51 protein-coding genes (1 of these 51 running past the window's edge) are annotated in these 56,705 nt (G+C 64.7%); 23 read left to right on the forward strand and 28 right to left on the reverse strand.

The genetic code is table 11. The features are described from left to right. Window positions 1-122: 122 nt before the first annotated feature. The 4 genes from tnpA to ACTJKY_RS17980 are packed head-to-tail and all read left to right on the forward strand — an operon-like array spanning window position 123 to window position 3,046. Window positions 123-497: an IS66-like element accessory protein TnpA gene (gene tnpA, locus ACTJKY_RS17965; RefSeq protein ID WP_440847116.1), complete on the forward strand. Its 375-nt coding sequence runs from the start codon at window positions 123-125 to the stop codon at window positions 495-497. Beyond that, the gene (gene tnpB / locus ACTJKY_RS17970; protein ID WP_440847117.1) at window positions 494-841 is read left to right on the forward strand and encodes an IS66 family insertion sequence element accessory protein TnpB; all 348 of its coding nucleotides are present in this window, start codon (window positions 494-496) and stop codon (window positions 839-841) included. Before tnpA ends, tnpB begins: the two co-directional genes overlap by 4 nt. Window positions 842-896: 55 nt before the next feature. Beyond that, window positions 897-2,447, forward strand: coding sequence for an IS66 family transposase (gene tnpC, locus ACTJKY_RS17975; RefSeq protein WP_440847296.1), 1,551 nt, complete (start codon window positions 897-899; stop codon window positions 2,445-2,447). After that, on the forward strand, window positions 2,444-3,046 hold the full coding sequence (locus ACTJKY_RS17980; RefSeq protein WP_440847118.1) for a plasmid pRiA4b ORF-3 family protein: 603 nt from the start codon (window positions 2,444-2,446) through the stop codon (window positions 3,044-3,046). The genes tnpC and ACTJKY_RS17980 overlap by 4 nt, the downstream gene beginning before the upstream one ends. Before the next feature lie 483 nt (window positions 3,047-3,529). Here ACTJKY_RS17980 and ACTJKY_RS17985 read toward each other — a convergent pair whose 3' ends face one another. Beyond that, window positions 3,530-5,872: an AAA family ATPase gene (locus ACTJKY_RS17985; RefSeq protein ID WP_440847472.1), complete on the reverse strand. Its 2,343-nt coding sequence runs from the start codon at window positions 5,870-5,872 to the stop codon at window positions 3,530-3,532. A gap of 230 nt (window positions 5,873-6,102) precedes the next feature. Here ACTJKY_RS17985 and ACTJKY_RS17990 point away from each other — a divergent pair, with 230 nt between their 5' ends. Further along, on the forward strand, window positions 6,103-6,864 hold the full coding sequence (locus tag ACTJKY_RS17990; protein WP_440847473.1) for a hypothetical protein: 762 nt from the start codon (window positions 6,103-6,105) through the stop codon (window positions 6,862-6,864). Between the two features lie 32 nt (window positions 6,865-6,896). Here ACTJKY_RS17990 and ACTJKY_RS17995 read toward each other — a convergent pair whose 3' ends face one another. The 7 genes from ACTJKY_RS17995 to ACTJKY_RS18025 all read right to left on the reverse strand — a co-directional run bounded on the left by ACTJKY_RS17995 (window position 6,897) and on the right by ACTJKY_RS18025 (window position 18,634). Next, entirely contained in the window at window positions 6,897-10,622 is a 3,726-nt protein-coding gene (locus ACTJKY_RS17995; protein ID WP_440847474.1) for an SNF2-related protein, read from the reverse strand. Then, the gene (locus ACTJKY_RS18000) at window positions 10,615-11,988 is read right to left on the reverse strand and encodes an EH signature domain-containing protein (RefSeq protein WP_440847475.1); all 1,374 of its coding nucleotides are present in this window, start codon (window positions 11,986-11,988) and stop codon (window positions 10,615-10,617) included. The genes ACTJKY_RS17995 and ACTJKY_RS18000 overlap by 8 nt, the downstream gene beginning before the upstream one ends. Before the next feature lie 47 nt (window positions 11,989-12,035). Then, entirely contained in the window at window positions 12,036-12,800 is a 765-nt protein-coding gene (locus tag ACTJKY_RS18005) for an OmpA/MotB family protein (protein ID WP_440847476.1), read from the reverse strand. Beyond that, window positions 12,797-14,758, reverse strand: a complete 1,962-nt coding sequence (zorA, locus tag ACTJKY_RS18010; protein WP_440847477.1) for an anti-phage ZorAB system protein ZorA — start codon at window positions 14,756-14,758, stop codon at window positions 12,797-12,799. The genes ACTJKY_RS18005 and zorA overlap by 4 nt, the downstream gene beginning before the upstream one ends. A gap of 448 nt (window positions 14,759-15,206) precedes the next feature. Then, a complete protein-coding gene (locus ACTJKY_RS18015; RefSeq protein ID WP_440847478.1) occupies window positions 15,207-17,453 on the reverse strand; it encodes a hypothetical protein in 2,247 nt (748 codons plus the stop codon). Next, window positions 17,450-17,797, reverse strand: a complete 348-nt coding sequence (locus ACTJKY_RS18020; RefSeq protein WP_440847479.1) for a hypothetical protein — start codon at window positions 17,795-17,797, stop codon at window positions 17,450-17,452. The genes ACTJKY_RS18015 and ACTJKY_RS18020 overlap by 4 nt, the downstream gene beginning before the upstream one ends. 3 nt (window positions 17,798-17,800) lie before the next feature. Next, a complete protein-coding gene (locus tag ACTJKY_RS18025; RefSeq protein ID WP_440847480.1) occupies window positions 17,801-18,634 on the reverse strand; it encodes a hypothetical protein in 834 nt (277 codons plus the stop codon). A 297-nt stretch (window positions 18,635-18,931) separates the two neighbouring features. Here ACTJKY_RS18025 and ACTJKY_RS18030 point away from each other — a divergent pair, with 297 nt between their 5' ends. The 6 genes from ACTJKY_RS18030 (at window position 18,932) to ACTJKY_RS18055 (ending at window position 25,867) form a co-directional block, all read left to right on the forward strand. Further along, complete coding sequence (locus ACTJKY_RS18030) at window positions 18,932-21,232, forward strand: MobA/MobL family protein (protein WP_440847481.1); 2,301 nt, start codon at window positions 18,932-18,934, stop codon at window positions 21,230-21,232. 355 nt (window positions 21,233-21,587) lie between these two features. Next, window positions 21,588-22,232 carry a hypothetical protein gene (locus ACTJKY_RS18035; protein WP_440847482.1) on the forward strand — a complete coding sequence of 215 codons (645 nt, stop codon included), beginning with the start codon at window positions 21,588-21,590 and terminating at the stop codon, window positions 22,230-22,232. 67 nt (window positions 22,233-22,299) lie between these two features. Next, the gene (locus tag ACTJKY_RS18040) at window positions 22,300-22,953 is read left to right on the forward strand and encodes a hypothetical protein (protein WP_440847483.1); all 654 of its coding nucleotides are present in this window, start codon (window positions 22,300-22,302) and stop codon (window positions 22,951-22,953) included. Window positions 22,954-23,039: 86 nt separating this feature from the next. Next, window positions 23,040-23,666: a MobA/MobL family protein gene (locus ACTJKY_RS18045; RefSeq protein WP_440847484.1), complete on the forward strand. Its 627-nt coding sequence runs from the start codon at window positions 23,040-23,042 to the stop codon at window positions 23,664-23,666. 199 nt (window positions 23,667-23,865) lie between these two features. Continuing rightward, on the forward strand, window positions 23,866-24,870 hold the full coding sequence (locus ACTJKY_RS18050) for a hypothetical protein (RefSeq protein ID WP_440847485.1): 1,005 nt from the start codon (window positions 23,866-23,868) through the stop codon (window positions 24,868-24,870). A 211-nt stretch (window positions 24,871-25,081) separates the two neighbouring features. Continuing rightward, window positions 25,082-25,867, forward strand: coding sequence for an alpha/beta fold hydrolase (locus ACTJKY_RS18055; RefSeq protein WP_440847486.1), 786 nt, complete (start codon window positions 25,082-25,084; stop codon window positions 25,865-25,867). A gap of 16 nt (window positions 25,868-25,883) precedes the next feature. Here the strand turns inward: ACTJKY_RS18055 and ACTJKY_RS18060 are convergent, their stop codons facing one another. Continuing rightward, window positions 25,884-26,489, reverse strand: a complete 606-nt coding sequence (locus ACTJKY_RS18060) for a TetR/AcrR family transcriptional regulator (RefSeq protein ID WP_440847487.1) — start codon at window positions 26,487-26,489, stop codon at window positions 25,884-25,886. Window positions 26,490-26,574: 85 nt separating this feature from the next. On the opposite strand from ACTJKY_RS18060, the gene ACTJKY_RS18065 reads away from it, so the two are divergent. Further along, on the forward strand, window positions 26,575-27,381 hold the full coding sequence (locus ACTJKY_RS18065) for an oxidoreductase (RefSeq protein ID WP_440847488.1): 807 nt from the start codon (window positions 26,575-26,577) through the stop codon (window positions 27,379-27,381). Window positions 27,382-27,441: 60 nt separating this feature from the next. Here ACTJKY_RS18065 and ACTJKY_RS18070 read toward each other — a convergent pair whose 3' ends face one another. Next, a complete protein-coding gene (locus ACTJKY_RS18070; RefSeq protein ID WP_440847489.1) occupies window positions 27,442-28,101 on the reverse strand; it encodes an HD domain-containing protein in 660 nt (219 codons plus the stop codon). After that, window positions 28,098-29,570 carry a catalase gene (locus tag ACTJKY_RS18075; protein ID WP_440847490.1) on the reverse strand — a complete coding sequence of 491 codons (1,473 nt, stop codon included), beginning with the start codon at window positions 29,568-29,570 and terminating at the stop codon, window positions 28,098-28,100. Before ACTJKY_RS18075 ends, ACTJKY_RS18070 begins: the two co-directional genes overlap by 4 nt. Before the next feature lie 232 nt (window positions 29,571-29,802). Between ACTJKY_RS18075 and ACTJKY_RS18080 the strand changes: the two genes are divergently transcribed. After that, complete coding sequence (locus ACTJKY_RS18080) at window positions 29,803-30,804, forward strand: GlxA family transcriptional regulator (RefSeq protein WP_440847491.1); 1,002 nt, start codon at window positions 29,803-29,805, stop codon at window positions 30,802-30,804. Window positions 30,805-31,006: 202 nt separating this feature from the next. Here ACTJKY_RS18080 and ACTJKY_RS18085 read toward each other — a convergent pair whose 3' ends face one another. Both ACTJKY_RS18085 and ACTJKY_RS18090 read right to left on the reverse strand, forming a co-directional pair. After that, a complete protein-coding gene (locus tag ACTJKY_RS18085) occupies window positions 31,007-31,984 on the reverse strand; it encodes an alpha/beta fold hydrolase (RefSeq protein WP_440847492.1) in 978 nt (325 codons plus the stop codon). Window positions 31,985-32,031: 47 nt separating this feature from the next. Beyond that, window positions 32,032-32,718, reverse strand: coding sequence for a glutathione S-transferase family protein (locus ACTJKY_RS18090; RefSeq protein ID WP_440847493.1), 687 nt, complete (start codon window positions 32,716-32,718; stop codon window positions 32,032-32,034). Between the two features lie 89 nt (window positions 32,719-32,807). On the opposite strand from ACTJKY_RS18090, the gene ACTJKY_RS18095 reads away from it, so the two are divergent. Beyond that, the gene (locus tag ACTJKY_RS18095; RefSeq protein ID WP_440847494.1) at window positions 32,808-33,371 is read left to right on the forward strand and encodes a TetR/AcrR family transcriptional regulator; all 564 of its coding nucleotides are present in this window, start codon (window positions 32,808-32,810) and stop codon (window positions 33,369-33,371) included. Window positions 33,372-33,401: 30 nt separating this feature from the next. On the opposite strand, the gene ACTJKY_RS18100 is transcribed toward ACTJKY_RS18095, so the two are convergent. From ACTJKY_RS18100 to ACTJKY_RS18120, 5 genes are read right to left on the reverse strand one after another with little or no spacing between them, the layout of a single operon-like run. Beyond that, window positions 33,402-34,034: a glutathione S-transferase family protein gene (locus ACTJKY_RS18100; RefSeq protein WP_440847495.1), complete on the reverse strand. Its 633-nt coding sequence runs from the start codon at window positions 34,032-34,034 to the stop codon at window positions 33,402-33,404. A 1-nt stretch (window position 34,035) separates the two neighbouring features. Then, on the reverse strand, window positions 34,036-34,770 hold the full coding sequence (locus tag ACTJKY_RS18105) for an SDR family NAD(P)-dependent oxidoreductase (protein WP_440847496.1): 735 nt from the start codon (window positions 34,768-34,770) through the stop codon (window positions 34,036-34,038). A 49-nt stretch (window positions 34,771-34,819) separates the two neighbouring features. Further along, window positions 34,820-35,359 (reverse strand): nuclear transport factor 2 family protein, encoded by a 540-nt coding sequence (locus ACTJKY_RS18110; RefSeq protein ID WP_141988063.1) that lies wholly within the window; start codon window positions 35,357-35,359, stop codon window positions 34,820-34,822. Window positions 35,360-35,415: 56 nt separating this feature from the next. Further along, window positions 35,416-35,841, reverse strand: a complete 426-nt coding sequence (locus ACTJKY_RS18115; RefSeq protein WP_141988064.1) for a MarR family transcriptional regulator — start codon at window positions 35,839-35,841, stop codon at window positions 35,416-35,418. Between the two features lie 39 nt (window positions 35,842-35,880). After that, on the reverse strand, window positions 35,881-36,342 hold the full coding sequence (locus tag ACTJKY_RS18120; protein ID WP_141988065.1) for a DUF4126 family protein: 462 nt from the start codon (window positions 36,340-36,342) through the stop codon (window positions 35,881-35,883). A gap of 115 nt (window positions 36,343-36,457) precedes the next feature. Between ACTJKY_RS18120 and ACTJKY_RS18125 the strand changes: the two genes are divergently transcribed. Further along, window positions 36,458-37,351, forward strand: a complete 894-nt coding sequence (locus tag ACTJKY_RS18125; protein WP_440847497.1) for an AraC family transcriptional regulator — start codon at window positions 36,458-36,460, stop codon at window positions 37,349-37,351. Here the strand turns inward: ACTJKY_RS18125 and ACTJKY_RS18130 are convergent. Further along, window positions 37,339-38,253: a LysR family transcriptional regulator gene (locus ACTJKY_RS18130; RefSeq protein ID WP_440847498.1), complete on the reverse strand. Its 915-nt coding sequence runs from the start codon at window positions 38,251-38,253 to the stop codon at window positions 37,339-37,341. The two genes, ACTJKY_RS18125 and ACTJKY_RS18130, sit on opposite strands and share 13 nt — an antisense overlap. Before the next feature lie 122 nt (window positions 38,254-38,375). On the opposite strand from ACTJKY_RS18130, the gene ACTJKY_RS18135 reads away from it, so the two are divergent. Further along, window positions 38,376-39,923, forward strand: coding sequence for a DHA2 family efflux MFS transporter permease subunit (locus ACTJKY_RS18135; RefSeq protein ID WP_440847499.1), 1,548 nt, complete (start codon window positions 38,376-38,378; stop codon window positions 39,921-39,923). A gap of 29 nt (window positions 39,924-39,952) precedes the next feature. Here ACTJKY_RS18135 and ACTJKY_RS18140 read toward each other — a convergent pair whose 3' ends face one another. After that, on the reverse strand, window positions 39,953-41,029 hold the full coding sequence (locus tag ACTJKY_RS18140; protein ID WP_440847500.1) for a quinone oxidoreductase family protein: 1,077 nt from the start codon (window positions 41,027-41,029) through the stop codon (window positions 39,953-39,955). A 3-nt stretch (window positions 41,030-41,032) separates the two neighbouring features. Then, window positions 41,033-42,493, reverse strand: a complete 1,461-nt coding sequence (locus ACTJKY_RS18145; RefSeq protein WP_440847501.1) for an efflux transporter outer membrane subunit — start codon at window positions 42,491-42,493, stop codon at window positions 41,033-41,035. Window positions 42,494-42,561: 68 nt separating this feature from the next. Between ACTJKY_RS18145 and ACTJKY_RS18150 the strand changes: the two genes are divergently transcribed. The 5 genes from ACTJKY_RS18150 to ACTJKY_RS18170 all read left to right on the forward strand — a co-directional run bounded on the left by ACTJKY_RS18150 (window position 42,562) and on the right by ACTJKY_RS18170 (window position 49,633). After that, entirely contained in the window at window positions 42,562-43,176 is a 615-nt protein-coding gene (locus ACTJKY_RS18150; protein WP_440847502.1) for a TetR/AcrR family transcriptional regulator, read from the forward strand. A gap of 73 nt (window positions 43,177-43,249) precedes the next feature. After that, the gene (locus ACTJKY_RS18155; RefSeq protein WP_440847503.1) at window positions 43,250-44,323 is read left to right on the forward strand and encodes an efflux RND transporter periplasmic adaptor subunit; all 1,074 of its coding nucleotides are present in this window, start codon (window positions 43,250-43,252) and stop codon (window positions 44,321-44,323) included. Beyond that, on the forward strand, window positions 44,320-47,436 hold the full coding sequence (locus tag ACTJKY_RS18160; RefSeq protein WP_440847504.1) for an efflux RND transporter permease subunit: 3,117 nt from the start codon (window positions 44,320-44,322) through the stop codon (window positions 47,434-47,436). Before ACTJKY_RS18155 ends, ACTJKY_RS18160 begins: the two co-directional genes overlap by 4 nt. A gap of 35 nt (window positions 47,437-47,471) precedes the next feature. After that, a complete protein-coding gene (locus ACTJKY_RS18165; RefSeq protein WP_440847505.1) occupies window positions 47,472-48,659 on the forward strand; it encodes an acetyl-CoA C-acyltransferase in 1,188 nt (395 codons plus the stop codon). Between the two features lie 32 nt (window positions 48,660-48,691). Continuing rightward, complete coding sequence (locus tag ACTJKY_RS18170; protein ID WP_440847506.1) at window positions 48,692-49,633, forward strand: retropepsin-like aspartic protease; 942 nt, start codon at window positions 48,692-48,694, stop codon at window positions 49,631-49,633. Window positions 49,634-49,696: 63 nt separating this feature from the next. Here ACTJKY_RS18170 and ACTJKY_RS18175 read toward each other — a convergent pair whose 3' ends face one another. The 5 genes from ACTJKY_RS18175 to ACTJKY_RS18195 all read right to left on the reverse strand — a co-directional run bounded on the left by ACTJKY_RS18175 (window position 49,697) and on the right by ACTJKY_RS18195 (window position 53,208). After that, window positions 49,697-50,587 carry an NmrA family NAD(P)-binding protein gene (locus ACTJKY_RS18175; protein ID WP_440847507.1) on the reverse strand — a complete coding sequence of 297 codons (891 nt, stop codon included), beginning with the start codon at window positions 50,585-50,587 and terminating at the stop codon, window positions 49,697-49,699. A 30-nt stretch (window positions 50,588-50,617) separates the two neighbouring features. Next, on the reverse strand, window positions 50,618-51,394 hold the full coding sequence (locus tag ACTJKY_RS18180) for an SDR family NAD(P)-dependent oxidoreductase (protein ID WP_440847508.1): 777 nt from the start codon (window positions 51,392-51,394) through the stop codon (window positions 50,618-50,620). Window positions 51,395-51,458: 64 nt separating this feature from the next. Beyond that, window positions 51,459-51,923, reverse strand: coding sequence for a hypothetical protein (locus ACTJKY_RS18185; protein WP_440847509.1), 465 nt, complete (start codon window positions 51,921-51,923; stop codon window positions 51,459-51,461). A 59-nt stretch (window positions 51,924-51,982) separates the two neighbouring features. After that, on the reverse strand, window positions 51,983-52,693 hold the full coding sequence (locus ACTJKY_RS18190) for a hypothetical protein (RefSeq protein WP_440847510.1): 711 nt from the start codon (window positions 52,691-52,693) through the stop codon (window positions 51,983-51,985). Window positions 52,694-52,719: 26 nt separating this feature from the next. Next, the gene (locus ACTJKY_RS18195; protein WP_440847511.1) at window positions 52,720-53,208 is read right to left on the reverse strand and encodes a winged helix-turn-helix transcriptional regulator; all 489 of its coding nucleotides are present in this window, start codon (window positions 53,206-53,208) and stop codon (window positions 52,720-52,722) included. Window positions 53,209-53,347: 139 nt separating this feature from the next. Here ACTJKY_RS18195 and ACTJKY_RS18200 point away from each other — a divergent pair, with 139 nt between their 5' ends. Then, on the forward strand, window positions 53,348-54,430 hold the full coding sequence (locus ACTJKY_RS18200; protein ID WP_440847512.1) for an NmrA family NAD(P)-binding protein: 1,083 nt from the start codon (window positions 53,348-53,350) through the stop codon (window positions 54,428-54,430). A 41-nt stretch (window positions 54,431-54,471) separates the two neighbouring features. Here ACTJKY_RS18200 and ACTJKY_RS18205 read toward each other — a convergent pair whose 3' ends face one another. Next, a complete protein-coding gene (locus ACTJKY_RS18205) occupies window positions 54,472-55,296 on the reverse strand; it encodes a dienelactone hydrolase family protein (RefSeq protein ID WP_440847513.1) in 825 nt (274 codons plus the stop codon). Between the two features lie 133 nt (window positions 55,297-55,429). Between ACTJKY_RS18205 and ACTJKY_RS18210 the strand changes: the two genes are divergently transcribed. Further along, the gene (locus tag ACTJKY_RS18210; protein ID WP_440847514.1) at window positions 55,430-56,404 is read left to right on the forward strand and encodes a GlxA family transcriptional regulator; all 975 of its coding nucleotides are present in this window, start codon (window positions 55,430-55,432) and stop codon (window positions 56,402-56,404) included. A gap of 27 nt (window positions 56,405-56,431) precedes the next feature. Here ACTJKY_RS18210 and ACTJKY_RS18215 read toward each other — a convergent pair whose 3' ends face one another. Continuing rightward, window positions 56,432-56,705 carry the 3' portion of an ankyrin repeat domain-containing protein gene (locus tag ACTJKY_RS18215; RefSeq protein ID WP_440847515.1) on the reverse strand. The gene runs 266 nt beyond the window's last position, so only the last 274 of its 540 coding nucleotides appear in the window; the start codon falls outside the window, past its right edge — the gene reads right to left on this strand; it ends in the stop codon at window positions 56,432-56,434.

Here is a 56,705-nt window from a genome sequence, read left to right on the forward strand (position 1 = left end):
GTAAGCGCGGCCTGCAGGCCGCCTTGCGGCATCGTTGATAGCCGGGATGCTTGCCGCCTTTAACGAGGGCGGTGGTGGTGCAGGGAGTTTCGGGTTCTACGAGCAGTCCTACGAGCAGTCGTATGACTGGTCGCATGGAGGTCGTCGGCCGTGTGTCGGGCCGGCGGCGATGGTCGGATGCGGAGAAGCTGGAGATCCTGGCCGAGGCGTTCCAGCCTGGCGTGCGGGTCTGCGATGTGATCGCCCGGCGCGAGGTTTCGAGCAGCCTGATCTATACGTGGCGCAAGCAGTTGCGGGCCGGCAAGCTGGCCGGGGCGGCAGCGTCGCTGCCGGTGTTTGCCGAGGTTCGGCTCGCCCGGCCGGTGGTGCCCGCGTCGCCGCCGGTGCCGTGTTCGTCGGGCCGCATCGACATCGCGCTGCCCAGCGGCGTGCGGATCAGTGTCGACGGCGGGGTGGATGCGGAGGCGCTGGCACGGGTGCTGTCGGTGCTGCGGTGAGCCCGGCGCCGTTGCCGACGCGGGTATATCTGGCGTGCGGCGTGACCGACATGCGCAAGGGCTTCGACGGGCTGGCGGTGCTGGTGCAGCAGGTGCTGGCGAAAAACCCGCATTCGGGCGCGCTGTTCGCGTTCCGGGGCAAGCGCGGGCATCTGGTCAAGCTGCTGTGGTTCGACGGGCAAGGCCTGTGCCTGTTTTCGAAGCGGCTCGATCGGGGCCGTTTCGTCTGGCCAGTGACGACAAGCGGCACGGTGGTGCTGACGCCGGCGCAATTGTCGATGCTGCTGGAGGGCATCGACTGGCGCCGCCCTGAGCGGACGTACACGCCGACGCTGGCGGGCTGAAACCGGCGGTTTTGCGTTGCTTTTGCTCGCCTGTGGTGCTGCGATCTGCTAGGAAATCCGGGTGTCGGAAGCGCCCGTTTCCCCTGCTGATGCCACCGCGCGGATCGCCGCGCTGGAGGCGTTGCTGGCCCGGGCCAATGCCGCGCTTGCTGCCCGCGATCTGCTCATCGACAGATTGCGCGGGCAGATCGCCCGGCTGCGGCGGATGCAGTTCGGCGCCTCGTCCGAGAAGCTGGGCCGCGAGATCGAGCAGCTCGAACTGGCGCTGGAAGAGCTGGAAGCCGAGCGCGACGCGGCGCCGGTAGGGGAGCGCCTGTCCGAGACGGCGTCGCGGCCGGCACCGGTCCGCAGCCTGCCGACGCACCTGCCACGCGAGGAGGTCTTCCACGAACCGGCCTCGGGCGCCTGCACCTGCCCCGATTGCGGCGGCGCGTTGCGCCGGCTGGGCATGGATGCGCATGAGATGCTTGACGTGGTGCCGGTGCACTGGCGGGTCATGCGCAACATCCGCCCCAAATATAGCTGCCGGGTCTGCGAGAAGATTGTCCAGGCGCCTGCGCCGGCCAGCGCCGTCGCGCGCGGCAAGGCCAGCTTCGCCACGCTGGCGCATGTCGTGGTCTCGAAGTTCGAGCACCATCTGCCGCTGTACCGTCAGGCGGAGATGATGGCGGCGCAGGGGCTCGATATCGACCGCTCGACGCTGGCCGGCTGGGCCGGACAGGCCACTGCGTTGCTCGATCCGGTCGTCGCCCGTATCCGCGACGCAGTCCTCAAGGCCGACAAGATCCATGCCGACGACACCCCGGTGCCGGTGCTCGACCCCGGCCGCGGCAGGACCGCGACGGGACGGCTATGGGTGTACGCGGCCGACGACCAGGCCTCGGGCAGCACGGCGCCGCGTGCGACTTGGTATCGCTTCACGCCGGACCGCACCGCCGCCCACCCGCTGGCACATCTCGCCGGCTTTCGCGGGTTCCTCCAGGCCGATGCTTATGCTGGCTATGACGGGCTGTATCGGGGCGGCGTGACTGAGGTTGCCTGTTGGGCGCATTTCCGGCGCAAGATCTTCGACCTGCACGAACGTACGCCCACGCCGCTGACCACCGACATCCTCGAGCGGATCGGCGCGTTCTACGCCGTCGAGGCCGAGGTGCGCGGCCAGCCGCCGGATATTCGGCACCGGGCACGGCAGGAACGCAGCAAACTGCTGGTCGAGGCGCTGCGCGCGGTGCTCGATGCCGCGTTGCGTCGCCTGTCGCCCAAGTCCGACATGGCCAAGGCGATCGCCTATGGCACCAAGCGCTGGCCGGCGCTGTCGCGCTTCCTGGACGATGGCCGGCTGGAGATCGACAACAACATCGCGGAACGCGCGCTACGCGGCGTCGCCATCGGCCGCCGCAACTGGCTGTTCGCCGGTTCGCGCGTGGGCGGTGAACGCGCCGCCGCCATCTACACCGTCATCCAGACCTGCAAGGCCAACGGCGTCGACCCACAGGCCTATATCGCCGATGTAATCGCCAAAATCGCCAGCGACTGGCCGGCCAGTCGCTGGGATGAACTCCTGCCGTGGAACTGGGTAGGCGAACCTGCCAAAATGGCGGCATGAGCGCCGAAACCATCGCCCGCCTCCATATTGTCCTGAACGACATCGAACCCGCCATCTGGCGCCGGGTCGACGTGCCGGTCACTGCCAGCCTGAAGATGCTCCATGACATCATCCAGGCCGCCATGGGCTGGGGGCATTACCACCTGTGGCATTTCGAAGCCGGAGACCGGCGCTACGGTGTGCCCGACCCGGCATGGCCGGACCACGGCATGGCTGCGGCGCGGAACGTCAAGCTCGCGGTGCTCCTCGACCGCGGCGTACGGGAACTCCTCTATACCTACGACATGGGTGATGACTGGCGGCACACCATCACCGTCGAAAGCATCGGCTCCGGTGAGCCGGACCAACAATATCCGCGCTTTGTCGATGGCGCGCGACGTTGTCCGCCCGAGGATGTCGGGGGGCTACCCGGCTTCGAGATGTTCCTCGATGCCATGGCCGACCCGACCCACGAGGAGCACCATCGTCTACGTGAATGGTACGGCGGCCCTTACAATCCCGACGATATCGACGAACGCCTCACCCGACGCGCCGTCGCCGCCATCGCGGGCCGCCGCCATGCCGGGAAGATCGCCTACCTGAAAAGCCGAGCACAATAGCAAGGCGGCCTACCGGCCACGCTTACGCTGGCGACCACAATACGTCATTTGCGGGTCGGGTTCGGAACGGCAGATTTTGACACAACTTGCCATCCGCTGAGCGCGAAAACATCTGGCAGGGCCGCCACCCACATGGACCAGTCAGCCGCCGCGAGCCGATCCCGAAAGTCTCCCCTCGTTCAGGTGGTGCCGGTAGACACGATGGGGGGAAAGCGGCATGGTAGTTTCTGAGCGCTCAGATCGCCTTATCTTCCCTTCGTCTATTCAAAGCGCTGCGGCAGCTCGGCACCCGATTTCAGGCTTTCGGGCCCAGCGAAGATCGCTCGGAACTACCTCTCGCCGTCAACGCAGGTCACACACTCGGCCAGGCTGAAGTCGTGAGTTCCCCGGTAGCACCGTTTCTCCCCATAGGTTCAATAAGATAGTTCCCCGACTGGGCACGCGCAGACCTCGGGGTCGCGCGAGGGGTATTCTTTGCAAAGCTCATGGCGTTAGTGCCGTCACGGCAGGAGCGGGGCGCGTTACCGGGGTAGCGGCGGCAGGGCGTCGCGCTCCGATCAACTCCAGGGCATCCGCGGCGACCACCCGCAGGCCGTCGGGGTCGACGTCTCTTTTCACCAACACAATGGCGTCATCGCCGTGGTGCTTGTCGCACGTCGCGTCATTGCAATTTTCGAGCCGGCCGAGGTCTCGGTGGCACGGATGGGCGACGCCCTCGTCGGCGATGTCCTTGACGATCCCGCCGAGGTTGCGATCGTGGGCAAAGTAGGCCGTGTAGGAGCGTCGGTAATGGGTCTCCAAGACTTGGCGGACCTTGAGCACGACGTCATCGGCGGCCCCCTGCCGGTGGTCGACGTAGGCGACAATCTCCTCGATCATCTTCGCGTGTCCTGCTCGACACAGCTTGTCGAGGTCGACCGCCGAGACTGAGGACCACTCATCGCCCCCGTCGAAGTCAATCTGGAACGCGGCGCAGGGGACACCCACACAGCGCCGCTCGACCTCGCGCAGCAAGAACTCGTCGTGTGACAGCACGATCACCTGGAGGCACCGGCCGCACAGGTCCTTGATCGCGTTCACCGTCTCCCGGCGCCGGTGGCTGTCGTGGCTGCTCAGGGGGTCGTCGACGACGAGCGTCTTGCAGTGGAGCGAGTTGTCGCTGTCAAGCTTGGCGAGGAAGAAGGCAAGCGCGAGCGTCGTCTTGTCACCCGCCGAGAGCGTGTTCCTGAACGTCGGGATCGCGTCGGCCGGCCGGCCTCTGCCGCGGGAGACGGTCTCCCCCTTGATCAGGAGGCCGTAGTCGGTCTGCCCGGCGTTCCCCTGCATGCTATTCGTAATCTTTGAGATGGTAAAGCTGGCGCCGAACCGACCGAGATAGTGGTTCACACGCTGATGGTAGTGTGCGGCCGCGTCCTCGTTCGCCTTCTTGAGCGCCTTCTGAATCCTGATGCGGGTGTTGCGTGCCCGCTCGTCGCGCCTCTTGGCCCGGAAGAAGGCGTCGACCCGGCTCTGAACGCCCGGATTGTGCCGGGCCATGCGCTTCTTCACGTTGTCGCGGGCGAGAGTGGCGGCTGTCTCGGTAGTCGGAGCAGCGGCGACCGACTTCTTGGTGGCTTCGTTGATTGCCTCGACGGCGGCGTTGTACTTGTCGATGAGTTCCCGGGCGGAGCCGAGCGAGCGGCCCACCTCGGCGAGCTCATCGATCGCCTCGATCACGTCGAGCGGCGATGACCGTTTCCGATCGAGCAACGCCCTTGCACCCTTGTGGGCGTCCGCGACGTGGGTCCCGAGCTCGGACACTTCGGGGAGCTCCGTGACTAGCGCGACATATTCGGCCCACTTCGCCGCCCCGTCGGCATTGGTGGCGATTCTGCCGGCCAACCCCGTCCGGGCGTCCTCACCGAGGACGTCCTCCAACTCGGTCGAGGCGGTGGTGATGGTGGCCAGGTGGGCCTTGTACGTCTCGCCGAAAATCTGCCCGTACAACGTGACCATGCCCTCGGCATCGACGTCGTCGCGGCCGCAAAGAGGGCAGGCGTCGTCGTGGATATGCTCGACCCCGTAGCTGATCCACGCCTCGCCCTTCTTGTCGAGGCCGAAGCGCTTGAAGTGTTCGAGGAGGCGGCGGCGCGCGGAGGCGTCGATTTCCGCGACAGTACTGGCGAGCACGGCAGGGAGACCGGCGGGCAACTCGGGCACTGGCAGTGCCTCCAGCGCCTTGAGCGCCGCGATCTTATCCGCCTGCTGGACTGCCTTGAGAGCGCGCTCGGTGGCGTCGAGCCGCTTCGCGTAGTCCGGGTTGGGGCCGAGCGCGAAGAACTCCTCCTTGCTCATGTCGGAAGGGACGTCGTCTGCGAGCGCGACCTCGGCCTCCTTTAGTGCGGTCGCGCAGGTCTTCGCGATGGCGTTGAAGCGCTCTAGGTGCTTCGCCAGTCGGACACCATCAGCACCGATGATGATCGAGAAAAGACCGCGGTCGTGGGCGAGCTCGATCAGCTCCCCGGCGTAGACGTTGTCGGTGATGAACGCCGTGTCGAACACCTCGACCGGAGCGCCCCTCGTGTTCCAGCGGCCGTTATTGAAGTTGATGGTGCCGCCGGTCGAGATGAGGGCGACCTTGGGTGCTGCTCCGCCATTCCCGAGCGACTGACGGCCCAGCACCGTAGCGGCCTCGCCGTCACGGGCCGCGCGCAGCACCGAGGTCAGCGTAGACTTGCCCCGCCCGTTGCGTCCGTAGAACAGCGTGAGCTTCGCGAGCTTCGGCGCGTTGGGGGTGTCGAAGGCCTTGAGTAGACCGACATTCCGTATCACGATCTTGCTGAACATAGATCCGCAGGCTGACTCGGAAGTACAGTCGAGTCAAAAGCATACGTACCAGCTTACGGCAGTCATCCACAGGTGATGCTGAATCGTCACACGCAGTGCGGGCTGAGCTCCGACGATCGTGCGCTACACCGTATGGACAGCCGGTGCCTTGGGTCGTCGCTTGTGAACGGCTTGCGCCAGCGCAGACACGGTCGCCTTATGGGGGCCGGCCGCTCACGGTCGCGGAGCTCGTGCACCTCGAAGCCCCGAGCACGTCCTGCCGTCCACGAGGTGAAGCGAAACAAAAGCTCGAGGCGCTGCCCGCCGACACGAGCGACGCGGAGCTGAGCCGCCTCTATCAGGAGGAGAACAGCGAGCTCCTAGCGCAGGTCGCCCTTCTCAGAGACGAGCACGACCAGTGGATGCGCGACGTTGACGCGGAGCTTGCGGAAGCCCGGCGCGCCATCTCCGAACTTAAGTCCGACGTGGTGCAGCTGCGTGGGCAGAACGAGGCACTCAGATCGGCCTTGAACGCGGGCGGGTCGACGGTCCAGCGCGAGCCGCTCGCCGACCTGTCCACCTTCGGCGACTGGGTGAGGTGCAACGTATCGCCGAACCTTTGGTTCGCTCCCAAGGCGATCAGGGAGATCGAGAAGAACGGGCAGTTCCGGGATCCCGAACTCCTCGGGCAGTTGATCTACACGCTGGACGACCAGCTCGTCCCGGTGCGCCGCGAGCCCGCCGAGGAGCGACGCCGAGCCTATCTGGCTCGCCTGGAGGAACTCGGCTGCACGGACGCGCGATGCTTCGCCAAGCCGAACGACATCAAGCGCTTCCCGGCATACGGCGTGACCTACCGCACCGACAGCTACTGGTGCGACCAGCACATCAAGCACGGTTGCGGAGCCGACCCGAAGCAGATGTTCCGGGTCTACTTCCATTGGCACGAGGACGATCAGATCCTGCTGATCGGCCATCTGGCATCCCACCTCGACAACAATCTAACCAATTAGGCCAGAGGGACGACCTCGTGCCGAGCTGCTCGCTAGGCGAGTGGCGCACCCGGGGGGACGTAGGTCACCGTGCATTGCCGCCGGTCGTCGAACAGGGCCTCTAGGCCGCGGCCGATGGTGATCCAGTGTCGCTGGTCGGCGCCACCGGCGCCACGGACGTCGATATCGACGAAGCGGTCGTGGAAGTCGTCATCGACGCCGCGCTTGCGACGCCGGGCCAGATCGATCTTTGGTGGCGTACGGGGGAAGTGGCGGACGAAGAGGGCGCCGATCTCGCGTCGGCAAGCCGACTCGTCGCGGTCTCCTTCGATGTCCGGGCAGTATTCGATCGTGACGGATTCCAGCGAGCGCGCGCGGTCCGCAAGGAGTCGGGCGAACCGCACCTGGGCAGTCCTCGAAGCGGCGGTGCACAGACTGTAGGGATCGCGGACGACCATGCGCACGACTGTCTTGCCCTCGAAAGCCGACAGAAGATCCTCCGTGGGCCGGGGCTGATACGCGGATATCCGCCACATGCGGATCGACGCCTGCTGCGATGGCGTCGCCACCGAGAGGATCGACCTGGCGACCTCGGTTGGCTCGAGTACGACTTCCGGCGGCAGCGGTTCGCCACCTGTCTCTTCCTCGGACTCCGACCCGGCGGTGATGGCCGAACCGATTGTCTCCGGACCCGAGAGGCGGGGAAGCTCCTCCGAAGTGGACGGCGCCATCTCCGCCGCGGGGTCATCGGCCGCATCGGACAGCGAGACCTCGCGGAACAGCTCGTTGATGTCGGCGTCGCTAGCGTCGGGCGGAAGGAAGAGGTCACGCGTCAGCGTGCGTTTGCGCTCGATCAGCGCATCGAGCCGGAGGTCGAAGCTGTAGGGACCGATGGCGGGATCGGGGTGGACGGCCATCGGGAAGTGCACATGCACCTCCCGGGTCTGACCCATTCGATAGACGCGGTCCGTCGCCTGGTCTTCGACCGCCGGGTTCCACCACCGGGACAGGTGGACGACGTGGTTGGCGGCGGTGATCGTGAGGCCGACGCCGCCCGCCTTCGGCGAGAGGATCAGGACGTCGAACTCGTCGGGCCGAGACTGGAAGTCGTCGACGATCTGCTGCCGACGGAATCCCGGTATCTCGCCGTTGATGCGGGCCGGGAGCCTGCGCAGGCCGAACCGCGACTGGACGAGGACCGCGAGGCGCTCCTGCATGGCCAGGTCCTCGAGGAAGATGAGCACCTTCTCGCGCTTCGGCGCGATGTCCTCGAGGATCGCCAGCGTGCGCGTGAGACGCGCCGAATCCGCTGCGTAGGACGAGAGGTCAGCAGGCGCGTGCCGGGGATCGAGGGGATGGAGCGAGATCCCCTTCATGTCGGAGAGCGCCGACAGCATGCCGCCCTTGCCGAGATTGCCGGCGGCGGCGGCGGCGGCCGCTCGGACGACGACGTCCCGGTAGGCGTTCGCCTGGGCCGCCGGCATCTCCAGGCGCATCGGGTGGACATGCTTCTTCGGGAGGCCGGTCAGTATCTCCGACTTCAGGCGGCGCAGCAGGAGCGGGGGCACGCCATTCTGCGGATCGCAGAGCCGATGCTTGAGGGCGGCGAGGGCAGCCGCATCGCCGGCCGCGTGGCGGCGCTCGAAGTCGCGGCTCGATCCGAGAACGCCGGGCGCGACGACGTTCATGATGGACCAGAGATCCTGGAGCCGGTTCTCGACCGGCGTGCCGGTCATGCCGAGCGCGAACTCCGCGTTGAGCGCCATCGCCGCGCGCGTCATCTGGCTCGCCGGGTTCTTCAGCTTCTGAATCTCGTCGAATATCACCACGCTGAACCGCGTCTTCGCGAAGCTGAAGTGATAGTCGCGCATCGTCTCGTAGGTCGTCAGCACGACCCCGGCGTCGCGCCACGCCTCGCCATTCAGAGCGGCGCGGCCTGTCTCGATGTCCCGGGCAGAGAAGGCGTCCTCTTCCTTCAGCTGCTTCAGCGCGCTTCCGAAGGCGGGGACGAGGTCGCCCAGGCCCGGTTCGCGGAGGTGCTGGCCGATCTCCTTGCGCCACGTCCCGAGCAGGCCGGTCGGCGCGACGATCAGGCATGGCGCAGGCTCGGCGCGGCCGGCCTCGACCTCCGCCCGCCTCCAGGCCATGAAGGCGATAGCCTGCAGCGTCTTGCCGAGGCCCATGTCGTCCGCGAGCAGCACGCCGGGCAGTCCGGCGGACTGTGCGGTCGCCAGCCACTCCAGACCGACCTTCTGGTGCGGTTTCAGCTCCGTCCGGAGCGACGCAGGAGGGACGACCTCGACGGTTTCGATGGCATCCGCGGACCTCGCCTCGGGCGCGGTGTATTCGACGTCCTCGAAGTTGTCGCGGACGACCAGGAACAGCTTGCCTCCGAAGTCGCGCAGCTTCCGCTGGGGATCGTCCGGTCCGTCCTCATGGTCGCCGGCGCTTCCCGAGCTCGCGAAGGGAGCCAGCGCCCGCACCGACGACACCGACTGGTCGGTGAGCGGAAGCATCACCGGAGCCGGAGGAGCGCCCGTCTCGGCGGGCTCCACGAGATCCTCGATCGCGACGACGTCACGGGACTGGGAGGACGCCGTCTCCACCCGCTCGAGGAGATCCCCGACGCGGTCGGCGTGGACGGTGTAGTAGGTCTCGCCGATGCGGAGGCCGAAGCGCTCGGGCACCCAGCCTCCACCGCCGGCTGGGACAAGCCAGGGCAGGACGGGCGCGCGCCAGACGTCGACGCCGGCGACGCGGGCAGAGAACTGGTCGGTCTCCACGAAGAGGCGTTCGAGGCCGACATGATCGGCAAGCTCGTCGCCGAGACGCTCGCGCAGCACCAGGCGCGGATTGAGCACAAACCGGCGCCGCTCGGCCTCCGGCGCGTCCTGGAGCTTTCGGACCGCGTCGAGCGCCGGCCGGAGCGCGGGGTCGATAAAGACGTATTCGCCGTCGCGCAGGACGTATACGGGACGGGCGACGCCCTCGCGCCGGAAGCGGTCCTGGGCGAAAAGCCGCTGGGCGGCCGGTCCGAGGACGCTGTCGGCCTCCTCGTCCAATGCCTCCCCATCCGCGTCGGCGGCAGACGCCGTGCTAAATAGGACCGGGTCGAACTCGGTCAGGTCCGGCGTCAGCGTCCGGAGCTTCAGCGACATGGCGCCCGCGTAGTGGACGCGCAGATCTTTGAGATAGGCCTCGGCCTCCACGTCGCCGCCGGCCGAGTCCGGCCACAGCCTCTGCAGCTCGGCCAGCAGGCGGAAGCGCTCGGTCCGCTCGGTCGGCTGTGACAGACGCGCCGCCGCCCGGTGCAGCGACCAGACCGGTTCGGGGACGCGCCTGAGGCCGGCCTCCGAATTGAGCAGGGCGCCGCGGAGGTCCGCGCGCACGGCGAACCCGCCCGGCTGCACCCAGCGGACGGTTATCCGGAACGCGTCCTCGTCGATGCGTCCGACCGGGCGGAGATCCAGCGCGAGGCGGGTGGGGGCGGGCAACCCCAGGATCGCGGCGGACTGGCCATCCAGCCGGACCACGACCTCCGGAGCGAGGCGGAGGCCGTACGGCAGGAAGCTCGCAGGCTCCGCGACGCCCTCGGCCTCCAGATCCTCGACGACCGCCCGGACAGCGGCTACCGCGGCCACGCACTCCGGAGCGGCGGCGGCCCATCCCTCGATCGCAAGTGCGGCGAACCCCTCGCGCAGTTCGACGACGAGATCGTCGCCCTCCTGCCTGTGAGCGAACGCGGTTCTGACCGGATCGGCCCTGCGCCGCCTAAACACGGGACGGCCTCCAGGACGCCTTCTCCGAATAGAAGACGCGACCCTCTATCACTTGGGCCAGCTTCTTCTGCCAGGAGTAGGTCGAAGGCGAGCTGTGGCTCTCGCGTAGCGGCGCCGAGTCGAGCTCGCCGGCATTATACTGCAGCCGGAAGAGGCTCGGGCGGCCGCGCTCGCCGCGGCGCCAGATGTTGTATTTGCCGGAATGGCTCCAATCGACGACGAGCAGGTCGCCGATCTCCAGGATCAGCGCCGCGTGCTGGCCGGACTTCTCGGACTGGTTGCCGAACACCGACAGGCTCTTGTCGCCGGTCTCGCGCGCCGCCGCCCGGGCGAGGCGCGCGCCGTCCGCGCCGAAGGCGACCCAGGCGCGCTCGATGCGCGGGCCGCTCTCGTTCAGCAGGTAGGACGTCCAGAACGCGCGCCGATACGACCACATGCGGCGGGCGTCGGGTTCGCGTAGCGACCGGTCGACGACCTCGAGGAACTGCATGACCGAGGCACGCGTCAGCCAGCGGAGAAGGAGGGCGTAGGCATCGGGAGCATCCTGCGCGACCTCCGGCCAGCGTCCGCTGCCGGGAATGCGGGGGTCGCCGCCCCCGAGCCGCTCCAACTCCGCGAGGAGATGCGCCTTGTGCTGCGTGCCCGGCTCCTGCGAGGTCCACGGCGTCACGCACGCGCGAACGAGATCGACCCAGGAGGCCGGGAAGGAGATGGTCCCCGTGGTCGCCTGCGACCAGCGCAGCAGCATCGCCTGCGCCTGCTCAGCGCGGGCGCCGGCCATCGTCGCGACGCTCCGGCAGGTCGTCCGGAAAGCGGCTTCCGCCAGTCCTCCGCGCGGCCGCGTCCCTATGTCGAGGCCGGCCTGCTCGAGCACCGACGCGGGACCCGTGGTGGAGGTCAGCACCGCTTTCGCCAGCCTGTCGGCCGCTGAGGTTGCGTCGAGCAGATCGAACCGACCCAGGCGGTCCTTCCACTGATCCCCCGGACGCCACGGCCAGCCCGCCGCGATCACCTTGAGCCATTCGGACAGGCGCCGGACCGCCTCGTCGCCGGCGCGGTAGCCGTCCAGATAGCAGTCCAGCAACGCGAAGAACGCCGCACGGCGGTGGGTCGAGGACACGCGGCCGACGATCGCCTGGGCGAGGTCCGGATCGGCGGCCGGCGGATGGGGGGCGTGCAGGAAGGTCCGGCAGCTCTGCCGCAGGTCGCGGCGGGACACGGTATCGACGCCCTCGCTCCGGATCTGCGCAGCGACGCGCAGCTGGAGCTCGGCCGTGCGCTCGGCGTCGGGCACAGCGCCGACCTGTCCCGCTATGGAGGCCGCCGCACGTCTGATCGCGGCTGGCTCCGGCGCCTTCGCCGTCACGCGCCGGAGCAGGCTCGCAGGATCGCCCAAGAGCGAGGCGAGGGCGGTCACTTCCGTGCGAGCCGCTCGGCGACGGCCCGGACGGTCTGTCCCGAGTCCGGCGTGACCATCAGGATGCGCAGATCGATCCGACGGTCGCGCTGCCGCCGCTCGTCAGGCGTCCCTCGCATGTCCATCACCGGCCGCTTGGGACCGTAGCCGCTCACGCTGAGGATTGGGTCGCACTCGCCCTTCTTGCGGGCGCACCGGTCGCCAAGCTCCGACGACATCCCGACAAGAGCCCGGTAGGTGTTGGTCGCGCGGACCACCGACAGGTCCCAATTGTCCTTAAACTGGAAGCCCGCCGTCAGCGGGACGTCGTCGGTGTGGCCTTCGATGTAGAGCGACTCGATCCGGTGCGGCGTGTCGGGACATCTCGCCGGTCTGACGGTCTTGGGATCGGGAAGGTCGGTGTAGCAGGGAAGAACGTCGTTCAGCGCCTCCGCGAGATGGCCGATCGCGACCTGGCCGGCGGGCTTCAGCTCCGCCCGGGCGCTGTCGAACAGGATCGCGTCAGGAAGCCGCAGCACGCCGTTCTGCGTGTCGATCGTCACCTGGACGCCCTTCGACTTCAGCGTCTGCTCGAGCTGTTTCAGGATCTCCGTCCGCGTCTTGTCTGCGCCCGAAAGCTGCTCGGTGACGTCGCGGAACTGGAGCGCGAAATACATGAGCAGGACAATGAAAATGAAGACGAGCCCGACCATCATGTCGGTCATCGAGATGAAGTAGTTCTCCTCCTCGACGGTATGCTCGATGGCCTCCTCGAGGATCACTCAGCCGCCTCCAGCCGCTGCCCGCGGTTGAGCTCGACATACTCGTCCAGCGCCTCGGCATACTCCTCGATCTGCGTGACCGTCCCGGCCAGCTTCGCGACGGCCGACGCCAGCTCACGGTCCGTGTCTTGCGCGAAGCGGCGGAACTCGGCGAAGGAGTCGCCCAGCGTGGACGCCAGCCTCTCGGTGGTCTGCGCCATCGCCCGATCGACGCCCTCGAACCGCGCGCGGTAGTCGCGCCAAGCAGTCTCGGCGGCCGCGTGGGTCTGCCTGATGCCCTCGGCCAGCTCGCGCATCTCGCGCACGGCCTCCTGCTCGGCCGCGCCGCTCTGCTCGACGGCACCGGCGATCCGTCCCGCGGCCTCGCTCAGCGAGCGCGCGGCCTGGACGACCGGGGCGGCGGCGCCGGAGAGGCCATCCGACGCCTGGCGGAGCGACGAGGACACGCGGTCCGCGTTCTCGACCATCTCGCCCATCGCGCCCGCGGACCGGCTGGCGTTGTCCGCGCTGTCCGCGAAGGCGGCGCCGGCGCGCTCAATGCCCGTCGCCGCGCCGGCGATCGCCTGCGCGAGCTCGGTCGAGGTCTCGCGGAGCGCCGAACCGGATTCCTCGAGGGCCTTGCGGAACGTCTCCTCGTTGCGCGCGACGCCCGCCGCCAGCGCCTCGCCCAGACTGCGCTGCATGTCCTCGGCGGCCTGCTGTCCGGCGCCCTGGAGGGCCGCGACGGCGCGCTCCATGAGCTCAGCCGATCGCGCCTGCGCGTCCTCGAAACTCTGACGCATCCGGGCCACGGACTCGTCCTGCGCGCTGGCGGCTTCCTCGCCCTGCCGTGTCAGCCTCTCGCCCAGACCGTCGACGTTTACCGCGAGCTTGTCGAAGGCGTCGCGGATGTCGCGCGCCGCGCTCGAGAACTCCGCGCCGGCCGCCTTGATCTGCTCGGCGGCCTCCGACCCGGACGAACCCACCTTCGCGCCGATGTCGTCGAGCCGGTCGCGCAGCGACGTGAGCGTCTCGCTGAGGCCGCGGAGCTGATCCCCGCTGACCTTCTCGATGGCCTCCGCCGCCCCGGCCCCGATGCCCTGGGTGACGGACGTCATGTTGGTGTTCAGGTCGCCCAGCGACTGCGTCATCGGCTCGATGGCCTTGCGGAACTGCTCGCCGATCCGGTCGGTGAGCTGCATCGCGACGTCCGTGTTGAAGAACTTCAGCTGGTCGCGCTGCTCCTTGAGCACCGCCAGCTGTTCCACGGCGAGCCGCTGCGGCGGAATGTAGAGCATCCCGCGCTCGAGGAGGTCGCAGATCTCCTCGATGGGCGCGGTCGCCCGCTTCGACAGGCCGTGCTCGGCCATCCTCAACCAGATCGACGCGACCAGGCCGGCGACAGAGGAGAAGAACTTCGCGCCCGCCACGACGAGAAGGCCCGTCAGGGCGACCTGCGCGTCGGCGACGCCTCCACCGGCCATGCCGTGCGCGGCGGTGTTGAGGGCGACGATGAGGCCGAGGAACGTGAGGATCAGCCCTATACCAACGAATACGTTTGACGCGAAGGTGAGGGTGGCTTGGCGGGGGATGACCCGCACGAAGAAGGCGCTCGGCCGGCTAGTGTTGCGGATCGTCGATTCGTTGTCGTCGATGACCGACTCCTGGAACTCGCGCCACGCCTGCACGAGCGCAGGCGCGGCGGGTGCTTCACCACTCATCTGCCGGGCGACGTCGATGTATCGTTGCGAGAAGGCCTCGCGCTCCGCGGCCGGATCGGGGTCGCTACCCAGCGCATCCCGGAGAATCGCCGCGCGAAGGCGTGCCGCGACGATGAAGGGTCGAGTCCTCCGCGCCGCCACGAAGTGGATGGCGCCGGCGACGGCGAGCATCGCCGGCATCAGCACGAACGGCACGAACCAGCGATGGTAGTAGACGACGCCGAGCGCAGCCAGAAGATCGTCTAGAAGCCTGTCCAATGTTCTCCCCCCGTTGTGCCCTCACCGCGAGTCGCCCCCGTCACCGCCCAGCGGATCGAGCCGGCAGCAACAAGCATAACACAGTACAGTCGGGGACTGTGATCAAGTATCGAATGATTTGACGCCGCGCGGAGGATCAGCGACCGGCAAGCGAAGGCCGCAACTCATCCCAGTCGCCAACTGGCCAATCTCAGTCATCGGTAGAGCATATCATTTACACCGAGAGGGTCGGCAGTCTATATGTCCGCTATCGTCATCTCCGAAACCGGAAGCTGCCTGTCGGCTGTCGGCCCATCTCCAGTCGTGCTCCGATGGCCGGTGCCGGATGTCTGCTACCGGCGAAACCTGCCGTTCGACGCGTCGCTCGGTAAGGGCAGCAAAGTCCCAAACTCTGCCGTGCCCCGTCTAGTTCGATATGAAGATGGCTCTCGAGCGTTGAGGGCGTTCGTCATCGAAGCGCCGCAAATTCGGGTTCAGCCGCCAAGCCGATGAAGCCGTGGGCCATCCATGTCAGGATGCGAGCGGTTTGATGTGTGGGGTTCAAAGCAGCGATAAGCGTTGGCGCCCAGGTTGCAAATGCCGCGAGCTCGGCCATCAGAGCATCCCGGCGGGTGGCTGGCAGGCTCACGACTGACGGCGATAACGGGCTCTTCACTGCTCCCTGAAAGGCCGCCCAGCAGTTTAGGTCGTATTCGGGATTGTACCAGTAGGCCGGCACACACTGATCAGCCGCTGGGGCCGCGTCCACCGACGGATCGAAGCCGGTTTGCATCATCCGCCATATAGGAGCTGCATGCAGACTGCTGGCTAGCCGCATTTCCAGCGCAATTGCGCGTGCAGATTTGTGGGCCTTGATGATCGCTTGTCCCAGCCGCATAGATCCCTGACCACTCTCATCGCCACGAGCCCGCTTGAGCAAACGACTTACTTCTTCTTCCGAAGGATCGGCTTCCTTCAGCATCTGGCGTACTAGTTGGAAGATGCTTTTATCGAGGTCGGGCTCCATCTCCATTTTTGTCTTACGCTTCTTCAGTGCATCGCGTCCTCGGCGGGAGGTGCTGAGGATTGTCTGAACACTCGCGGCAGTGAACTCAATGGCCGTCATTCCGAAGAAGCGGGGCACGTCCCACCTTTCCGGGCCCGCAGTCATCACAACCGCTGACGCCTCCCGGGCTGCCCGCGTCGTCGTGAGTGTGGAGGGATCGCGAGATGCTTGCTCCGAAGCCCAGTCGGTCCTTCCCTGCTGGAGCACCCGCATTAGGTGTCGGTCGTGTAGTGGCGCGCCGGCAGCTTGCGCTTTGAAGAGAGCGTGTGAGAGGGCGAAGTCCCGCGTGGTGGTCGCAAAGCCCGCATTGCGGGACAACGTATCGCTCATGGCCTCGACGTTAGCCATTGAGCGGCGCGCCATCTGGATGGTCACACGCTCTGCTGCCACGGGCGCGGATTGGTTGTCGAAGTCGACATTGCCGTGTGTTCGTACGATCAGTTCGCGGAGTATCGTGCGACAACGCTGCAACTCCAGGAGAACGGCAACGGCATCAGCCAAGCCGCCCGCAAAGTCCGGAAAGCGAGCACATGGTGCTGCCAACCAAGGGAATAGCGTAACTGCCTCTTGCAACCGCCCGCTATGGAGCAGCTGGAAGATGCGGAAGGTGTCGATCGCCCTCACGGCGTCGACCGCCTTGGCCCGCGCCTGACGGTTAAACAGGAGAGTGCGCGCGGCTTCGTCGAGGCGCGTTGTCACGATGTCGGCTATTGCTCCGTAGCCTTCAAGGTCTCCTCTATTCGTCCCTTTGGGATGTACGGCCTTGTTGATCAGGCTCCACCATTCGGTGACGCCATCTCGATCGGCCCCTACATGCTCTGTTACGGCCTCGATGAAGGATCTGGCCGCCGTGAGCATTTGGCTAATCTTTTTAAGGCGATAATTGGCTCCAGCGTTGCGCGAGCTGCCAGCTTCCCAGCGCACCGCTATTTTTCTGATACTGAGCGTGGCTGAGGCGAGGGCCAAGCGAGCCTTGTGCCTATTTTCAGGGACAGCTCGATAACGGCCAAAGATGTCTACGATCGTGAGGCAGTGACAGGCGACCTCGCGCGCCTTCGATAGCGCAAGGCCCACCAACCGCTCGATCTCAGCCGCGAGCTGCTGTTCGCGCAAAGCCATGGATGCAGCCGCTTTCGCGGCACCAGCATCGACAAGGGCAGCGCTCGCCTTCAATCCTGCAACAAGCATGTCGGCGAGCGCGTCGTTTACCCGCAGCACGTCCTTAACGATGCTGATGTCACGGATGGAGCAGTTCACGCGCCGACGCATGGCCTTTGCCGACAATGGCCGCAGCGACGACTCCTCGTCCTGCGAGACGACGTCCTCCAGCGACGTTGGCCACTTCGGAATCTTGCCGCAAAGCTTAGATGTCGCGCTCCTGAGGCTGTCGTCGTCGGCGATGTAGTAGCCGACCTTGGGCAGGCGCAGCCCGGCGATCCGGAGTGATCCGGCGTGCCCAAGCTCGCCCTCGAAGTCCCAACCGCCGACGAGTATATCCGGTGAAATGACACCGCACGAGAACCCCAACGTTGCGGCCGCATCCGTTGGGGTTCCGTCATCTTCGAACAGGGCAGGGAGGACGAGTTGCAACCGACGGTCCAGCTGAGGGATGTCTACCCGCAGATCATCGTCCAGCGAGCGAAAGGTCACCCGCTCTTCTCCTGGGGCTTCTGCGTCCGAGCGGCGTTGGCATAGTCTTCGGCCTGCCACTTGAGCCATTCCTCCCATACGGTCATGATGTTGGCATCGCGGATGGGTCCCAGCGCCGCTTCCTCCGCATCTCGCCACTGCTGCACGATGTCGGAAATCTCGATGATCTGATTATAAAGGGTAACGATCTCGGACTCCCGGTGCCGAAGCACGCTGGGGTTCTTCGGGTCGAAGTCGTGCATGATGTTTCCAAGCTTCGCCTCAAGGCGCTTCTGCTCGGCAACAAACGGGGCAATGTCGTTGATGATGATGCTCTTTCCACGAAACGTGACGTTGATCTGCATGGTCTAGTCCTCTTTGGTGAAGCGAAGGTTTGCGCCGTGGCTTGAGAGCCAATCTGCGGCTTCTCCCCGGCGGACGAGTGCAGGCACCTGAATATTGAGGGCCGCTGCCGTCGTACGAATGAGATGGCCTTGCCGGGCATTGGCGAGCAGGGTCCGCCAGAGATGCTCGGGATTTGCGGCTTGCCAGACCGCGAAGGTCCGACAATCTTTGCGATACGCCGCGGTTGCGCGCAGATGATGGAAATGTTTTCCGAGAGCATCGAGCTCGTGGCGGTTGCGTACCACCAGCTCGGCCAGCACCTCGCCGGCTGCCTCGAAAAGCTGGTCTTTCGCGATTGCAGTCACGCATGCGCTGAGGACGTGATGCGGAAGCGACCATGCCGCCTCCCAGGCGTATCGGTCGGCCGCGACAAAGCCGAAGGCTACGAACGGTGCTCCTAGCCCGAATTTCGGCTGTGCTCGCCAACGGGGCGGAAAGTCTGCCCCGCGTATCCAACCCTTTCGCTGAAGCAATTCCTGCCCGGCCTGCTCGAGCGCGTCTCGATCCGCGTCGATTGCGGCTCGTGCCTTTTCGAGCAGCGACGACTGAAACCCTGCTCGGCCAAGCGCTTCGCAGAATGTGTCGCAAGGCTGGGCGAGCAATCCTGCCAAAGCCAAGATATCTTGAGCCCGGAGCCTCGCGGCAATGGCGAGGCCGCCGGCGGTCCACCAATGATGGTGCGGATGGCACGGCGCTGCGGTGCTGGCGTGAGCCGAGATCACGGCGTTACGCTCCGCGATCGTTCCGTCGAGTTCGGCCAGCGCTGCGATTACATCGTCGAGCGTCGGTGGTGGCATTGAGAAGCTCCTTTCGGGAGTTCTCCTGCAGATTGAGCATCGCCTAACCCATGCGAGTCGCAGCCCGGGTTGCCCAGCTGCAGCCCTGAGGGGGGCCCGCGATTCAATCCGACTCACATGGTTTCGCCGACTCAAATTAGCTCAAAGTCGGCTGGCTCTTCGGCACAGGATTCCGTGGCGATGAAGCTGAAGAGGGAGTTTCATGGGGTGGGGGCGCAATAAATGAATTCTTCGAATTCGGCCTCTGGGCCCTTGGGCCGCCGGGCAGCCCCACCCCCCTTGAAAGAGCTCGAGTTGATGGTCGACGGCACCTGGGTCGCCGAGGGTGGACGTGAGGTGAAGAAGGCGTTGCGGCAAGACCGATGTGTCGAACGTAAGCGAATGCGCGAGCAAGTGCAGGTTCGGAGCCGGCAACTGTGGGCAGCTTGTGAAGACGCTAGGAGCGCGCGCCGCCTCGCCAAAGAATTAGCCGATTGGGAAAATGCGTTCAGGCGGTGGGGCGCAAGCGTTCGCGTCCAGGACAAGCCGAGGAAGGCCCAGGCCCGCTCCAGGAAGGCAGCGAAGAAGGCGCCACCTAGCCGCCGTTCCCCTAGCTGTTTCAAAATGAAAGATGCACTCGGTCGCATCGGTGTTTATATTCGCGGGGACTATTCGCGGGCAGGCGGCAAGGGTGGGGCGCCTGGCTGCGCCGCGCGTCATTTCGATTACACCATGCGCGACGGCGCCGCGCTAGCAGACGTCGACGGGGAGCCCGTACTGCTCTCGAACATCGGTCACACTATCGATGAAATCAGGGCGGGTTGGGGTGCTATCGAAGCAGTCGCACGTGCGCTTCGCAAGAATGCAAAAATTCAGGTCCGCTTCGTGCTCGCGCTCGATGCCGACGCGAGTGACGCGGAGAAGATCGACGCAGTTCGCCGCTTCGGTGACATATTCGAGGCCCTTGGCCTCCCGTATAGCGCAGTCATTCACAGGCCGGATCAGGATGGCGACGACCGCAACTGGCATGTCCATTTTCTGACGTCTTTTAGGCCAGCAAAGCAAATCGCGTATTCCGAATGGAAGTTCGCTGACGATCTCGTAACGGCGATCGACGGGCCGGAGGGCATGCGCACACTTCGTCACCTGTGGGCACATGCGCAAACGGAGGCCGCACGCCATGCCGGTCGGGATGTGGAGTACACCGGGCTGTCCTACGGCGCCCGTGGGCTTGATCTCGAGGCACAGCAGCATCTCGGTCCGGCGCTGAGCGACCTTGTTGCACGTGGTGAGACGGTGGCAGCCCACACGCGCAACGTTGCGATAGCAGCGCGGAATGTCGCCCGCATGGATATCCAAGACCTGAGTAGCAAGCGGGACGCCTTGGCGAGGATCAAGGAGGCCATCCTAGAGGCGCAACGTCGTGAGCTGCTCCGGCTGGGATCGACCGGCTTCAAGAAGATTGAGGCGCCCCGCATGGTGACCCCACGCAAAAGCCCGTCGATCGCCGACACCAAGCCGGCTAACGGGTTGCCTTCGCAGCGCCAGGCTGAGACTATCGCCTCCGTTTCGCCCCCTGATCCATTGTCACGCGTAGGTGCCGCCGCTGTGAAGATAGGGGTGGCTGGCCAGTTGTCTCAAAAAGAGGACCGCGAAGAGACGCTCTCTTCCGAAGAGCCGCGGGCCGTGCCCTCAAGGCGGGCAGCGGCCTCTATCAAGCCTATCAAGCATTCCGATGCCAAGGGCGCTCGAAGAAAGGTGCGCATAGACGCCATCGGCGCAAGAGAACCGCTCGCCCATCTACGTCCCGGGCCCAATTTGGCCACTCTACCGGCAGCCGGTGAATCGGTGCGAAGTGCCGCAATGATCGTTGCCTCGGGGCCCCTTGGAACAAGTGTCGGCCGGGTGGCCTCGGCGTCAGTGAAGCCGCTTCCAACGCTTGCTCCGCGGACCGACGCGCCGCCTCTCATCGGCGTCGCCATCAAGGCCGCAGCGCCGCAGAGCCGGGCTCCCTCACAACGGTTGCCCGCAATGCTGTTCGACACGCCGCCTCTCCGGGCGCTGCCTCTGCGGGAAGGAGTCGAGTGCTTCGAGGTTGCCGCTACCGCGGTCGTGTCGCGCGGCGGCGCTGTAGTCATGCCAGCGCGGTCAGCTTCGACGCCCCCCGAACCAAAGCCCAGGTGGTGGTCTCACCTCGAACAATATCTACGTTGGCTCACTTGGCGTCGACAAGAAGACGATAGCGCGCGGAAGCGCCTCGGGGGCTACGCTGCATTGCCGCCGGCCTACAGAGAGGCCGTCGAAGCGGTCGAGCAAGACCCGAGCCTCGTGGTGGAGCGCGAAGCGCGCCTATCCGTCCGCGCAGATGTTCCACCTGCGCTTGCGGCACAGATCGAGCAGGTCACCAATGATCCCCATTGGCGGGAATTCCTTCGCCGCGTGCGGCTTGTAGCGTTGGAACGTCAGGCGAGAGCCTCACGACCTATTCCTCTGGGGATGACCCTTGGAGACACAAAGGCTGGGACGACGAACTCGCGCCAACCCGGAGATGGCGCCCATGGTCGAGCCGAGGGCTTGATGGAAAGAGCCAGCGAGCAAACGCGCGGCATGCGACATTGAGGTGCGTACGAGCAGGGGCGGGGACTTGTACGCCCAGAGAAGTGGAGAGTTAGGATGTCAGCGATTGGCAGGTCCGCGCTCGCAATGAGTGAAGGCGCGGAGCGAGCATGGAAAAGCAGGACGGCACCAGGCGGCGCCGTGTCCCACAGGGAGTTCGAGAAGCGGAAGGTGAGCAGAAGGTTGGAAGGAAAAAAGAGAAGGATCCTCCGCCAGCTGCTTCGGCTTGCGCGTCCGCGCGTGGCCGGTCGCCACTCCCCAAACGGGGGCTTTCCCAAAAATAGTGACACACGGCCTTTCCCCCACATGAAAGCGTAATCGGGCGAGGCCGCGTGTCCGAGGTTCCGGACTGCATATCATGCCCAGTTACACGCTTACGGCCATCGCGGCTGCAACCGTCGACCCTCTTCATCTGATATCTGACGCCGCAGAGGAATCTGTGGTCGGGATCGCTCTTTTCTCGTGCAACGTCGCCGAGCCGCGCATAGATTTTTCGCTGTTCTGCTCCGTCCTGGAGCATGGCGACCGATCTGACACGCTGATCGCGTGGCTTGATCGTCATCTGCCGCCAACCGGCATCATTGCGGGCTATGCGCTTGATGAGCAGATCTTGCCTGCGATCCGACGACTACCGGGGTGGCAGCGGTCCACCGCGATCCGAGCGCTCGCGGGATTTGCTCCGCGACCCACCATTGATCTTCGTGGGCTCGATGAGGAGGGGCGATTAACCCCGTTTGCAGAAGCGTGTGCGGGCATGAACATGCCGGCTTCTCGCCGCGACGCGCAGGATCGGTTCATCGATTGGACCTTCTCGCGTTCCGCTTCGGTGCTGCATGCGCTTCAGACGGATGTGCTCGCGACGTTCAAGCTGGTGCTGCACCAGATCCGAACGCGCACCGCGCTTGGGGCCGAGGTCGATGCCCGGCTGCAGCCTGCGCTCGAGTCCTGGTTGACCGCGAGCGATCTCCCGGCTGCTCAAATCCACCGCTCGTTCGCGGCCTGAGCGGCTCGCCGTTCGCGACATCTCGTGGCGCCTTCACTAGCGTCGTTTTCTCCAAAGGTACCTATCTATGTTCGATGATCTTCTGCGCCTGGAGGCGCAGGGCTTCTCCCGCGTGTCCACTGCGATCGCCTTCCGGTCCGTCGCCACGTGCCCCAACCTCCTTCTGCGGCCCTATTCGCGCCCTGTGATCGGCGTTGCCATCCTCAGTGTCGTGCCGGATCCAGAAGGTGGCTTTCATTTCCAATCGCAGGCCACCGCTCTGCGCGACGATGCGCTGCCCGCCTCTCTCGCGGATTGGATCGAGGTGCGGCTCCCGGTGACGGGCCCAATCATAAGTTGGGAACCAGACGACTCCTTCGAAGCGAAGATGCGCGGCATTCTTGACGGGGCACGGCACCCCGGTCTCACGCAGCTGCTTGCAGAAAGCAAAGAGAGGCTGCGCGTACTTCCGCGCTGGGTGATGGGCCGCTTTCGTCGAGGGGTGGCGCCAGGTGTGCCGTGCTTCTGCAGTTGCTCTGCGGAATGCGTGCCTGAGCTTCCCAGCGTCTTCCTTCCGGATCCCGCACAGACTGAACGCGAGCTTATTGGGGAGGCTGAGGTCGCATGGGCGATGTGGGCCGATCTTCACGCGACGGTAGATGACGAGACGCATCCTGCGCGCGTCGCGCTGCGGATCTTGGCTGAGCGGCAGCGAGCCCGCGGCGCTTTTCCCATTCGCTGACCTTCAGAAAGGCTATGACCATGATTTCTCTCCATGATCGACGTCCGGTTAGCATCCGACCAATATCAGCGGCGGGGCTCGCCACGATGTCGGGAGACCGGCGGGCGACCCTGCGGGGCGCATATGCCAATTTTCTCTACATCACCCGCCAGGCCGGATCAGATGCGTACGGGACCATCGACTACACCCACCGAGCTGATCTCGTCGCACACGGGCTGGAGCTTCCACCCAGTCACCCCAAATGGGCTCGAGAACCTGGCCGCATCTGGCGCGAGGTCGACATGGCGGCTGAGGACCTGCGCTCGGATGCCGTCAAGGCCTGGCACATCGCCTTGACGCTGCCGGCTGGGCTCTCGCAGCAAGAGGCCGTTGCTCGGGTTCGAGAATTCTCACGCGAGACGCTGGTTCGGCGGGGGCCTGCAGTGGCCTGGGCCATTCACGCGGAGGCGGATACGATGGGAGGCTGGAAGATCCGCCCACACGTACATCTGCTGATGACAACACGGGGCTGGAAGCACAATGCGAACTTTGGACGTCCAATAGCGGCCTGGCACGGCGCGGCTATCAGAGCGGCTATCCATGTCGATTGGCTGGCACGGTTGCCGATCTCCATGCAGCGCGCCGCCTCAGCACCTTACCGATCCTCAACCTACGTTCCCGCGTATCCAGACTGTTCGGCGATCGCGCACCTCCTGATCGGCGCTGAGCGGTAGGTCATTCCCGGCCTCGCTCGGGTTTCCAGAATTCGGTGCACGCATGCAGACCAGAGGGCACACCGAAAACGTTTCGCTGTTCCGGCCAACCCGCTGGCCGTGACAGTTCCTTTCGCCCCCAACTCTCAATGATTTCGTCAGACCTGCTCCGCAATGGTGCGGGAAAAGGAGCGCGTTGGCGCCCAACCGGAGAAAGAGAATGCAAGAGAACAATATGGCGCCTGCCTGTGACGACCTCGAGTTGCTCGCAGCCACCGTCACCAAGCGGCTGCGATCAGAGCACGGGATCGAAACGCCCCCCGATTTCTATGATTACTCTGTCGCGCTCTCGGACCGTCAGTCCGGCCCTCGTGAAGACGTGCTCGTTCGGATCGAGATTGATAGCGGGGTGTCCGTCACAATCAAAGTATGCGGATGGCAAGGGGAAGGTGGTGACCTGGATGATCTCCTAACTACCGCGAAGGAAATATCCGACGGAGTTGCGAGCGTTCTTCGCGATGCTTCAGACTTGGTTGATATGTATGCCGAGGTAGAGGCTGCAGCTCGCCGCGAGGTGGCGAAGTATGGCGACCTTGGATTGAAAGCTGAAGTTGTGACTCTTGAATTTGCGGCGTTCGAAGGATCGCTCAATGCGAGCCCAATTAATTTGGAGATTACGGCGCTTGGTGCCAATCTACAAAAGACATCCTTCCTCTTTGAGGTGGAGAGTGCCGAAGAGGTCGCGGAGATATTTTCTGGTATGCTCGATGAGCAGGCCGCTCGAAGCGCGCGCCTAACGGATCTACAGGCTATGGAGGCAACCGGCACGATCGACGCGGTCCTACTGGCGGCACTTGTCGACGCAGGCTTCGATCTTGCGGCGCTTCTCTCGAATCTCAGCAAGGCTGAACAGCCTATCAATGATGTCACCGCTCCGGACGGGCAAGCATTCTGTCTTCGGTGGGAAAACGGAACGTTACTGGGGGAGGTCCTACTAGAGGAGGGCGTCCAGTGGCACGCAGGCAAGCTCTCGTTCGACCGGGCGCCATCAGGCCTCACTGCAGCCGGCGCTTCCTCCCTCAACGTGTTCTACAACCACCGATTCCTCGACGACCGCCTGATCGTTAAGGCGGTCAAAGAAGGACGCGATGGGTCAGGATATGCACTTTGCGATCCTTTGTTGACGGCGTTCAACGCAGACACTGGACGTCTCTGGCTCGCTTGAAGAGGAAGAAGGAGAGGCCGCAATTTTGCCGAGCGAGCTACCATCAATCGATGGTGCATCTCGTGCTTCGCCGTCGGATCTCTAGCGACCATTCCGCCCGGCGAAGCACGCGCCCGGGACGCGGAGGCAAGTCTATCGGATTCGTGGTCATGGGAGGAGCCGAGCAGCAAGCCTAGGTACCGGCATCGATAACGGAGTTCTCCCAATGAGATTGCTGTCTTTCCTGCTCGCCGCGTCGGCCTCCTTGACCAGCCTACCCGCAACAGCACGCCCTGAGCCTAAGCCCGACGTGGTGCTCGTGCACGGCGCGTTCGAGACTGCCGAGATCTGGCGGGGCGTGGAAGCCGCGCTGCGCCACGACGGATATCGCGTGCTTTCGATCGATCTGCCGGGGCGACCGGGCAACGTCGCCCCTGCCGACGCCGTCAGCCTGACAGTCTATCGGGAGGCAGTGTTGAACGTGATCGGCAAGACACGTCGCCCCGTCATTCTGGTCGGGCACAGCTTTGGAGGGATGGTTATCTCGAGTGTTGCAGACGCGGCGCCAGAGAAGGTCCGCACCTTGGTCTATGTGGCGGCGCTACTGCCGCGCGACGGCGACTCGCTGCTCTCGCTGGCGACGGCCGATCCGGGCTCGCAAGTTGCGCCGCACTTGATCGTCGACAAGGCGAACGGCATCGCCTCGGTCGCGGAGGATGCTCGCGGTGAGCTGTTTGCCAATGATGCCGATGCGGGTGTCCAGGCGGCGGTTGCGAACGCGGTGGTGCCAGAGCCGCTGGCGCCGCTGGCGGAGCCGATCCATCTTTCCGGCGCGCTCGCCAGTGTCGACAAGGTCTATATTCACACCGCTCGCGATCAGGTCGTCAGCCCTGCCGGACAGGCGGCAATGGTGGCTGCGACGCCGGTGCGCAAGGAAGTGTCGCTCGACACGGGGCATACGCCTTTCGTCACCAACCCGGCCGCGCTTGTTGCAGCAATCGAGCAGGCGACGATGTGAGCACCCTGGCCCGGCGCTATTCGCCGGGCCCTCCGTCATTCTGACGCGCCGGGCTCGCCAGCCCGGCAGCCGCCTGCCTGGCTGCGGCTAGGATCTCGTCAGAAAGCGCGGGATCGTCCACGGCTCTAGCGAGCTGGAGGCAGCCGATCAGCATCCCGAAGGTGGCAATTGCCCGGCCACGGGCCCCCTTGTCGTTTGCGGAGCAGCACACAGGCGTGAGCTGATCGATCAACGTGCGGAGCTGCGCGGTATAGCCCTCCCGCACCGGCCCCGGCTGGCGTGCGATCTCCGCGACAAGCGCCGCGTTCGCGCAGCCTTGCCCCGGCGCGTCGCGGTGCGCTGGCGACAGATAGGCGTCGATCAGCCTAGGAAGTAGGTTGGTCCCGGCGTCGGATGACAACGCCGACCGCTGCTGATCGAGCGCCGCGTCGAGGGCGTGGCTGACCAAATCCTCCTTCGATTGGAAGTGCGCATAGAAGGCACCGACGGTCAGCCCGGCTTCGGCCATGATGCCGGCCAGGCCCGTCGCGGCAATCCCCTGTTCGCGAAACTGCCGCCCCGCCGCCGCCACAATTCGCTCGCGTGAGGCAGCTTTCTCAAGCGACGATCGTCGCATCCGCATGCTCCTTCTTCCTATTGTATTATGGTCATACTGCAATATGATGGTCATACTATAAACGAGTCGGTCAGGAGGCAAGAGGCTGTATATGCGGGAGAACGACAGGGTTGCGCTGGTAACGGGTGCATCGACCGGAATCGGGCTGGCGACGGCGAAGCTGCTCGCCGCGAGCGGCTACCGCGTGTTCGGCACCAGCCGGCGGCCGCACGAGAATGTCGATGGGGTGACTATGCTCCCCTGCGACGTGACCGACACTGCGTCGGTGGAGACGGCCGTGGCCGCGGCCTCGCAGGCCGGTCCTATCCGTCTTCTCGTTAACAACGCGGGAGTGGGGCTGCTTGGCGGCCTTGAGGAATCGTCGATCGCGCAGGCGGAAGATTTGTTTGCGGTCAACTTGTTCGGCGTCATTCGCGTAGTGAAGGCGGTGCTGCCGCAGATGCGGGCGCAGGGAGAGGGCAGGATCCTAAACATCAGTTCTGTGCTGGGCTTTTTGCCGGCGCCCTATTCGGCGCTGTACGCAGCGTCCAAGCATGCGCTTGAGGGCCTGTCGGAATCGCTGGATCACGAGCTTCGCGGCTTCGCTATTCGGGTAAGCCTGATCGAGCCTGCTTATACCCAGACGGCGTTCGAGACGAACCTGATCGTGCCGGACTCGCCGCTGGACGCCTATGCCGAGGCCCGCGCTAATGCGCAGACGCTGATGCGGGACGTGATGGTACAGGCGGATCCGCCCGAGCTTGTTGCAGCGGCGGTGCTGAAAGCGGCAACTGCGCGGGTGCCCCGGCATCGGTACACGGTGGGCAAGGTCGCTCGCCAGGTCAGCCTGCTTCGCCGCTTCGTGCCCGAGGGAGCCTTCGACAAAAGCTTTCGCAAGCAGATGCGGCTGCCGGCCTGAAAAAAAAGGTGGATCGGCGGCCGAGGGATCGGCCGTCGATCCAAAGTCTTCAGGAGACGATCAGCCTGCCCAGCGGGAGCCGCGGATCACCGAACAGAAATTGCCGCGGTGGAAATGCGGCTCCTTGTCCGCGATGACATCCGCCTTGACGTTGCCGAAGGTCGTGTCCGGCTTGTGGCGGATGCCGTCGTAGAACGCCTGGAGAATGTCTTCCTTGAAATGCGCCGTGCGCGGAAAGGCGGCAACCACCGCGTTGCGCGTGGCATCGTCATAGTCGTCATAGGTCAGGCCGAGCACGTCCATTTCCACACCGGCAGTCGTCAGCGCGACCACCGGATGCATGAAGGCGGGGATGCCGGGCGTGGTGTGCAGCGCAATGGCGGTCCATACCAGAGTGACCTCGCCCGGATCGACGCCATGCCCAAGCAGGAAGTCCTGCGCGGCATTTGCGCCGTCCACCTCGAAACGCAGATCCGGGCTGCTGTTCGAGGGCATCAGGCCGATGTCGTGGAACATCGCAGCTGCATAGAGCAGTTCGCGATCCACGCTCAGTTCGCGCTGGAGCCCGGCGAGCGCGCCGAAGAGGAACACGCGGCTGGAATGGTTGAACAACAGCTCGCTTTCGGTGTCGCGCACGAACGCGGTGATCGCGCGGCCCAAGCGGGAATCGGGCACCGCGATGCCGTGGATCGCGGCACTGTTGCGCAGGGTATCGGTCATGCGGGGTTCTCCGGTGTGGGGGCGGCTAACGCGGGGAGGCGGAGGGCGGCGGCGACACCGGCGCCATAGGCGGGATCTGCGCGCGTGCAGTTGTCGACATGGCGTTGCTTGATGTGCGGCGCCGCGTCGCCCATCGCGCGTGCGGTGTTGTCGAAGAGCACTTGCTGCTGGGCCGGCGTCATCTTGCGGAACAGATTGCCTGGCTGCTCCCAGTGATCATCATCGACCCGGTGGTCCCAATGGGCGGCGGCACCGTCCACCGGCAGCGGCGGTTCGTCGAAATCGGGCTGGTTGGCCCACAAGCCGCTGCTGTTGGGGTGATAGGGCGTGGTCGCACCCAGATTGCCGTCGGTCCGCATTGCGCCGTCGCGGTGATAGACGCGCACCGGACATTTCGGCGCATTGACCGGAATATGAGCGAAGTTGACGCCCAGTCGGTAGCGCTGTGCATCTGAATAGGAGAAGAGCCGCGCCTGCAGCATCTTGTCCGGCGAGAAGCCGATGCCCGGCACGACGTTTGCAGGTGAGAAGGCGGATTGTTCGACTTCGGCGAAATAGTTCTCCTGGTTTCGGTTCAGCTCCAGCACGCCCACTTCGATCAGCGGGAAATGCGCCTTGGGCCACACCTTGGTCAGGTCGAACGGATTGTGCCGGTGCAGTTGGGCTTGGCCCTCGGTCATCACCTGAATGAACAGCGTCCAGCGGGGATAGTCGCCGGTCTCGATCGCAGTGAACAGGTCGCGGCCATGGCTCTCGCGGTCGTTCTTGACGATCTCGCCGGCCTCGGCGTCGGTGAGGTTTGCGATGCCCTGTTGGGTCCGGAAGTGGAACTTGACCCACACGCGCTCCCGCGCGGCGTTGATCATCGAGTAGGTATGGCTGCCGAAGCCGTGCATATGACGGAAGCTCTTCGGCACGCCACGCTCCGACATTACGATCGTAACCTGGTGCAGCGCTTCGGGCAGCAGCGTCCAGAAGTCCCAATTGTTGTCCGCGGAACGCAGCCCGGTGCGGGGATCGCGCTTGATCGCGTGGTTGAGGTCGGGGAAGCGCAGCGGATCGCGGAAGAAGAAGACCGGCGTGTTGTTGCCTACCAGGTCCCAGTTGCCCTGTTCGGTATAGAATTTCACTGCGAAGCCGCGAATGTCCCGTTCCGCATCTGCGGCGCCACGCTCGCCGGCAACCGACGAGAAGCGCAGGAACAGATCCGTCTTCTTGCCGACCTCCGAGAAGATCGCCGCCTTGGTGTAGCGCGTGATGTCGTGCGTGACTTTGAAATGGCCATACGCCCCCCAACCTTTCGCATGCATCCGGCGCTCCGGAATCACCTCGCGATCGAAATGGGCGAGCTTTTCGAGCAGCCACACGTCCTGCAGCAGCGCCGGGCCGCGGGGGCCCGCGGTGAGGATGTTGGTGTTGTCTGCCACCGGTGCGCCGGCAGCGGTGGTGAAATGCCTGTCGTCAGCCATCGGATAGGCTCCTGTGGAAGCGCGCCTGTGGCGCGGCGGCGGACCGCTCCGCCGGAAGATCGGGTGTCGGCACGAGCGATTGCGGGGTGGACAACCCGTGCCGACCCGAAGGTTTTCGCAGGATGCGGCCTTGGCAGCAATCACGCGCTTGCTGGAATTCGTGCCAAAGCTGTGTGATATGATGCCGCGCGTATCGGACAGGCGATCATGGTGATCGGAAGGGGAGGAGCGCGTGGCCAAGCGGCAGATCGCGGTGCTGATTCAGGATGGGGTGCAGGCGCTCGACGTCGCTGGGCCGCTCGACGTTTTCGCTGAAGCAAACGGCTTTCTTCCCAAATCAGAGCACTATGACTGCCTGCTCGTAGCGCCGTCGCATGCGGCGGTGCGCGCTTCGAACGGCATGGCGCTGATGCCCCATCTGTCGCTGGGGGAAGCGCAGCGGCCGTTCCACACCGTGCTGGTGGCGGGCGGGCCTACGCTGCCGGACGCGGCGGCAGATCCAATGGTGTCGGCTTGGCTACAAAGCTGCGGGGCGCGCGCCGAGCGCTATGGCTCGGTCTGCACGGGCGCTTTCGCGCTCGGTCATGCGGGGTTGCTCGACGGTCGGACCGTGACGACGCATTGGCAGAATGCGGCTTTGCTCGCCGCGCGCTTCCCCAAGGCGCGGGTCGAGCCTGACCGCATCTTTGCCCGCGATGGGGCGCTGATCACCTCGGCGGGCGTGACAGCGGGAATCGACATGGCGTTGGCGCTGGTCAGCGAGGACCATGGCGAGGCGCTGGCGCTAGCCTGCGCGAAGCGGCTGGTTGTCGTAGCGCAGCGTCAGGGCGGCCAATCGCAATTCAGCCCCTTGCTCACCGCCCGCATCGATGCGGACTCGCCCGTCGGCAAGGTGCAGGACTATGTCCTCGGGCACTTGCACGAGCCGCTCCACGTAAAGCGCTTGGCGGAAATAGGCGGCACCAGCCCGCGCAGCATCGCACGGCTGTTCGTCGCGGAGCTGGGGGTGACCCCACATGACTTCGTTGAAAGCGTGCGGATCGATCAGGCGCGTAAGCTCCTGGAGATGACCGACCGGCCGCTCAAGGCCATTGCATTCGACTGCGGCTTTGCCAGCACCGAACAGATGCGGGGAGCGTTTCAGCGCAGGGTGGGCCTTAACCCCGCGCGCTACCGGGAAAGTTTCCGCGGTCACCGGCAGGCGGATTCATCCGCCGGACGAGTTCGCCGGTAGCGGTGACCAGATAGGTCGCGCTGTCGACGAGCGACAGTGGCTCGCCCGTCGACAATCGCCACGCCCGCGCGCCCAGCAAGCGTCGCGGTCCGCGCGGTGTGTCCACGCTGTCGACAAGACGATAGGCAATGACGGTCAGCCAGGTGCCGTCATCGCCTATCGCAGTGAAGCGGTCGAGTTCCTCCTCGATCGCCATCACGCCTCAGCGCTGAAGAAAAGCGAGCAGGTCGGCGTTGAGGCGCTCCTTGTCGATGTGCAGCAGGCCGTGCGACCCGCCCTTGTAGACCAGCAACTGCGCATGCGGCACCAGTTGCGCCGTCAGCTTGCCCGAAATTTCAATGGGTACGATCTGGTCATCATCGCCGTGCACGACGAGGGTGGGCACGGTGATCTTGGCGAGATCTGCGCGGAAGTCGGTCTCGGAGAAGGCGCCGAGCGCGTGATAGGCCGCCTGGATGCCGGTGGCCTGACCTTGCCGCCAGTAATTCTCGCGCAACCCGTCGGACGGTTTCGCGCCCGGCCGGTTGAAGCTGTAATAGGGGATCGTCACGTCGCGATTCCATTGCGCGCGATTCTCCAGCACCGCTGCGCGGAACGTGTCGAACAGGGCCTTGGGCGCCCCATTGGGGTTATCGGCCGTCTTCAACAGGAACGGCGTGACGGCCGCGACGAAAGCGGCGCGGGCGATGCGCCCCTCGCCGTGGCGGCCGATATAGCGCGCGACCTCTCCGCCACCCATCGAATGACCGATCAGCGTTACCGCGCGGAGGTCGAGCGCTTCGATCAGCGTTGCGAGATCGTCGGCGAAGGTATCATAGTCATAGCCATGGGACGGCTGGCTGGAACGCCCGAAGCCGCGACGATCATATGCTACAACGCGGAAACCGCGCGCCGCCAGGAAGAACATCTGGTCTTCCCACGCATCCGACGAGAGCGGATAGCCGTGGCAGAAAACTACAGCGGGACCCTTGCCCCAGTCCTTGTAGTAGAGCTCGGTCCCGTCCGAGAGGCGGAGCGTGCTGGCGGTACGGTTGATCACACGCGTACTTCCCGGGAAGCGGGGATCAGCCGCCACCGGGGTCGCGGCCTGACTGGAGGCGGCAAAGCCGATCGCGGCAGCGCCGCTGGTGCCAGCGGCCAGGAAGGAACGGCGGCTACCGTCAAAAAAGGCATTGGACATGGGTGGTCTCCTTTGGCGGGCGGAGCACGGGCTCCGCCCACGATGGATCAAAAGCCGAGACGGCGGAGGTCTTCGGCCTCGAAGGCCTGGCCGCTGCGGTTGGCGACGTACGGAAGCGCCGAGACGCGGCTGCGCCAGTCGGCGAGGGCGGTCAGGTCCTGCGGCGCGCTAATGCCGGCGGCATCGGCGAACATCAGTCCCGCGAGCAGCGTGGCATCGGCCATCGAGAAGCTGTCCCCGGCAACGAACGGGCGCGTTGCGAGCACGCCATCAAAATAGCGCATGCCCGCCAAAGCACGATCGCGTTCGCGCTCGCCCCAGGCGGTACGGCCCTCCCAGTCGAGGCTCTTGTGCGGCTGCAGGGCAGCACCGAGTCCCGGCGTGGCATAATGGAAATAGTGACCGACGGCCTCGCTCACCTCGGCTTCTGCACGGCGCTGCATCATGTGGATCATCGCCTTCTCCCGCGGCGTGCGGCCGGTCAGCAGCGGCGCGCCGTCAAGATTGTCGAGATACTCGGTGATCGCGGTGACTTCGGAAATGAACGTGCCGTCGTCGAGCTCGAGCACCGGCAGGACGCCCGACGGGTTCTTCGCGATAAATTCGGGCTGCTTATGGCCAGCGCCGATCAGGTCGACGGGAACGAATTCGATCTGATCCTCAAGACCCTTCGCAGCGACGACGATGCGGACCCGGGCGGGATTGGGGAAGCCTGAACGGTCATAGATTCGCATGTGAGTGTACTCCCTATCTATCGATAGGTAGACAATTAGCGTTGTTGTGAGCAGAGTCAATGTCTATCTATCAGTCGATAGGGAGATTGATGATGTCCGATACGAGACTGGCGATTCTGAAGGCGGCCCGCTCTGCGGTGCAGGCGCGCGGCTATAACGCGTTGAGCTTCCGCGAAGTCGGCAAGGAAATTGGTGTGAAAAGCGCCAGCATCCACTACCATTTCCCGACAAAGGGTGATCTCGGAGCAGAGCTCGCCCGCGATTATACTGCGCAGGGCAAAGCTTATCTGGACGAGCTGTCGGCTTGCGACTCGGCTGTTGGCTGCTTTGACGGGTATTTGGCGATTTTCCGTAAAGCGCTGGAAGACGACAACCGGATGTGCCTGTGCGGCATCATGGCGGCGGAGCAGCATGATTTGCCGGAGCAAGTGCGTGTCGAAGTGTCGCGGTTCACCGACATGAACGTCGCGTGGCTCGAGTCTCGATTGGAAAGCCTGCTGCCGGAGCTGCGTGCGGATGCCCGGCATGACCGGGCAATCGCGATTTTCGCGGCTATCGAAGGCGCGCAACTTGTCGCGCGCGGACGAAGCGACGCTACGATGTACGACCGGGCGATCCAGTCCTACCGCGCAAGCGGTCTCATTCCGGGGTGAGGGGCGGCGGTGACGGCTTCGTCCGAGCCGTCAATCCCAGGCGCGCATCCCACGTTGAACGGCCGTCCTGGTCCCCATCCGCTGGTACCAGGCAACGAAGTTGGCAAATTTTCCGACATCCAGCACAGTACGGTAGGAGCCCGAGATGGTGAACGCAGCAATGTCGGCGAGCGTTACCTCATCGCCGGCCATGTAGCCGCCCGGTGCCGGAAAGGCATTGGCTGCCGCGAGGGCCGCGACCGCAACCCCGTCGAGATGGTCTGCCGCGTCTTCGTCACCAAGCTGACGCGCACGAAACGCCGCGTGGCTTGGTCCGATAACGTCCGTGACGAAGTAGAAAAAGCGTTCCAGCGCCAGCGCATGTCGTGAAGGATCCTCCGGCAACAACAGCCCGGATGTGGTGCGGGCAAGGTGCAGCAGGATGGCGTTTGATTGTGAGATCGTGAGCGTCTCGGGCCCACGTCGATCGATCAACGTCGGAACCTTGCCGGCGGGATTCAACCGGAGGTGGGACGGAGAGCGCTGCTCCCCGTCCCGAAGGTTCAGTCGCCGGACTGCATAAACTAGCCCGGCCTCTTCCATTGCGATTGCCACCCTGAGGCAGTTGCCGGTGCGGGCGCCGATCAGCTCAAGGGCTGGCGGCTGCGGGACCGTCTGCGGCATTTCAGGGCAAAACCGTGGAGATATAGGCCTGCAGGCCCTTGGGATCAGACGCGAACATCGCCGCCGGACCCTTGGTCGGTTCTCCCGGGAAGACGTCATCGAGACCTTCGGCCAGCGCATCGAGCGTTTCGACAGCCACTTCGGCGGGCGCGACTTTGGCGTCCGAGGACCAGGCTCCCATCGCCGTGTCAACCTGCACGGGCATGCTCGCCACGACGGCGATTGACTGGTCGGCGAGTTCGGCACGCAGGCTGCGCGTCAGTGCCAGTGCGGCCGATTTGGATGCGGAGTAGGTGCCCATCTTCGGCATGGTGACCAGCGACAGGAACGACAGGATGTTGATGACGGCGGCCTCGTCAGCCTGCTTCAGCACGGGCAGGAACGCGCGGGACAGTGCAAGTGGCGCGAAATAGTTCACTTCCATCTCGCGGCGCGCGGCGGCATCGGCGCCTTCGGAGAGCACACCCGTCATTTCGCAGACGCCAGCATTGTTGACGAGCAGACGTACGTCGCTCGCGGTGCGAACTGCCGCCTCGATCTGCGCCGGATCGGTGAGGTCCAGAAGGACTGGCACGACCTTGCCACCGCCTTCGGCAACAAGCTGGGCGAGTTGTTCGTGCGAACGCCCAGCGGCGTAGACTTTCGCCGCTCCGCGGCGGAGCAGTTCAGTGATGAGCGCGCGACCGATGCCGCCGTTGGCGCCCGTGACGAAGGCGACTGTACCTTGGATATTCATTGTGGATCTCCGATTGAAGGCGAAATCAAGCGAGGGGAGAGATGTCCCCTCAAGGCTTAGGGAGATACGGGGCAACGGCCGCCGCCGAGGTATCGACCGGCGTCAGCATCATGTTGGTGGTGGAGCCGCCGATGTATCGCTCGGCGATTTTCCAGCCTTGGTCGGTCTTCTTCAACCGATCGAGCATCGGCGAGTATAGCCACAGCGCAGGCAGCAATTCGCTCTCCTGCACCTGTCCGTCGCCCAGCTTGGGAGCATCCTCCAGGGTCGCATAGCGGACCAACAGGTTCTGGTAGCGCACCGCAACCAGTCCGGTCTCTTCGACATCCACGATATGATTGGAGGCGTGTCGGCTGACGCCCGGGATGAGATAGGGGTATACCTCGCTTAGGAAGTGCCGGATTTCCGCTTCGCCGTGGAGCGAACCGTGGAAATGATATACCCAGGCGTCGGGCGTGAAGGCGGTGATTGCGCCTTCCAGGTCCCACGTCTCGAACAGCCAGTTGACGCGGTTCACATAATCGATGGCGTCGGCGCGGACTTCAGGAGCGACGACGCTGCTGCTTTGAATCTTCGGAAAGAAGCCCATTCGAAATTCCTAAGCTAGTGTGTAATTACACATTATGAGGTAGAAGGAAGTGCGTCTTATCGCTCGAACCCGATTTCCAGGATCAAGTCACGAAGCTGGGCTGCGCGGTCCGGGCCGACGCTTTTCTCGAATGCCTGTTGCGCAGCCTCCCAAAGGGGAGCCGCAAGATGCAGCCGCGCGGCGCCGGCGTCTGTTAGGGCGAGCGCATTGGCACGCTTTCCCTCCACCGGGCGCCGTTCGATCAGACGCGCCTTTTCCAATGGCCCGAGCGCGCGCATTAACGTCGTGCGTTCCATCACCATTTCTTCGGCGAGATCCGCGATGGTGATCGACTCACGCGCGCTGATCACCGCAAGGATCGAATATTGCGACGCAGAAAGACCGGATGATGCGAGATGCTGGTCGTACAGCCGTGTCAGGCTGCGCGCGCTACGGCGCGCAGCGAAGTTGTGGCAGAGGTCGGGTCCGAATCCGCTCGTCATGATGAAAAGATATATGTGCAATTGCACTATTCAAGGGGATCACCAGAAATTTGTGACAATCAGCGCACTGCCAATCAGCGCCACCAAGTCCTCGACCAACGCCGCGGGCCGGTCGGCACGGAAGGCCCTAGCAAGCGCGGCGCGGGCGGCGCGCCCGGCCAACGTGCCGATCACCGCTCCGAACAGACCGCAAACGAGTCCGGCTACAAGGCTTCCCTGTGCTGCGCCCAATGATGCGCCGCTGAGGCTGCCCATCACGATCCGTGCGCCGAACTGTGGCGGTACCGTGCGGGCAGGGGTGGTTGGGCGCTTGTCGGAAATGAGTTCGGCGACTGCCGCGATCGAGAGAACAGCCGCGGCCCAGATAGATCCGAGAAACGCCAAAGGCGTGCCGGTGAGATCAATCGCGCCGGAATAAGCAGCCCAGCTGATTGCGGCAGGTGCCATCATCGCGCGCAGCCCGGCTACGACGCCGAGCAGGAAAGGAGGAATTATCAACATCGAAAAGGTCCTTGCGCTTCATTTGCTTTGAAGAAAGAGGGGCAGTCTGCGCGACCCGCGCACATCGTCTGGGGGCGTATCGCCGTGACACCGCTCGTCCGTTTCGAATATGCGTATGCCGTTTGAAGAAGCCCATGACGGTGCGTCCGCAGATCGTGCCCGATCGTCTGCGGACGCGCGCGGCAGCGATCTTCTGTCGGAATTATTGTCGCCGCTGCGGATGCGCGGTGAATCCATTGCGGCCTCCAGTCTGGAGGCAGGGGCGGTAACGCGGGTTGCAGCCGGTGCTTCATCCTTCCATTTGGTGGCCGAGGGGCGCGTCACCCTGAGCCTCCATGCGACCTTCCACGAAGCGACCGCAGGCGATCTGATTATGATGCCGCTGGGCGATGCCCATACCATCGCTGCTCTCGACGATACGCGGTTGGTGAGCGGCACCTTCCGCTTCGACGATCGAACGCAGGAATCGATCTTCCGCACGTTGCCGCCCTTCATCCGCATCGCTCGGGATCAGGGCGGCAATGCCGCCTGGCTTGAGCCGCTCGTCCACTTCCTGCTGGCCGAGGCGACAGCACCAGGGCCGGGGGCGGCCATCATGATCTCTCGATTGATTGACGTGCTAGTGGTGCGGACGTTGCGTTCCTGGGCGGCAGCGCTGCCGGAAGGCACAAACGGGTGGATTGGCGGTCTAGCGGACCCGCGGATCGAGCGTGCGCTCAGCGCCATCCATGCTGATCCGCATCGCCCCTGGACGCTCGAGCAGCTTGCTGCCGCGGCGGCGATGTCGCGATCGGCATTCGCCGCACGGTTTCTCGCCTGTACCGGTGAGCCGCCGCTTCGCTACCTGAAAAACTGGCGGCTGCACCTGGCGCGCGACCTGCTGCGGATTGAGGGCGCTCGGGTGAACGTGGTGGCCCGCACCATCGGTTATGATTCCGATGCGGCATTCAGCCGAGCCTACAAAGCGCGTTTCGGAGTCCCGCCGAGCGGAGCGCGTCAGGAACCCTGAGCAGTGTTCGCTTCTAGTGGCGCCTGGAATCGATTTTCGGCCTCCAGGCGGCGAAGCGCGTTCGTGAGACCGGCGACGATGGCCATCTTCCTTCCGCGGAGGGAAGATAACAGTACCGGAGAAAAGATGCCTGGCAGCGGCAGATAGACGATGCCTTGCGAGTGCATTCGCCGCGCAAGCGCGGGTACCACAACGACGCCGGCGCCGCCCGCTACCAGCGCCAACGCCGCCCCGGGCTCGGTGACCGTGAGTGTCCTTCCGATCCGCGCGCCCAATGCGCGCACGGCTTTGGCGATGTGTTCGTCACGCCAGGCCTTGCGTGTCTCGATCTGGATTAGAACATCCTCCTCTGGCTCGCGGCCGGCCGGTGCGAGCAGCAGGCGGTGGCCCTCCGGCACCGCTAAGACGAACGCCTCCTCCCGGAGCTGTATCTGTTCGATCGCAGGGTCCTGGCTGGGTTCGTCTCCTACGGTCAGGTCCAGCTCGTTGCGTCGTAAGCGGGCTTCCAGTTCCTCGGTAGGATGAACCGAAAGACTCACCTCCAGATCAGGATGCGCGCGGCGGAGATAGGCGATGCCATCAGGCACCCTGCCGTGCAGCAGCCATGGCGTCGCGCCGATTCGGAACGGGCTGCGGCCATCACCGGGGAGCGCGGCGACATCCTGTTCCAGCCGCCGGATGCTGCCCAATATTTCTTCGGCGCGCGTAGCCACCAGAGCGCCGGCCGGCGTGAGAGACATGCCGCGCGCCTCGCGGCTCAGCAACTGGGTGCCCAGTTCCGCCTCGAGTGCAGCGATCTGTCGGCCGAAGGGCGGCTGCGCGATATGCACCTCCCGCGCGGCGCGCGTGAAGTTCAGATGACGCGCGGCTGCGAGGAAATAGCGGAGCTGCCGTAATTCCATCAGTGCTCTACCCAACAAGTTGCGGCCAGAACCGCAAAGGTTTTGGACGAAGTGGAAGGCTCTGCGTACGTCTGGTGCCGCCGACCAATCAGGTCGCCACTCCCGCACTCTTCCGAGGAATAATGGATACCGACACCAAGACGCAGGGCGCGGCTGGGAGCCTGGCGGGCTCTGCGCTTGCCGTCACCGCCGTCGCATTGGCGCTGGGCACCTTCATGCAGGTGCTCGACGGTTCGATCGCCAATGTCTCGCTTCCCACCATCGTCGGCAATCTGGGCCATTCTACCGATGATGGGACCTGGATCATCACTTCGTTCGCCGTCGCCAATGCGGTGATGGTGCCGCTGACCGGATGGTTCACCCAGCGCTATGGCGTGGTGCGGACCTTCGTAACCTCGGTGATCCTGTTCACGATGGCGTCCTTTTTGTGCGGCATCGCCTGGGACCTGCCTTCGCTGATCCTGTTTAGAGTGCTGCAGGGCGGGGTTTCCGGGCCAATGATCCCGGGTAGCCAGGCGCTGCTGATCTCGGTCTTTCCGCCCCAGCGGCGCGGCCTTGCGCTGTCGATCTGGTCGGCGACGACCCTGTCCGCGCCAGCGCTGGGGCCAGTGCTCGGCGGCTATATCTCGGACAACTATTTTTGGGGCTGGATCTTCCTGATCAACGTGCCGTTCGGCCTCGCTACTGCGTTTATCACCCGCCGAAACCTGGCTGGCATGGCCGAAAGCACCCGCAAGCTGAAGGTCGATACGGTCGGCCTGGCGCTGCTTGCCTTCTGGGTGTTCAGTTTGCAGATCGTGCTCGACCTCGGCAAGAACCGTGACTGGTTCGAGGACCCGCTCGTCACCGCCTTCGCGATCTCTGCGGTGGTCGGCTTTGCGCTGTGGATCGTCTGGGAATTGACCGACGCGCATCCGGCCGTCGATCTTCGCCTCTTCCGCAGTCGCAATTTCGCGCTGGGTTCGCTGTCGATCTGCCTTGGTTATGCGCTGCTGTTCGCAAATAACCTGCTGCTGCCGCTGCTGCTGCAGGAGCATTTGCGCTACACCGCCACCTGGGCGGGACTGGTCGCAGCACCCAGCGGCCTGCTGGCGGTGCTGGCCACGCCTTTTGCCGGGCGGCTGCGGCTCGACCCGAGGTTGGGCGCCAGCCTGTCCTTTCTTTGCTTCGGCTGTTCCTTCCTGATGCGCGCGAACTACACGCCGGATGCTGACTTTCTCTCGCTCGCGCTGCCGCTCTTCGTTCAGGGCGTTGCCACAGCGCTGTTTTTCGTGCCGCTGCTGACCATCTCGCTGGACGGCATTCCGCCGGAAAAGCTCGCCTCGGCGAGCGGCCTGTCCAACTTCGCGCGGATCACCGCCGGCAGCTTCGCAGCTTCGCTGGTCACGACCTTCTGGGATCGACGCGAAGCGCTTCACCAGACGGCGCTGGTGGAGGCGATGTCGACGCAGGGCGCGGGATGGCCCGGCGATCAGCTCGATCTCGGCGCGCGGGGTGTCTCGCATGCGCAGAGCATTGGGCTGCTCTACCAGGAAGTCATCAAGCAGGCTTATCTGCTCTCTGCCACTGACATTTTCTGGCTGTGCGGCTGGGTTTCGTTCGCACTCATAGCGATCCTGTGGTTCTGCAAGCGCCCGGCACCCAGCGACCATGTCGTGGCGGCGGACTGAGCGTCCGCGCCACGAACGCAGGGCAGGGGTCATTGCCTTGCGCTGTGCCCAAGCTGCACTGCGATCTTGCCGACTGGTGCAGTCCCCGCCTTCAGTTCCGCGAGGCCGCGGCTGATCGCCTCGGTTGTTCCCGGCAGCGTGGCGCCGATATGCGGCGTGACCCGCCCAAGTGCGGTCCAGCGCGCGAGATCGCGCATGCCGGCTTCAAGTGGCGCGAAATGCTGAGCCCTGTCGGATGCCGGCGTGCTGAAAAAGCTGAGCACATTGGCATTGAGCAGTGTCGCTTCCCGCGCAGCGAGGATGTCCGCGACTGGGCTCTTCGTCTCGCTGGTGCGGGTCGTACGGCCCGGGCCAACGCCCAGCACTGACCAAGCACCGCCGCGGCGGACCAGCCCGGCGGTTTCGACGAAGCCGACCTCGCTATAGGTCGCGTCAAACACAAAATCGACACCCTGTCCGGCGGTAAGACCCGCAACCTCGCGGGGGATATCCTGTAATTGACGATCAAACACGATATCGGCGCCCGACTTTTCCGCCAGCGTGCGCGAGTCTGCTCGGCCGGCGCTGCTGATCACCAGCGGCACATCGAACACCTTCTTGGCGATCTGCACGGCCAGGTGCCCGACACCGCCACCGCCACCCGGAATATAGATCGACTGCACGCCCGCAAGATGCTCCGTAAGCGCCAGGTGCGCGGCAAGAAAACAGGCCGGCAGCGTGCCTGCTGCTGCGAAGCTGAGCGCACTCGGCTTGCGTACGGTGAGAGCGGCGCGGGCGATGGCATAGCCCGCACCGCCTTCCGCCCAGCCGCCGTCGCCGTCGCAATCGGCCATTGCCACCACCGGATCGCCAACTTCGAAGGTCTCGACGCCAGGCCCCACCGCCGCGACATACCCGGCTAGATCAAAGCCGAGGGGCACTGGCGCTGCGCGACCCATGAAGTTGAGTTCGGCGAGCTTGTACTCCAGCGGGTTGAGCGACGAGGCCAACACCTGCACGAGGACTTCGCCGGCACCGGGCACTGGGATCGGGTGATCGAAGGCGACGAGCGGCAGTCCGGCGCGCGCCTCCGTATAGCCGATCGCACGAAAGCTGGTGCTTGCCATGATTCAGATCCTTCCGTCCGTAGGGCCCAGTATGTCCCAGCCGCCGCCGAGCGCGCGGTAAGTGGCGATGGCGGCACGAGCCGCCTCGGTCTGCGCCTGGGCGCGGGCATCCCGTGTGCCAAGAAGGCGGCTGTCGGCATCGAGTACTTCGATCAGGCTGACGACGCCGCCCTTGTAGGCAGCAAAGGATGCGTCCCGCGCACGCGCAAGGGCGCGCTCGCCGCCAGCCAGCGTCTCCTGCTGCTGCGATCGCCGGGACAGTGCGGACAGTGCGTTCTCGACATCCTCGGAGGCGCGCAGCACGCTTAGCCGATAGACGGCCAGCGCCTCGGCGTTCTGTCCGCGCGCAACCTTGATTTCCGCATCGACGCGGCCGAAGTCGAAAAGCCGCCAGCGCAGGCCCGCCACGCCCTGCGCCTGAAACGCGCCGCCGGTGAACAATGTGCTCGTGGTGGTGGTCGCCGTGCCGATCAGGCCGCCGATGGAGAGCTTCGGGAAGTACTCGGCGATGGCGCTGCCGATCCGCGCATTGGATGCCGCGAGGTGGCGCTCGGCCGCAATCAGGTCCGGCCGTCGCCGTAGAAGATCGGCCGGCGTGCCGATGTCCCCAAGCGCGGGAACGGAGGGGATCGGTTGGACCTTCGCCAGTTCCCGCCTGCATGTCCCTGGCTGCTGGCCGAGCAGGATATCGAGCGCATTCAATGCCACGTCGCGCGCATTTTCGAGCACCGGCACAGTGGCCTCGATCTGGGCAAGCGCGCCTTCGACCTGACGCAGCTGCAGTTCGGCGGCGACACCCTTGGCGTATTGCAGCGCGACTGTCTGCACGAGGCGCCTTTGCGTTTCGACCTGATCGCGCGCGATCGCCAGGCGCGCCTGCAGCCCGCGAATGGTCACATAGGTATCAGCCGTCTGCGCCGCGACGCTCAGCCGGGCCGCGGCTACGCCCGCGCGCGATGCCTGATAGTCGGCGACCGCTGCTTCGCGACCGCGCCGCAGGCCGCCGAACAGGTCTAGTTCCCACCCGGCATTCGCATTCAGTTCGTACGTCTCCAGATCGCGGCCAGCGCCGGCAACCTGGGTGACGATACGCCCCGTCGGCGTATCGGTAGAAAGATGCGCGGTGGCCGCCTGCCCGGAGACGGTACCGGAGGGTAGCAGCGCGGCCGTCGCCTGCTGAAGGCCAGCTCGGGCTTGGCGAACGCGCGCCAATGCCTGGGCTACATCGAGATTTTGGGCTTCCGCCCTGACGACGAAGGTGGTGAGCATGGGATCACCGAAGGCGTTCCACCAGTCGGCACGAGGCGCAGCGGCACCATCCGGCACCTGCGTGCTCACAAAGGAGGGCGGCGCGGCCAGGTCTGGCTTTTTGTAGTTCGGGCCGACGGCGCAAGCGGAGAGGAGCGCGCACAGCGCTAGGCTTCTCGACGGGAGGGAGAGGGTTCGCATGTCGTCCTCGGTCAATGATCGTGACCAAATTCCATCTTAGACACTCGTTGTCAAGCTGGGCAGGCTGTCCTATCAGCCTTCGCATGAACAATGTGGAACCCCAGGCGTCCGATCGGACGGAAAACGCGGCGCGCCTGCGCCAGCAGATCATTGCCGCGGCGGGCGAGCATTTCAGCCGCTATGGCTATGACAAGACCACCGTTTCCGACCTTGCTCGTGAAATCGGGTTCTCCAAGGCCTATATCTACAAGTTCTTTGGCTCCAAGCAGGCGATTGGCGAGGCAATCTGCTGGAATTTCCTTTCAATCATTCTCGATGCGGTCGATTCCGCTCTCGCCGATGCGCCTAGTGCCACGGAAAAGATGCGGCGCCTTATAGGTGTCGTTGCTAATCAAGGGGTGCGACTCTTCTTTGAAGATCGCAAGCTGTACGAGATAGCGTCTTATTCCTCTGCGGAGAAATGGCAGACAACGGTTCGCTATGGGGACGGACTACGAGCGCGGCTTGAAGCGATCCTTCAGGAAGGACGCGCAACCGGGGAATTCGAGCGTAAGACGCCGAAGGACGAGGTGTGTCGCGCGATCCTGCGTGTGGTGCAGCCATTCACCAACCCGCTGATTCTCCAATATGGTCTGGACGACGCAGCCGAAGCGGCCACGGAAGTGGCCGCTCTTATCCTGCGCAGTCTGGCGCCATAGTTGACTGATGACTAGTGACGCCTTGACATAATGGTCACTGCCGCGCAGATGGAAGCCGATCCAGGAGGCTCCCGTGTCGCAAACCCTTTCGTCTTTCGCTCTTCCCCTTCTAGCCCTTCTCTCCCTTTCAGCATGTGGCGCAGAGGCGCCGGATCCCCGAGCCGGGCCGCCGCTGGTGCGAGTCGCGCAGGCCGGGAATGCGGCGGAAGGAACTGCCGCGTTCACCGGCGTGATAACGGCGCGGGTGCAGAGCGATCTCGGCTTTCGCGTGGCGGGCAAGGTGGTGCAGCGTCTTGTCGACACGGGGCAGTTGGTGCGGCGCGGCCAGCCGCTGATGCGGCTCGATCCTGCCGATTTGGTGCTGGCCACGAATGCCCGCCAGGGCACTGTCGCCGCAGCACGAGCTAAGTCTGCGCAGACGGCCGCCGATGAGCGGCGGTACCGCGACCTCGTTTCGGCCGGTGCCGTGTCCGCCTCCGCGTATGACCAGGCCAAGGCTGCAGCCGATTCTGCCCGTGCAGAGCTGCGCGCGGCACAAGCGCTGGCGCGGGTCGCAATCAACGAAGCCGACTATACGGTCCTGCGCGCCGACGCGGACGGCGTCGTGGTGCAGACACTGGCCGAGCCGGGCGCGGTGGTTGCCGCTGGCCAGCCGGTCGTCAAGCTCGCACATGCTGGGCCACGCGAGGCGTTGGTAGCTTTGCCCGAGACGGTGCGCCCCCCGATCGGATCGGCGGCGCGAGCCCAGCTTTTCCGGACGGGACAACAGGCCGAAGCCCGCCTGCGCGAGCTTTCGAACGCGGCCGACCCGGCAACCCGCACCTATTCCGCGCGCTACGTGCTGAGCGGCGACGCTGCCCGCGCGCCCCTGGGAGCGACTGTTTCCGTCACGATCTCGTCGCCGCAAGCGCTGCACGGTGTTCAGGTGCCGATCGCTGCTGTGTTCGATCGCGGGCAGGGGCCGGGCCTGTGGATCCTAGACAGCGCCTCACGCCAAGTGCACTGGCGGTCGGTCCGTATAGCGGCGATCGGTGAGGAGACTGCGACGGTCGCAGAGGGTCTGCGGTCTGCCGATCGGTTCGTCGCCCTTGGTGCGCATCTGCTGCACGAGGGCCAGATCGTCCGCGTTGGAGCGACCGCACAGTGAGCGGCTTCAACCTATCCGCGATCGCGGTCCGGGAACGCGCGGTGACGCTGTTCCTGATTATCGCCATCTCGCTCGCCGGCATCTTCGCCTTTCTCAATCTTGGCCGTGCCGAGGATCCCAACTTCACCGTCAAGGTGATGACCTTCGTAACCGTCTGGCCCGGTGCGACTGCGCAGGAGATGCAGGAGCAGGTGGCCGAGCCGCTGGAGAAGCGGATGCAGGAACTCACCTGGTACGATCGCACCGAGACCTTCACCCGCCCTGGGCTGGCCTTCACCACATTGACGCTCCGCGACATGACGCCGCCGGCCCAGGTGCAGAGCGAATTCTATCAGGCGCGCAAGAAGCTGCAGGACGAGACTTCCCGGCTACCGCGCGGGGTGTTGGCGCCGATCGTCAACGACGAATATGGGGACGTCACCTTTGCACTCTATGCGCTAAAGGCCCACGGCGAGCCGCAGCGGCTGTTGGTTCGAGAGGCCGAGCGCATCCGCCAGCGACTGCTGCACGTGCCGGGCGTGAAAAAGGTGAACATCATCGGGGAACGGCCCGAACGGATCTTCGTCGAGTTCTCCTACGCGCGTCTCGCCAACCTCGGCATCAGCCCGCGAGACATTTTCGCGGCGCTGAACAATCAGAATCTCGTTACGCCGGCGGGGTCGATCGACAGCAAGGGGCCGCAGGTGTTGGTGCGCTTGGACGGCGCGTTCGACGATCTTCAGAAGATCAAGGACACGCCCATCATTGCCGCGGGCAAGACGCTCAAGCTCGCGGACGTCGCCGAGGTTCGGCGCGGCTATGAGGATCCTGCCACCTTCCTAATCCGCAATCAGGGCGAGCCGTCGCTGCTGCTCGGCGTCGTGATGCGCGAGCGGTATAATGGCCTGGATCTCGGACGAGACCTTGCCAAGGAGGCGAAAGCGGTCGCGGCGGAGACCCCGCTCGGCATGTCGTTCACCAAGGTGAGCGATCAGGCGGTGAACATCCAGGAAGCGTATGGCGAGTTCATGCTGAAGTTCTTCGTCGCGCTCGTCGTGGTGATCGTGGTCAGCCTGGTGAGCCTGGGCTGGCGCGTCGGTATCGTCGTCGCACTAGCGGTGCCGCTCACGCTTGCGGCGGTGTTCGTGATCATGCTGGCCACAGGCCGCGACTTCGATCGGATCACGCTCGGTGCGCTGATCCTCTCGCTTGGCCTCCTGGTCGACGACGCGATCATCATCATCGAAGCGATGGTGGTGAAGATGGAGGAGGGGGTTGACCGTATCCGCGCCGCCACTTGGGCATGGGGACATACTGCCGCGCCTATGCTCGCCGGCACCTTGCTCACGGCGATCGGGCTGATGCCGGTGGGCTTCGCCAAGTCGAGCGCAGGCGAATATGCCGGCAACATCTTCTGGGTGGTGATGTTCGCGCTGCTCACGTCCTGGGTCGTCGCGGTGGTGTTCACACCGTATATGGGCGTCAAGCTCCTGCCGCAGATCGGCCGCGTAGCGGGTGGCCACGCCGCCATCTACGGCACGCCGCGCTATCGGCGTGTCCGTCGACTGATCGCGGGCGCCGTGCGCCGGCGCAAGACGGTGCTGGCGGTGGTGATCGCCCTTCTGATCGGCGCGTTCGTGCTGATGGGATCGGTCAAGCAGCAGTTCTTTCCTATCTCCGATCGACCCGAAGTGCTGATCGAAGTGCAGATGCCCGAGGGATCGAGCATCGAGGCGACCAACGCTGCCACTGCCAAGGTCGAGGCTTGGCTGCGCAAGCAGTCTGAGGCGAAGATCGTCACCAGCTATGTCGGGCAGGGTGCGCCGCGCTTCTACCTGGCGATGGCGCCCGAGCTTCCCGATCCCTCCTTCGCGAAAATCGTCGTGCTGACCCCGAACGAGAAGACGCGCGAGGCGCTGAAGCTGCGCGTGCGGCAGGCAGCGGCTGACGGGCTCGTGCCCGAGGCGCGTATTCGCGCCACGCAGCTCGTCTTCGGCCCATATTCACCGTTCCCCGTCGCCTTCCGGGTCATGGGCCCCGATGCAGAGAAGGTTCGTGGTATCGCCGAGCAGGTGCGCGCAGTGATGCTCGCCAATGCTTCGATGCGGCAGGTCAACACCGATTGGGGCGAGCGCGTGCCGACCGTGCATCTGGTGCTAGATCAGGATCGCCTCCAGTCGATAGGCCTGAGCAGTCATGACGCTGCAGAGCAGCTGCAGTTCCTGCTGACCGGGGTATCGGTAACCCAGATTCGCGAAGACATACGCGCCGTGGACGTCGTCGCGCGCAGTGAGGGGCCGGACCGGCTCGATCCCGCACGGCTCCATGGCTTCACGTTCACCGGCAGTGCCGGCCAGCGCATTCCGCTCGACCAGATCGGTCGTCTGGAAGTCCGCATGGAAGAGCCGATCCTCCGCCGCCGAGACCGCTTCACTACGATTACGGTACGCGGCGACATCGACGAGCGGTTCCAGCCGCCGGAAATCTCGACTCAGGTTGCCAAGGCGCTTGCGCCGGTAATCGCTAAGCTGCCGGCAGGGTACAAGATCGAGACGGCCGCCGCGATCGAGGAAGCTGGCAAGGCCAACAAGGCGCTGGCGGCAGTGTTTCCGATCATGCTCGTGCTGATGATGATTGTGATTATCGTCCAGGTCCGCTCGCTGTCGGCGATGGCGATGGTGCTTCTCACCGCACCGCTTGCGCTGGTGGGGGTGGTGCCCACGCTGCTGCTGTTCCATCAGCCGTTCGGCTTCAACGCCATCCTCGGCCTGATCGGGCTCGCCGGGATCATCATGCGAAACACGCTGATCCTGGTCGGGCAGATCCATCAGAATGAGGCTGAAGGACTGGATCCGTATCATGCTGTGGTGGAGGCGACCGTGCAGCGTGCGCGTCCAGTGATCTTGACCGCGCTCGCGGCGGTGCTGGCGTTCATTCCGCTCACCCAATCGGTGTTCTGGGGCTCACTGGCGTTCACGCTGATCGGCGGCACGATCGGTGGCACGGCGCTGACGCTGGTGTTCTTACCGGCTCTCTACGCACTGTGGTTCCGCATCCAGCCCCTACTTGACCGCGACCCGGGTGAGCCGCCGGAGCACCACGAGCCGGTGACCCACGATCTCGTGGTGGCGTGACCATTCTTCCATCCTCCGTTCCGCAGGAGATCAGCGTGAGCGACCAAGACTCCATTGTCATTGTTGGCGCGGCTCGGACGCCGCTCGGTAGGTTCCAAGGCGACCTCGCGACGGTTCCCGCGGCTGATCTGGGCGCGGTTGTTATCCGCGCGGCGCTGGAGCGATCTGGCGTAGCTGTCGATCGCCCGCAGGAAGTACTGATGGGGTGTGTACTCCCCGCGGGCCAAGGCCAGGCGCCCGCCCGCCAAGCAGCGAAGCGCGCGGGGCTGCCGGACGCGATCGGCGCCACCACTGTCAACAAGGTCTGCGGCTCTGGCATGAAGGCGGCGATGCTGGCGCACGACCTCTTGGTCACCGGCTCCGCTGATCTAATCGTCGCTGGCGGCATGGAGTCGATGTCTGGCGCGCCGTATCTTCTGGCCAAGGCGCGTGCGGGCTACCGCGTCGGCCACGATCGCGTGCTCGACCACATGATGCTCGACGGACTGGAAGATGCCTATGAGCCCGGTCGGCCCATGGGAGATTTCGGCGAGGTGGCGGCAGAAGCATATGGCTTCGATCGTGCGGCGCAGGACGCCTATGCGGTGGAGACGCTCACCCGCGCCCGCGCGGCCATCGCTGGCGGGCAGTTCGCAGCGGAGATTGCGCCGGTTACGGTGGCGACCAGGGCCGGCCCGCTGACGATCGACACCGACGAACATCCGCTGAAGGTTTCCCCCGATCGCATTCCCACGCTGCGGCCGGCATTCCGCCCGGATGGAACGATCACCGCCGCCAGCGCCTCCGCCAATGCCGATGGTGCAGCTGCGCTGGTGCTCACCCGCCGATCGGTAGCGGAGCGCGAAGGATTGCCGATCCGCGCGATCCTTCGTGGCCATGCCACGCACAGCCAGGATCCCGCATGGTACACGACCGCGCCTGCACCAGCGGTGCGCAAGCTGCTGAAAAAGCTGCAATGGAGTTTGGCGGACGTGGACCTGATGGAGGTCAATGAAGCCTTCGCGGTGGTCGTGATGGTCGCGGCCAAGGAGCTCGAATTTCCGCTGGAGAGGGTGAACGTCAACGGCGGCGCCTGTGCGCTAGGGCACCCGATCGGCGCGACCGGCGCTAGGCTGTTGGTGACGCTGCTTCACGCGCTGGAAGCCCGCAATGTCAAGCGCGGCGTCGCGACGCTGTGCATCGGCGGGGGCGAGGCCACCGCGGTGGCGATAGAGCGGCCGTGAAGGTCGTTGCCGGAAGAACAGGAGTGTCGGACGTGAAATTTGCCATTACCGCCTTGTGTGGCTTTACTCTGGCTGCAGGCGCGATCGAGCCTGCGCTGTCCAAGACCAGCTATGTGCCGTTCGTTATCCGGCAGGTGTCGGGTAAACGCCCATTCGTCCAGGCAAGGCTGAACGGCGTTCCACTGCTGCTGATGGTGCATTCAAATGCCGATTTCTTTGTGATGACGACGCATGCGAATGCGGCGCGGGCCGGATTGAAGAAGCTCAAGAGCGTGGGACATTATGGCATTGTCGCGCACGGCAAGGTCAGTGCATTGGGGCGCGCGGAAACGACGTTGGCATCGCTGCGCGTAGGCATTGTCGAGAACAAGGATGTCGCGCTCTCGGTTTTCGAGACGCCGCAGAAGCCCGTGATGCAGGGAATGTTAGGGGTGCAGTGGTTGCGCGCCAACCACGTGATCGTCGACTACGCGCAGCGGCGGCTCGGCTTCGCCGAAACCGACGCGGATGCGGCGCAACTCGGGGAGGAGCTTCGCGGGCGCGGCTATTTCGCGTTGCGGATGACCTGGCACGCGGAGCGCCGCAACTACACCGTCGACGGTACGACGGCGGGCGCAGCCGACCCGGTGCTGGTGTCGACCGTGTCGGAGAATATCATCGGTCTGCCGATTGCGCAGCGGCTCAACCTGCCCTTGGTCGATCGGGGCGAAACAGCGGGCGGGCCGGCTGGATCGGTGCAGCCGAGCTTTACTTCGTCTCGCGCAGTGCCGCTGTGCATGGAAGGACATCGTTGGCCGGTAGGCGGTGCCGTGATCTATGATCAGGCGATCTATGCGGGCAAGCCGGGCACCCCCGCCAACGTTCCGGCGTCCATCACGCTGGGTGCGGACTTCATGCTCCAGAACAGCGCCGTGATCGACTATGCGTCGGGTACACTCTATATCCGTCCGAGCGCAGCCGGCGGCACGTGCTGATTGTGCTGCAATAGGTTCCGCGTGGGAGGCGGACACTCGCCTCCCACGCATACGTCGCTGCGATCAAGCTGCGGCGGGGCGCTCGAAAGCGGCCCGATGCAGATCGATAAAGGCCTGGACGGTCATCGGCGGCGTGCCCGTGATCGTCGCAATTGTCGTATCTGCGCCAGCGAAGATGCCGTTCTGGTAATCGATCGCGATCGCGCAAAAATGCTGGATGAGGAATGCCGGCAACCCTGCCTGCTCGAGCCGCGCGCGATAGGCGTCGATCGACGAAGGAGCATAGCGGACTTCCCGCCCGAGCGCCTCGCCGATTGCTCCGGCGATCTGTGCCTGCGACAGTTCTATCGGGCCGTGCAGGGTGTAGGTGCTGCCCAAATGCGGCTGCGGATCCGCGAGCACCGCTGCGATGAAACGTGCCTGGTCCTCCGCCGCGATCGGTGCATGTCGTCCGTCGCCATAGGGTAGGTCGATCTCGCCGCGCTCGACGATGCTGGCCTTGGCGTGGCGGTAGAGAAACCACTGCGCAAAGAAGGTGGGTCGCAAGTGTACGACCGGCACGCCCGCGCGATCGAACAGCCGCTCGGCGATCCAGTGATCGCGCGCCGCATGACTCTTTGAATCCTCGCGCGCGGAGATCTGCGACATGTTGACAAGCACTTCCAGACCGGTGCGAAGCGCGGCATCGGCAAAATAGGCTGTCGCCTGTATCAGGCCGGGGCGGACCGGGTAGCAGAAATAGGCAGCGCGCGCGCCGTCGACTGCGCGCAGCACGTCGTCGTGCTCCAGCAGATCGCCGACGACCACTTCTGCGCCCGCCGCGCGAAGTTGCGCGGCGCGATCGTCGTCCTTGTGTGCCAATGCGCGTACCGCAAATCCGCGGGCGAGCAATCGATCTACCGTATAGCGACCGGTCTCACCGGTCGCTCCGGTCACGAGAATGGGCTTAGACATGGGGGGACTCCTTATCGGGGACGAGCAAGATTACAGGCTGTCGACCACGCCGCCGTCGACGCGGAGGGCTGCCCCGGTCGTGGCCGATGCCTGTGTCGAAGCGGCGAAGACGACCATGTTGGCGACCTCTTCGGGCGTGGCAGGCCGGCGTAGGATCGAACTCGGACGGTAACTGGTGACGAAGTCGACACCCACTTCCTCGAAGCTCTTGCCGGAGGCGGTTACGGCGTCCTGCAGCATCGCCGCGGCGCCCTCCGTGAAGGTGGGGCCTGGCAGGACCGAGTTGACGGTGACGCCGGTACCAGCCATTCGCTTGGCGAGCCCGCGTGCAAGAGCTACGTCCGCAGTCTTGCTGACACCATAGTGCAGCATCTCCACCGGTAGGTTGAAGGCGGATTCGGATGCGAGGAAGAGGACTCGCCCCCAACGGCGATCCGCCATGCCGCGCAGATAGGCGCGCGACAGTCGCATTCCGGCCATCACGTTCACCTGCCAGTGCAGGTCCCAAATTGCATCGTCCGCGTCGAAGAAGTCCGCCGGCTGGTAGATGCCGGCATTGTTGACGAGGATGTCGATATGCGGCTCGGCACCGATGAGCGCGGCGCAGCCTTCTGCCGAACCGATGTCGGCCGCAACGCCACGCGCCGATCCGCCCAACTTCGCCGCTGCTGCTTGCGTCTTCTGCTCGGTGCGACCGTTGACGATCACTTCGGCCCCGGCGGCGTGAAGTCCTTTCGCGATCGCGAAGCCGATGCCTTCGGTGGATCCCGTCACCAGCGCCGTCTTGCCGTTCAGATCAATTTTCATGCGTGAATTCCTTACAGGTGTGCAATTGCACATATTGGTGCAAAGTCTTGATGTTCCAGAAGTATCAGCCCGCCGGGATGGCGATGTCGGAGGCGATTTTCCAAATTCCTCGTTCCCGTACCCAATCGAGGATCAGGAGGAATGGCCGCGGTTTGCCGCTCTGGCCTGCATAGGCGACACGGATCGACACCGGTGCGTAGAGTTGCACGACGCCATGCCCAAGGCGTGTGACACGCGGCGACGCGCGCTCGGCAACGGCGAAGCCGCCGGCATGCCAAAGCGCGCTGATCTGCGTAGTCGCCGCCTCGCCCCAAAAGCCGCCCCAGCTTTCGGCCGCACCAGGCGGCGTCTTGCCGACGAAAAGCGTGTCCTCGGAGACGCGGAACAGCGCGCGGGTGGCGGGCAGGTCCTGCGCATTTTCCGCCTTCAACAAAGCATTGAAGCGGCAAAGGATCGCATTCTCGAGAGCAGACGGGTGTTTCGTCCCTGCGGCCGCTGCCGGCGCCGGCGGGGCGAGGCTCAGCGTCATCAGCAGGAGCGCAAGCGACCGTTGCAGGCGGAGGCGGCGATTTGGGGAGATCGCCGCCATTACTCGAAGCGCATGTCGGCGATATCGATGGAGACGAGCAGCGGATCACGCACTGCCTGCCAAGCGTCGTCGGCGGCGAAGACGCGGCGTTGCGTCGGAACCAGAATCCCGTCGAAGCTTCGATAGTCGTGCGCATAGTTGACGCCGCGCGCGCCGCCCAGAATGTCCACTGTGTAGTCGTGACGACGGATCAGCCCGTCGGGGCCAAACCTCGTGATCTGGGTTCGCGTGTGGCTGACGATCGTGTCGGGGAAGGTGACCTGCAGGCTCCGCCACGTCTCCCCTGCTTCAACCCATGGCGCGATTTCCTCCACGATCATGCCTGGATAGGCATAGAGGAACGGTTGTGTCAGATAGGTCCACAAAGCTTCGCCGCTGAAAAAGGTGGCGTGCAGTGGGTCCCATGGGGTCTCCAGTGTCTGTCCGGCAAAGGCTGCGGCAGGATCGTCGCGAGATTCCAGCACCGCGCCGTGTCGATCCTCGGCCCAGACGCGTGAGGGCGTGAAAAGGAGGCGCTCCCCGCCGTCCACAGCGAAGGAGAGGTGCTGCGTGGTGCGATCGGCGATGATTTCGCGGTCCGTTAGGAAGCCTGGGCGCTTGATGTCCCACAGTGCCCCGCCGGTCGTCAGTCTGGCAGTAATGGAGCGGATCGCCTGCCATCTCTTCCAGCCGCCATGAGCGTCGATGGCGCGTTCCAACAAGTCAATCATGTTCGGGTGTTCCTTTGGACGGGAGCTCAATTGGCGAGGCGCTCGCTTCGCCGGGCCCGCTCCGCCTCGCCACGGGCGAGCCGCCATTGCATGTGCGCGTCACCCCCAGGACCTGCCTCAAGCGCGATTGCGCCGGAGGAGGGAGTGGCGCCGGATTCCATGTCTACCAGTTCCAGCTTCAAGCGACGGCGGGTCTGCGCGTCGACGATGTGCAAGGGGGCCTCTTCGTGCTGCTCGTGGCGCCACTTGTCGCCGATCTGCACCATCGCCTGCAGCAGCAAGCTGAGATCGCGGCCCTTCTCGGTCGGCAGATATTCGTGTCGCACCGGGCGGACCTGATATTCCCGCCGTTCGACGAGGCCAGATCGTTCCAGCTGCTTCAGCCGATCGGCCAATGTGGCGTTGGTTGCGCCTGTCGAGTGGCGCAGGTCCTCGTAGCGCGTGAGCCCCAGCAGCAGATCGCGCATGACGAGCGCTCCCCAGCGATCCCCTAGCGCGCCCATCACCTCGGCCATCGAACAGGCCATTCCCTCAAAACCCTTTGATCGCATTTCTTCGTTCTCACCCCGGCAGAGCCGATGGACTCTTATCATAAGAGTTATAGACTCTGATTATGAGAGCTACTACGGAAAGGCAAGCGCAGGAGATTGGGAAATGGCTGGGATTTCTCAGATATTTGTTGTCGGTGCGACGGGAGCGCAGGGTATGCCGGTAGTGCGCGGGCTGATTTCGAACGGAGGCTACGAAGTCGTCGCACTTACGCGCGATAGCAGCGCGCCGCGCGCCCGAGCGCTGCGCGAGATGGGCAATGTCGCGTTGCTAGAAGGCACCTTCGCCGACGAGGCCACCCTTCGAGAGGGGTTTCGCGCTTGCGATGGTGCATTCGTTAATATCGACGGCTTCAATGCCGGTGAACGGACGGAGATGTACTGGGCGATCCGCAGCTACGAGATCGCATTGGAGGAGGGCGTCAGGTTCTTTGTCTATGGGAACCTGGACTACGGCCTTAAAAAGTCGGGCTACCGATCGATGTTCCGCACCGGTCATTATGACGGCAAGGGGCGCATCGGCGACTGGATCCTCGCACAGAATCGGGTGAACGGCGACCGCATGGGTGCCGCGCTGTTCACCACCGGACCCTACATGGAGATGGCGTTCTCCGCGCAGACCCCGATGACGCCCCGGGTCGAAGACGGCGTGCTGACCTGGCGCGTGCCGCTGGGGACCGGCGCCGTGGTCCATGTCGCGCTGGAAGATTGCGGCCACTATGTGCGCTGGCTGTTCGATCACCCGGAGCGTGCCAACGGCATGAACCTCGAAGTTGCAATCGAGCATGTTCGCTATGGCGACCTCGCCACAGCCTTCGAACGCGTGACCGGTCATCCCGCCCGGTTCGTGGACACCAGCCTGGATGACTATTTCGCACCACTCGCCGCCGTCGCAGACCTGCCCGCTGGTTATAACGCAGATCCCTCAGACGAGAGCACGATGAGCTTTCGCGACAACTTCACCGGGTTCTGGAACCTATGGAAGCACGACATCATCACCCGCGACTATGAGCTGCTCGACGACATACATCCGACGCGGATCCGTAGTGCGGAGGACTGGCTGCATCGCTGGGAACAGCGGTCTGCCAGCGAAGGTTCGGAAACGCTGTGGGCGAGGCTGCAACCCGTGACCTTACCCCAGCGTCCTATTCTCAAGCTAAGCGAAGATCGGCGCCGCGGGAGGCTGTGAAGACTGCACCACCCCGGCGGCGATCATTCCGTAGTCGATCGTCAACGCACCTCGAGCAAACGTTGTGCAAAGAAGCGAAGGATTTCATCGCGAGCGGCCATCGTCGGCTGCCCCTCCGCGTCGATCAGGTGAACGGTCACGACATTGTGGGGCGTCTGCACCACCTTCTCGAAAAACTCGGGGATGTCGCGATTGGCGGCGCTGTCGGGGAGCACACGGCCAATGAAGCGCTCCCCGAGCGCCCTCTCATAGGCTGCGAATCGCTCCGCCTTGCAGAAGCGGTCCCCGTCGAAGCGATAGGCGAGAACCGAGAGGTTTTCATGGTCCAAGCGTTCCCGGATCGCTTCGAGCTCTTCCGGTGCGATCTGCAACCCGGCCTCATCGTCGAGCGGGAGGGCGGGCTGGGACAGGACCGGGGCCAACATCGCCGGCTCCAGCATCATGCTGAGTGCGAAATTGCCCGAGAAGCACATGCCGATCGCACCCACGCCAGGGCCGCCGCATTCTTCATGCGCCGTTCGTGCCAGGGCACGAAGCCACTGCGTCACCGGCGCCGATCCTCCCGATCCGAACGCCCGGAATTCAGCGCTGACGCACACCCGCTTGAAGATCGCCTGGCCGACCTCCAGGTCGACCGGCTCGCCGTCGCGCCCGTACAGCGAGGGCATGTAAACAGTGAACCCCGCGTCGCGCGTCCAGCGCGCGAACCGTGCGACGTGCGGGCTGATCCCGGGCACTTCCGGAATGACGATCACCGCTGGGCCACTGCCGGAGACATGCACGGTCTTGGTCGTATCGAGTTCGGTGATTTTCCTGGCCTCGAAATCTTCGAGCGGATCATAGGCGTCGAGCGGTCTCTTCTTCATGATTCCATCGCTTTCTCGGGGGGGGCAATTGCCGCAGGATCGATCGCTTCCTCCGTCGGCACGTGCGCAGTGGACTACAGCGTGCTCGATTTCACGAGGGCCATCCTGGCCATTTTACGAGCGCGATCGGCCGATGATTGATGTTACCATCCTGGCGCTTCCGGGCGCATTCGCATCTGGCGTGGCTGCTGCGCTAGACATTATGTCGACGGCAGCCCGGCTGGCTCCGTCTTGCGGCTGCGGGCCGATCCGGTGGAACGTCGTCTCGTCGCACCCGATGGTCACGTTGAGCAACGGCATGAAGATCGAAGCGACGGCGCTGGCGCAGAACGATCAGACTCCGGACCATTCTATCTGGTTCGTTGCGGGCCTTGAGACCGACAGTGTGGAGTCTGCTGCGGCTCGGATGTCGGAACCGGATGCGGTCACGGCCGCCGAGGCGATACGCCTGCACGTGCGGCGCGGCGGAACGGTGGCGTGCGCATGCTCCGCCGTTTTGCTGTTGCACAAGGCCGGGTTGCTTCGTGGCAGGCGCGCGACGACGACATGGTGGCTGGGAGAGTATCTCCAGCAATTGCAGCCGGATTGCGTGGTCGATGTCGAACAGACCGTCGTCGTCGATGGCGACATCGTGACCGCCGGTGCTGCGTTCGCCCATCTCGACCTCATGCTGCATCTCCTGCGGACACACTTCCCGCCGGCATTGGCGAAAGCCGTTGCCACGACTATGATTGTGGATGGGCGGCGACTTGAAGCGCCTCGGCCGGCCGCGCGAGCATCGGGGGCAAGGCTAGATCTGGTCAGCAAGGTGGCTGCGTCCTTCGAAGCAGCACTACCCGACCCACCGACGATTACCCAACTCGCGGCCGAGCTCGGTATGTCCGGTCGGACACTTTCCCGACGAATAAAGCGTGAGACCGGCGGGAATGTCTCTGCAATCTTCCAGAGCGTGCGCCTCCATCGCGCTCGCCAGCTACTTCAGGACAGAGGGTTGTCGATCGAGCAGGTCGCAGCCGAGCTGGGCTATGCCGACGCCACGTCATTGCGACGAATGATGCGAAAGCTGGCGCACGCGACGCCGGGGCAATTCAGGCCGAGGCTTGCCTGAACTGCCCTGCGCGGTGCGGCGATGGCCTCAATGTTCCAGTTTGGCCGCTAAGCTGTCATTGCCTTGTGCTCGGGCGACGGACGCTGCGGTCCTTCCTTCCATGTCGGAAAGGTCCGTTTTGGCGCCGGCAGTTAGCAAAAGGTCGATCTGTGCCTTGCGGTTGAACATCGCTGCCATCATGAGCGCCGTCTGTCCCTGCTTGTTGCGGGCATCAACCGCACAGCCAGTGGAGAGCAGCCTTGCTGCGAGCGCGTCCAAGCCCTTGAAGGCAACGCCCATTTGTGCGGTATTGCCCTGGGTC

This window comes from Sphingomonas sp. 22176, from assembly GCF_052045505.1.
GTDB lineage: Bacteria > Pseudomonadota > Alphaproteobacteria > Sphingomonadales > Sphingomonadaceae > Sphingomonas.

Bases quoted from the DNA above. Each gene is read 5' to 3' on its own strand.
- ACTJKY_RS18185 (WP_440847509.1), bottom strand. From the start codon at position 51,923: ATGACGCTGAGCCTCGCCCCGCCGGCGCCGGCAGCGGCCGCAGGGACG.
- ACTJKY_RS18030 (WP_440847481.1), top strand. From the start codon at position 18,932: ATGGTCGACGGCACCTGGGTCGCCGAGGGTGGACGTGAGGTGAAGAAG.
- ACTJKY_RS17980 (WP_440847118.1), top strand. From the start codon at position 2,444: ATGAGCGCCGAAACCATCGCCCGCCTCCATATTGTCCTGAACGACATC.
- ACTJKY_RS18120 (WP_141988065.1), bottom strand. From the start codon at position 36,342: ATGTTGATAATTCCTCCTTTCCTGCTCGGCGTCGTAGCCGGGCTGCGC.
- ACTJKY_RS18060 (WP_440847487.1), bottom strand. From the start codon at position 26,489: ATGCGGATGCGACGATCGTCGCTTGAGAAAGCTGCCTCACGCGAGCGA.
- ACTJKY_RS18140 (WP_440847500.1), bottom strand. From the start codon at position 41,029: ATGGCAAGCACCAGCTTTCGTGCGATCGGCTATACGGAGGCGCGCGCC.
- ACTJKY_RS18075 (WP_440847490.1), bottom strand. From the start codon at position 29,570: ATGGCTGACGACAGGCATTTCACCACCGCTGCCGGCGCACCGGTGGCA.
- ACTJKY_RS18135 (WP_440847499.1), top strand. From the start codon at position 38,376: ATGGATACCGACACCAAGACGCAGGGCGCGGCTGGGAGCCTGGCGGGC.
- ACTJKY_RS18210 (WP_440847514.1), top strand. From the start codon at position 55,430: ATGATTGATGTTACCATCCTGGCGCTTCCGGGCGCATTCGCATCTGGC.
- ACTJKY_RS18125 (WP_440847497.1), top strand. From the start codon at position 36,458: ATGCCGTTTGAAGAAGCCCATGACGGTGCGTCCGCAGATCGTGCCCGA.
- ACTJKY_RS18195 (WP_440847511.1), bottom strand. From the start codon at position 53,208: ATGGCCGAGGTGATGGGCGCGCTAGGGGATCGCTGGGGAGCGCTCGTC.
- ACTJKY_RS18110 (WP_141988063.1), bottom strand. From the start codon at position 35,359: ATGGGCTTCTTTCCGAAGATTCAAAGCAGCAGCGTCGTCGCTCCTGAA.
- ACTJKY_RS18100 (WP_440847495.1), bottom strand. From the start codon at position 34,034: ATGCCGCAGACGGTCCCGCAGCCGCCAGCCCTTGAGCTGATCGGCGCC.
- ACTJKY_RS18065 (WP_440847488.1), top strand. From the start codon at position 26,575: ATGCGGGAGAACGACAGGGTTGCGCTGGTAACGGGTGCATCGACCGGA.
- ACTJKY_RS18070 (WP_440847489.1), bottom strand. From the start codon at position 28,101: ATGACCGATACCCTGCGCAACAGTGCCGCGATCCACGGCATCGCGGTG.
- ACTJKY_RS18205 (WP_440847513.1), bottom strand. From the start codon at position 55,296: ATGAAGAAGAGACCGCTCGACGCCTATGATCCGCTCGAAGATTTCGAG.
- ACTJKY_RS18130 (WP_440847498.1), bottom strand. From the start codon at position 38,253: ATGGAATTACGGCAGCTCCGCTATTTCCTCGCAGCCGCGCGTCATCTG.
- ACTJKY_RS18200 (WP_440847512.1), top strand. From the start codon at position 53,348: ATGGCTGGGATTTCTCAGATATTTGTTGTCGGTGCGACGGGAGCGCAG.
- ACTJKY_RS18050 (WP_440847485.1), top strand. From the start codon at position 23,866: ATGCAAGAGAACAATATGGCGCCTGCCTGTGACGACCTCGAGTTGCTC.
- ACTJKY_RS18045 (WP_440847484.1), top strand. From the start codon at position 23,040: ATGTCGGGAGACCGGCGGGCGACCCTGCGGGGCGCATATGCCAATTTT.
- ACTJKY_RS18025 (WP_440847480.1), bottom strand. From the start codon at position 18,634: ATGCCACCACCGACGCTCGACGATGTAATCGCAGCGCTGGCCGAACTC.
- ACTJKY_RS18090 (WP_440847493.1), bottom strand. From the start codon at position 32,718: ATGCGAATCTATGACCGTTCAGGCTTCCCCAATCCCGCCCGGGTCCGC.
- ACTJKY_RS18040 (WP_440847483.1), top strand. From the start codon at position 22,300: ATGTTCGATGATCTTCTGCGCCTGGAGGCGCAGGGCTTCTCCCGCGTG.
- ACTJKY_RS18175 (WP_440847507.1), bottom strand. From the start codon at position 50,587: ATGTCTAAGCCCATTCTCGTGACCGGAGCGACCGGTGAGACCGGTCGC.
- tnpA (WP_440847116.1), top strand. From the start codon at position 123: ATGACTGGTCGCATGGAGGTCGTCGGCCGTGTGTCGGGCCGGCGGCGA.
- ACTJKY_RS18180 (WP_440847508.1), bottom strand. From the start codon at position 51,394: ATGAAAATTGATCTGAACGGCAAGACGGCGCTGGTGACGGGATCCACC.
- ACTJKY_RS18150 (WP_440847502.1), top strand. From the start codon at position 42,562: ATGAACAATGTGGAACCCCAGGCGTCCGATCGGACGGAAAACGCGGCG.
- ACTJKY_RS18085 (WP_440847492.1), bottom strand. From the start codon at position 31,984: ATGTCCAATGCCTTTTTTGACGGTAGCCGCCGTTCCTTCCTGGCCGCT.
- ACTJKY_RS17985 (WP_440847472.1), bottom strand. From the start codon at position 5,872: ATGTTCAGCAAGATCGTGATACGGAATGTCGGTCTACTCAAGGCCTTC.
- ACTJKY_RS18095 (WP_440847494.1), top strand. From the start codon at position 32,808: ATGATGTCCGATACGAGACTGGCGATTCTGAAGGCGGCCCGCTCTGCG.
- ACTJKY_RS18020 (WP_440847479.1), bottom strand. From the start codon at position 17,797: ATGCAGATCAACGTCACGTTTCGTGGAAAGAGCATCATCATCAACGAC.
- ACTJKY_RS18115 (WP_141988064.1), bottom strand. From the start codon at position 35,841: ATGACGAGCGGATTCGGACCCGACCTCTGCCACAACTTCGCTGCGCGC.
- ACTJKY_RS18035 (WP_440847482.1), top strand. From the start codon at position 21,588: ATGCCCAGTTACACGCTTACGGCCATCGCGGCTGCAACCGTCGACCCT.
- ACTJKY_RS18190 (WP_440847510.1), bottom strand. From the start codon at position 52,693: ATGATTGACTTGTTGGAACGCGCCATCGACGCTCATGGCGGCTGGAAG.
- ACTJKY_RS18105 (WP_440847496.1), bottom strand. From the start codon at position 34,770: ATGAATATCCAAGGTACAGTCGCCTTCGTCACGGGCGCCAACGGCGGC.